At 70.7% G+C, this 54,477-nt stretch carries 55 protein-coding genes and 1 tRNA gene (1 of these 56 only partly in view); 27 read left to right on the plus strand and 29 right to left on the minus strand.

Annotation, left to right across the window (positions count from 1 at the left end; translation table 11 throughout):
• Positions 1-144 precede the first annotated feature (144 nt).
• A complete protein-coding gene (locus ACFYTQ_RS31885; RefSeq protein WP_387369034.1) occupies positions 145-2,295 on the minus strand; it encodes an ArnT family glycosyltransferase in 2,151 nt (716 codons plus the stop codon).
• Between the two features lie 188 nt (positions 2,296-2,483).
• Here ACFYTQ_RS31885 and ACFYTQ_RS31890 point away from each other — a divergent pair.
• Positions 2,484-2,556, plus strand: a tRNA-Gly gene (locus ACFYTQ_RS31890).
• A 3-nt stretch (positions 2,557-2,559) separates the two neighbouring features.
• Here ACFYTQ_RS31890 and ACFYTQ_RS31895 read toward each other — a convergent pair.
• Together ACFYTQ_RS31895 and ACFYTQ_RS31900 are read right to left on the minus strand one after the other, a co-directional pair.
• A complete protein-coding gene (locus ACFYTQ_RS31895) occupies positions 2,560-4,806 on the minus strand; it encodes a glycosyltransferase family 39 protein (protein WP_387369036.1) in 2,247 nt (748 codons plus the stop codon).
• Between the two features lie 16 nt (positions 4,807-4,822).
• On the minus strand, positions 4,823-5,449 hold the full coding sequence (locus ACFYTQ_RS31900) for a helix-turn-helix domain-containing protein (protein ID WP_387369038.1): 627 nt from the start codon (positions 5,447-5,449) through the stop codon (positions 4,823-4,825).
• A 147-nt stretch (positions 5,450-5,596) separates the two neighbouring features.
• Here ACFYTQ_RS31900 and ACFYTQ_RS31905 point away from each other — a divergent pair, with 147 nt between their 5' ends.
• Positions 5,597-6,589: an NAD(P)/FAD-dependent oxidoreductase gene (locus ACFYTQ_RS31905; RefSeq protein ID WP_387369222.1), complete on the plus strand. Its 993-nt coding sequence runs from the start codon at positions 5,597-5,599 to the stop codon at positions 6,587-6,589.
• Between the two features lie 87 nt (positions 6,590-6,676).
• Positions 6,677-7,315: a hypothetical protein gene (locus tag ACFYTQ_RS31910; RefSeq protein WP_387369040.1), complete on the plus strand. Its 639-nt coding sequence runs from the start codon at positions 6,677-6,679 to the stop codon at positions 7,313-7,315.
• Positions 7,316-7,329: 14 nt separating this feature from the next.
• On the opposite strand, the gene ACFYTQ_RS31915 is transcribed toward ACFYTQ_RS31910, so the two are convergent.
• The 7 genes from ACFYTQ_RS31915 to ectB all read right to left on the minus strand — a co-directional run bounded on the left by ACFYTQ_RS31915 (position 7,330) and on the right by ectB (position 14,442).
• Positions 7,330-8,094 carry an IclR family transcriptional regulator gene (locus tag ACFYTQ_RS31915; protein WP_387369042.1) on the minus strand — a complete coding sequence of 255 codons (765 nt, stop codon included), beginning with the start codon at positions 8,092-8,094 and terminating at the stop codon, positions 7,330-7,332.
• A gap of 51 nt (positions 8,095-8,145) precedes the next feature.
• Entirely contained in the window at positions 8,146-8,466 is a 321-nt protein-coding gene (locus ACFYTQ_RS31920) for a hypothetical protein (RefSeq protein ID WP_387369044.1), read from the minus strand.
• A 71-nt stretch (positions 8,467-8,537) separates the two neighbouring features.
• Positions 8,538-9,695, minus strand: coding sequence for an ROK family protein (locus tag ACFYTQ_RS31925; protein ID WP_387369046.1), 1,158 nt, complete (start codon positions 9,693-9,695; stop codon positions 8,538-8,540).
• Positions 9,696-11,102 carry a sugar ABC transporter permease gene (locus ACFYTQ_RS31930; RefSeq protein WP_387369048.1) on the minus strand — a complete coding sequence of 469 codons (1,407 nt, stop codon included), beginning with the start codon at positions 11,100-11,102 and terminating at the stop codon, positions 9,696-9,698. It lies immediately after the preceding gene.
• A gap of 16 nt (positions 11,103-11,118) precedes the next feature.
• Positions 11,119-11,892, minus strand: coding sequence for an ATP-binding cassette domain-containing protein (locus ACFYTQ_RS31935; protein WP_387369050.1), 774 nt, complete (start codon positions 11,890-11,892; stop codon positions 11,119-11,121).
• Positions 11,892-13,013 carry a sugar ABC transporter substrate-binding protein gene (locus tag ACFYTQ_RS31940; protein WP_387369052.1) on the minus strand — a complete coding sequence of 374 codons (1,122 nt, stop codon included), beginning with the start codon at positions 13,011-13,013 and terminating at the stop codon, positions 11,892-11,894. The genes ACFYTQ_RS31935 and ACFYTQ_RS31940 overlap by 1 nt, the downstream gene beginning before the upstream one ends.
• A gap of 181 nt (positions 13,014-13,194) precedes the next feature.
• Positions 13,195-14,442, minus strand: coding sequence for a diaminobutyrate--2-oxoglutarate transaminase (gene ectB, locus ACFYTQ_RS31945; protein WP_387369054.1), 1,248 nt, complete (start codon positions 14,440-14,442; stop codon positions 13,195-13,197).
• A 274-nt stretch (positions 14,443-14,716) separates the two neighbouring features.
• Here ectB and ACFYTQ_RS31950 point away from each other — a divergent pair, with 274 nt between their 5' ends.
• The 7 genes from ACFYTQ_RS31950 (at position 14,717) to ACFYTQ_RS31980 (ending at position 21,299) form a co-directional block, all read left to right on the plus strand.
• A complete protein-coding gene (locus ACFYTQ_RS31950; protein WP_387369056.1) occupies positions 14,717-15,436 on the plus strand; it encodes an ABC transporter permease in 720 nt (239 codons plus the stop codon).
• Positions 15,429-16,271, plus strand: a complete 843-nt coding sequence (locus ACFYTQ_RS31955) for an ABC transporter permease (RefSeq protein ID WP_387369058.1) — start codon at positions 15,429-15,431, stop codon at positions 16,269-16,271. Before ACFYTQ_RS31950 ends, ACFYTQ_RS31955 begins: the two co-directional genes overlap by 8 nt.
• On the plus strand, positions 16,268-17,248 hold the full coding sequence (locus tag ACFYTQ_RS31960; protein WP_387369060.1) for an ATP-binding cassette domain-containing protein: 981 nt from the start codon (positions 16,268-16,270) through the stop codon (positions 17,246-17,248). Before ACFYTQ_RS31955 ends, ACFYTQ_RS31960 begins: the two co-directional genes overlap by 4 nt.
• A gap of 95 nt (positions 17,249-17,343) precedes the next feature.
• Positions 17,344-19,878, plus strand: a complete 2,535-nt coding sequence (locus ACFYTQ_RS31965; protein WP_387369062.1) for a nitrate- and nitrite sensing domain-containing protein — start codon at positions 17,344-17,346, stop codon at positions 19,876-19,878.
• Entirely contained in the window at positions 19,875-20,303 is a 429-nt protein-coding gene (locus tag ACFYTQ_RS31970) for a roadblock/LC7 domain-containing protein (protein ID WP_387369064.1), read from the plus strand. The genes ACFYTQ_RS31965 and ACFYTQ_RS31970 overlap by 4 nt, the downstream gene beginning before the upstream one ends.
• Complete coding sequence (locus ACFYTQ_RS31975) at positions 20,300-20,701, plus strand: DUF742 domain-containing protein (protein WP_387369066.1); 402 nt, start codon at positions 20,300-20,302, stop codon at positions 20,699-20,701. Before ACFYTQ_RS31970 ends, ACFYTQ_RS31975 begins: the two co-directional genes overlap by 4 nt.
• Entirely contained in the window at positions 20,682-21,299 is a 618-nt protein-coding gene (locus ACFYTQ_RS31980) for an ATP/GTP-binding protein (protein ID WP_387369224.1), read from the plus strand. The genes ACFYTQ_RS31975 and ACFYTQ_RS31980 overlap by 20 nt, the downstream gene beginning before the upstream one ends.
• 4 nt (positions 21,300-21,303) lie before the next feature.
• On the opposite strand, the gene ACFYTQ_RS31985 is transcribed toward ACFYTQ_RS31980, so the two are convergent.
• Complete coding sequence (locus tag ACFYTQ_RS31985; RefSeq protein ID WP_387369068.1) at positions 21,304-21,624, minus strand: hypothetical protein; 321 nt, start codon at positions 21,622-21,624, stop codon at positions 21,304-21,306.
• A gap of 340 nt (positions 21,625-21,964) precedes the next feature.
• On the opposite strand from ACFYTQ_RS31985, the gene ACFYTQ_RS31990 reads away from it, so the two are divergent.
• On the plus strand, positions 21,965-22,501 hold the full coding sequence (locus ACFYTQ_RS31990; RefSeq protein WP_387369070.1) for a DUF4254 domain-containing protein: 537 nt from the start codon (positions 21,965-21,967) through the stop codon (positions 22,499-22,501).
• A gap of 3 nt (positions 22,502-22,504) precedes the next feature.
• On the opposite strand, the gene ACFYTQ_RS31995 is transcribed toward ACFYTQ_RS31990, so the two are convergent.
• From ACFYTQ_RS31995 to ACFYTQ_RS32005, 3 genes are read right to left on the minus strand one after another with little or no spacing between them, the layout of a single operon-like run.
• On the minus strand, positions 22,505-22,825 hold the full coding sequence (locus tag ACFYTQ_RS31995) for a hypothetical protein (RefSeq protein ID WP_387369072.1): 321 nt from the start codon (positions 22,823-22,825) through the stop codon (positions 22,505-22,507).
• Entirely contained in the window at positions 22,826-23,983 is a 1,158-nt protein-coding gene (locus ACFYTQ_RS32000; RefSeq protein WP_387369074.1) for a fatty acid desaturase family protein, read from the minus strand.
• Positions 23,984-23,997: 14 nt separating this feature from the next.
• On the minus strand, positions 23,998-25,107 hold the full coding sequence (locus ACFYTQ_RS32005; protein WP_387369076.1) for a ferredoxin reductase: 1,110 nt from the start codon (positions 25,105-25,107) through the stop codon (positions 23,998-24,000).
• A 152-nt stretch (positions 25,108-25,259) separates the two neighbouring features.
• Here ACFYTQ_RS32005 and ACFYTQ_RS32010 point away from each other — a divergent pair, with 152 nt between their 5' ends.
• On the plus strand, positions 25,260-25,871 hold the full coding sequence (locus tag ACFYTQ_RS32010; RefSeq protein ID WP_387369078.1) for a TetR family transcriptional regulator: 612 nt from the start codon (positions 25,260-25,262) through the stop codon (positions 25,869-25,871).
• 14 nt (positions 25,872-25,885) lie between these two features.
• On the opposite strand, the gene ACFYTQ_RS32015 is transcribed toward ACFYTQ_RS32010, so the two are convergent.
• From ACFYTQ_RS32015 to ACFYTQ_RS32025, 3 genes are read right to left on the minus strand one after another with little or no spacing between them, the layout of a single operon-like run.
• Positions 25,886-26,770, minus strand: coding sequence for a helix-turn-helix transcriptional regulator (locus ACFYTQ_RS32015; RefSeq protein ID WP_387369080.1), 885 nt, complete (start codon positions 26,768-26,770; stop codon positions 25,886-25,888).
• A gap of 42 nt (positions 26,771-26,812) precedes the next feature.
• Positions 26,813-27,481, minus strand: coding sequence for a histone deacetylase (locus tag ACFYTQ_RS32020; protein ID WP_387369082.1), 669 nt, complete (start codon positions 27,479-27,481; stop codon positions 26,813-26,815).
• A gap of 15 nt (positions 27,482-27,496) precedes the next feature.
• Positions 27,497-27,922 (minus strand): winged helix-turn-helix transcriptional regulator, encoded by a 426-nt coding sequence (locus ACFYTQ_RS32025; protein ID WP_387369084.1) that lies wholly within the window; start codon positions 27,920-27,922, stop codon positions 27,497-27,499.
• A gap of 77 nt (positions 27,923-27,999) precedes the next feature.
• Between ACFYTQ_RS32025 and ACFYTQ_RS32030 the strand changes: the two genes are divergently transcribed.
• Positions 28,000-28,944: an NADP-dependent oxidoreductase gene (locus ACFYTQ_RS32030; RefSeq protein ID WP_387369086.1), complete on the plus strand. Its 945-nt coding sequence runs from the start codon at positions 28,000-28,002 to the stop codon at positions 28,942-28,944.
• Positions 28,945-28,954: 10 nt separating this feature from the next.
• On the opposite strand, the gene ACFYTQ_RS32035 is transcribed toward ACFYTQ_RS32030, so the two are convergent.
• Entirely contained in the window at positions 28,955-29,716 is a 762-nt protein-coding gene (locus ACFYTQ_RS32035) for a siderophore-interacting protein (RefSeq protein WP_387369087.1), read from the minus strand.
• 24 nt (positions 29,717-29,740) lie between these two features.
• Complete coding sequence (locus tag ACFYTQ_RS32040; RefSeq protein WP_387369089.1) at positions 29,741-30,304, minus strand: PadR family transcriptional regulator; 564 nt, start codon at positions 30,302-30,304, stop codon at positions 29,741-29,743.
• 65 nt (positions 30,305-30,369) lie between these two features.
• On the opposite strand from ACFYTQ_RS32040, the gene lipB reads away from it, so the two are divergent.
• Complete coding sequence (gene lipB / locus ACFYTQ_RS32045; RefSeq protein ID WP_387369091.1) at positions 30,370-31,014, plus strand: lipoyl(octanoyl) transferase LipB; 645 nt, start codon at positions 30,370-30,372, stop codon at positions 31,012-31,014.
• Here lipB and ACFYTQ_RS32050 read toward each other — a convergent pair whose 3' ends face one another.
• A complete protein-coding gene (locus ACFYTQ_RS32050; RefSeq protein WP_387369093.1) occupies positions 31,015-31,899 on the minus strand; it encodes an SGNH/GDSL hydrolase family protein in 885 nt (294 codons plus the stop codon).
• Positions 31,900-31,921: 22 nt separating this feature from the next.
• Entirely contained in the window at positions 31,922-32,902 is a 981-nt protein-coding gene (locus ACFYTQ_RS32055; RefSeq protein ID WP_387369095.1) for a phosphatase PAP2 family protein, read from the minus strand.
• 230 nt (positions 32,903-33,132) lie between these two features.
• On the opposite strand from ACFYTQ_RS32055, the gene ACFYTQ_RS32060 reads away from it, so the two are divergent.
• The 3 genes from ACFYTQ_RS32060 (at position 33,133) to ACFYTQ_RS32070 (ending at position 37,485) form a co-directional block, all read left to right on the plus strand.
• A complete protein-coding gene (locus ACFYTQ_RS32060) occupies positions 33,133-35,178 on the plus strand; it encodes a CocE/NonD family hydrolase (RefSeq protein ID WP_387369097.1) in 2,046 nt (681 codons plus the stop codon).
• The gene (locus ACFYTQ_RS32065; protein ID WP_387369099.1) at positions 35,171-36,076 is read left to right on the plus strand and encodes an alpha/beta hydrolase fold domain-containing protein; all 906 of its coding nucleotides are present in this window, start codon (positions 35,171-35,173) and stop codon (positions 36,074-36,076) included. The genes ACFYTQ_RS32060 and ACFYTQ_RS32065 overlap by 8 nt, the downstream gene beginning before the upstream one ends.
• Before the next feature lie 107 nt (positions 36,077-36,183).
• On the plus strand, positions 36,184-37,485 hold the full coding sequence (locus ACFYTQ_RS32070; RefSeq protein WP_387369101.1) for an acetyl-CoA carboxylase biotin carboxylase subunit family protein: 1,302 nt from the start codon (positions 36,184-36,186) through the stop codon (positions 37,483-37,485).
• Here ACFYTQ_RS32070 and ACFYTQ_RS32075 read toward each other — a convergent pair.
• The gene (locus tag ACFYTQ_RS32075) at positions 37,465-38,913 is read right to left on the minus strand and encodes a dihydroorotase family protein (protein ID WP_387369103.1); all 1,449 of its coding nucleotides are present in this window, start codon (positions 38,911-38,913) and stop codon (positions 37,465-37,467) included. The two genes, ACFYTQ_RS32070 and ACFYTQ_RS32075, sit on opposite strands and share 21 nt — an antisense overlap.
• A gap of 126 nt (positions 38,914-39,039) precedes the next feature.
• Between ACFYTQ_RS32075 and ACFYTQ_RS32080 the strand changes: the two genes are divergently transcribed.
• The 3 genes from ACFYTQ_RS32080 to ACFYTQ_RS32090 are packed head-to-tail and all read left to right on the plus strand — an operon-like array spanning position 39,040 to position 42,484.
• Entirely contained in the window at positions 39,040-40,227 is a 1,188-nt protein-coding gene (locus ACFYTQ_RS32080; RefSeq protein WP_387369105.1) for a CaiB/BaiF CoA transferase family protein, read from the plus strand.
• Positions 40,224-41,063: a cyclase family protein gene (locus ACFYTQ_RS32085; RefSeq protein ID WP_387369106.1), complete on the plus strand. Its 840-nt coding sequence runs from the start codon at positions 40,224-40,226 to the stop codon at positions 41,061-41,063. Before ACFYTQ_RS32080 ends, ACFYTQ_RS32085 begins: the two co-directional genes overlap by 4 nt.
• Positions 41,060-42,484: an MmgE/PrpD family protein gene (locus ACFYTQ_RS32090; protein WP_387369108.1), complete on the plus strand. Its 1,425-nt coding sequence runs from the start codon at positions 41,060-41,062 to the stop codon at positions 42,482-42,484. Before ACFYTQ_RS32085 ends, ACFYTQ_RS32090 begins: the two co-directional genes overlap by 4 nt.
• Here ACFYTQ_RS32090 and ACFYTQ_RS32095 read toward each other — a convergent pair.
• Positions 42,455-43,393 (minus strand): hydroxymethylglutaryl-CoA lyase, encoded by a 939-nt coding sequence (locus ACFYTQ_RS32095; RefSeq protein WP_387369110.1) that lies wholly within the window; start codon positions 43,391-43,393, stop codon positions 42,455-42,457. The two genes, ACFYTQ_RS32090 and ACFYTQ_RS32095, sit on opposite strands and share 30 nt — an antisense overlap.
• Positions 43,394-43,428: 35 nt before the next feature.
• Here ACFYTQ_RS32095 and ACFYTQ_RS32100 point away from each other — a divergent pair, with 35 nt between their 5' ends.
• From ACFYTQ_RS32100 to ACFYTQ_RS32110, 3 genes are read left to right on the plus strand one after another with little or no spacing between them, the layout of a single operon-like run.
• Positions 43,429-44,634 carry a CaiB/BaiF CoA transferase family protein gene (locus ACFYTQ_RS32100; protein ID WP_387369112.1) on the plus strand — a complete coding sequence of 402 codons (1,206 nt, stop codon included), beginning with the start codon at positions 43,429-43,431 and terminating at the stop codon, positions 44,632-44,634.
• A 1-nt stretch (position 44,635) separates the two neighbouring features.
• Positions 44,636-45,253 (plus strand): isochorismatase family protein, encoded by a 618-nt coding sequence (locus ACFYTQ_RS32105; RefSeq protein ID WP_387369114.1) that lies wholly within the window; start codon positions 44,636-44,638, stop codon positions 45,251-45,253.
• Positions 45,254-45,281: 28 nt separating this feature from the next.
• Positions 45,282-45,989, plus strand: a complete 708-nt coding sequence (locus ACFYTQ_RS32110) for a hypothetical protein (RefSeq protein ID WP_387369116.1) — start codon at positions 45,282-45,284, stop codon at positions 45,987-45,989.
• A gap of 18 nt (positions 45,990-46,007) precedes the next feature.
• Here ACFYTQ_RS32110 and ACFYTQ_RS32115 read toward each other — a convergent pair whose 3' ends face one another.
• Positions 46,008-46,793: an IclR family transcriptional regulator gene (locus ACFYTQ_RS32115; protein WP_387369118.1), complete on the minus strand. Its 786-nt coding sequence runs from the start codon at positions 46,791-46,793 to the stop codon at positions 46,008-46,010.
• 115 nt (positions 46,794-46,908) lie between these two features.
• On the opposite strand from ACFYTQ_RS32115, the gene ACFYTQ_RS32120 reads away from it, so the two are divergent.
• The 4 genes from ACFYTQ_RS32120 to ACFYTQ_RS32135 are packed head-to-tail and all read left to right on the plus strand — an operon-like array spanning position 46,909 to position 52,143.
• Positions 46,909-48,201 (plus strand): acyl-CoA dehydrogenase family protein, encoded by a 1,293-nt coding sequence (locus ACFYTQ_RS32120; protein WP_387369120.1) that lies wholly within the window; start codon positions 46,909-46,911, stop codon positions 48,199-48,201.
• Positions 48,198-49,583: an aldehyde dehydrogenase family protein gene (locus ACFYTQ_RS32125; protein WP_387369122.1), complete on the plus strand. Its 1,386-nt coding sequence runs from the start codon at positions 48,198-48,200 to the stop codon at positions 49,581-49,583. Before ACFYTQ_RS32120 ends, ACFYTQ_RS32125 begins: the two co-directional genes overlap by 4 nt.
• On the plus strand, positions 49,580-50,737 hold the full coding sequence (locus ACFYTQ_RS32130) for an FAD-dependent oxidoreductase (protein ID WP_387369124.1): 1,158 nt from the start codon (positions 49,580-49,582) through the stop codon (positions 50,735-50,737). The genes ACFYTQ_RS32125 and ACFYTQ_RS32130 overlap by 4 nt, the downstream gene beginning before the upstream one ends.
• Positions 50,734-52,143: an aldehyde dehydrogenase family protein gene (locus ACFYTQ_RS32135; protein WP_387369126.1), complete on the plus strand. Its 1,410-nt coding sequence runs from the start codon at positions 50,734-50,736 to the stop codon at positions 52,141-52,143. The genes ACFYTQ_RS32130 and ACFYTQ_RS32135 overlap by 4 nt, the downstream gene beginning before the upstream one ends.
• A 9-nt stretch (positions 52,144-52,152) precedes the next feature.
• On the opposite strand, the gene ACFYTQ_RS32140 is transcribed toward ACFYTQ_RS32135, so the two are convergent.
• The 5 genes in view from ACFYTQ_RS32140 to ACFYTQ_RS32160 are tightly spaced (at most 33 nt apart) and all read right to left on the minus strand, a layout consistent with a single transcriptional unit that may run on beyond the window.
• The gene (locus ACFYTQ_RS32140; protein WP_387369128.1) at positions 52,153-52,437 is read right to left on the minus strand and encodes a Dabb family protein; all 285 of its coding nucleotides are present in this window, start codon (positions 52,435-52,437) and stop codon (positions 52,153-52,155) included.
• Positions 52,434-53,009 (minus strand): hypothetical protein, encoded by a 576-nt coding sequence (locus ACFYTQ_RS32145; protein ID WP_387369130.1) that lies wholly within the window; start codon positions 53,007-53,009, stop codon positions 52,434-52,436. The genes ACFYTQ_RS32140 and ACFYTQ_RS32145 overlap by 4 nt, the downstream gene beginning before the upstream one ends.
• 3 nt (positions 53,010-53,012) lie before the next feature.
• Positions 53,013-53,429 (minus strand): neocarzinostatin apoprotein domain-containing protein, encoded by a 417-nt coding sequence (locus ACFYTQ_RS32150; RefSeq protein WP_387369132.1) that lies wholly within the window; start codon positions 53,427-53,429, stop codon positions 53,013-53,015.
• Between the two features lie 33 nt (positions 53,430-53,462).
• On the minus strand, positions 53,463-54,035 hold the full coding sequence (locus ACFYTQ_RS32155; protein ID WP_387369134.1) for a GPS-CTERM domain-containing protein: 573 nt from the start codon (positions 54,033-54,035) through the stop codon (positions 53,463-53,465).
• Positions 54,032-54,477 carry the end of a hypothetical protein gene (locus ACFYTQ_RS32160; protein ID WP_387369136.1) on the minus strand. It continues 697 nt past the right edge of the window, so only the last 446 of its 1,143 coding nucleotides appear in the window; its start codon lies beyond the right edge, outside the window; it ends in the stop codon at positions 54,032-54,034. The genes ACFYTQ_RS32155 and ACFYTQ_RS32160 overlap by 4 nt, the downstream gene beginning before the upstream one ends.

A 54,477-nucleotide genomic window follows, 5' to 3' on the forward strand; every position in this document is an offset into this window, starting at 1 on the left:
ACTCAACACGCTCGCCCTGCACTATGGTGAGCGGATAACCGGAAACTAGCAGGACAATTCACCGTTCTGCCCACAAAAATTCCGACACTCCCTGCAGGGGGGTGCAAGGGGTGCGGATCGGAATAAAGGGTGCGGCTGGGGTGGTCAGGTCAGGGGTTGGGTGAGGTCGTAGACCGTGGTGGTGCCGATGGTGACGGCTTGGTAGTGGGCCTTGACCCAGGTGGTGATCTCCGCGCCGGTGCCCGAGTTGCCGCCGGGGCCGCCGCCGTTGCCCGCGATGAAGTAGTGGATGTCACCGTTGGCGACGTACTGCTGGAATTGGGCGAGGGTCGGGGAGTTGTCGCTGCCGGTGAAGCCGCCGATCGCCATGATCGAGGCGCCGGTGGACAATTCGAGGCCCGCGGCGGATTGGGCGCTGACCGTCGCCGCCGCCCAGCGGTTTTGGGTGTTCTTCAGCAGGTTCTGCAACTCGGCGTTGTTGCTCGCGCCGCCGCCACCCGGGCCGGACATCTGACCGCCGCCGGAAACCGTTGCGCCCGAAGCGGTTCCGTCGGTGGCCCCTTGAGCCGATCCGCCGGTCGCGGAACCCGCGGCCGAGGGAGGTTGCGCGCCGGTGCCGGAACCGGTGGGGGCGGACTGGCCGCTGGCGGAACCATCGGCCGGAGCGGACTGGCCGCCGGTCGCCGAGCCGTCGGTCGAGCCGGATTGGGCTGTGCCCGTGGATGATTGGCCGGGTGCGTCGCCGCGGGTGAAGCCGTCGCCTCCGCCGAAGCCACCGGGGCCGCCCATTCCTCGGCCGGTGGTCGGGCCGGAGGTGGGCATGGAGCCGGTGTGGGTGGTCGCGAGGGTTTCGAGGGTGTAGGCCGTGGTTCCGGCCAGGCCGAACAGGAGGGCGGTGGCCGCGATGACGGCGGTGAGGCGGCCCAGGTGGTGGGCGCCGACGATGAGGATCGCGGCCAGGGCGATCGAGCCGATGAGGGTGATCCAGCGCAGGGGCGGGTACCAGTCGGGGGTGCGGTCGAGCAGGACGTAGTTCCAGATGCCGGTGGCGGCGAGCATGACGCCGAGGGTCGTGCGGGGCGCGAGATGGGCGCGGCCGCGCCACAATTGGGTGACCGAGATGCCGATCAGCGCGGCGACCGCGGGAGCGAGGGCGACTGTGTAGTACGGGTGGATGGTGCCCTGCATGTAGCTGAAGACCACACCGGTCACCAGGAGCCAGCCGCCCCACAGGATCAGGCTCGCGCGGGTGCGTCCGGTGCGCGGGGTGCGGCGGGTGAACCACAGCCCGGCGACCAGGCCGATCAGGGCGGCGGGGAGCAGCCAGGAGATTTCGGTGCCCATCGAATCGCCGAACAGGCGGGTGATCCCGGTGCTGCCGCTGAATCCGCCGCCACCGCCGTGATTGCCGGAACCGCCGAGCACGCGGCCGAGGCCGTTGTAACCCAGCGCCAGCTCGAGCAGGCTGTTGTCGGTCGAACCGCCGATGTAGGGCCGGGAATCGCTGGGCCACAAGGAGACCAGGGCCACGAACCATCCCCCCGACACCGCGACCGCGACGGCCGCGCCGAGCAGCTTGACGATCCGCCGCCCGAACCCGATGGGCGCGGCGACCAGGAACACCAGACCGAACGCCGGAAGCACCAGGAACGCCTGCATCATCTTGGTGAGGAAGCCGAAGCCGACGGCGACACCGGCGAGCGCCAGCCAGCGGCCGCTGCCCCGCTCGGTCGCGCGCATCGTGCAGTAGGCCGCCGCGACCAGCAGCAGCACCAGCAGCGCGTCGGGATTGTTGAACCGGAACATCAACGCCGCCACCGGAGTCAGCGCCAGCACGCTACCGGACAGCAAACCCGCACCGGGCCCGTGCCAGCGCCGTACCGCGGCGTAGACGAGCGCGACCGACGCCACACCCATCAGCGCCTCGGGCAGCAGCATGGACCACGAACCGAAGCCGAACAGCCGTCCCGACAGGCCCATGATCCACAGTGCGGCGGGCGGCTTGTCGACCGTGATCGCGTTCCCGGCGTCCAGCGAACCGAACAGCAGGGCCTTCCAGCTCTGCGTCCCGGCCTGGACGGCGGCCGCGTAATAGTCGTTGGCCCAACCGTTTCGGCTCAGGCCCCACAGGTAGGCGACGGCCGACGCCAGCAGCAGGGCCCACAGGCCGGGCCGGGCCCAGCGCGGTTGATCGGGGTCGCCGAAGACGATGCCGTGCCAGGCGGGGCGCTGCCGCGCGGGCGGGGCGGGGGGTGAACTGGTGGCCCGCGGGGCGGGCGCTTCGATGGTGGTCATATCCGTGTTCCTCTCGTCTCCACCATGTTCGAACGGCGCACTGGGCCGCCGTTGCGTGTACGCTGTGCGATTGCTGTGAGGGTGGGGGACGATTCGGCCGGAAACGCCGATCGCGCCCGACCACCAGGCGATTGGTGGTTGTCGGGCGCGATGAGCTATGGTTTTGACTCGCCGCCGGAGCGCGGCACGCGGATGTAGCGCAGTTGGTAGCGCATCACCTTGCCAAGGTGAGGGTCGCGGGTTCGAATCCCGTCATCCGCTCCGTCAACTCAGGTCGTAGACGGTCACGCCGTCGATCGTCCGCGCGGTGTAGTTCGCCCGCACCCACGCCGAGATCTTCGCCGCCTCCTGGCTGCCGCCGCTCGAGGAGCCGCGCATGCCGCCCATCACCTGTCCGTCGATGTAGTAGTGGATCTTGTGTTGCGCCACAAGGCTTTCGAACTCCGCCAGCGTCGGCGCGGGATCGGTCCCGTTGTACCCACCGATCGCCATCACCGGGCTGCGCGTCGCCAGCTGATAGGTGGCCGCGTTGTTCGACCCGGTGGTCGCCGCCACCCAGGTATACGCGTCCGCGTTGTCCTCCAATGCCGCAACGACATTCGCACTCGGCTCGGACGCCCCGAACAACCCACCCATGGGCGCCCCACCCATACCCCCTTGGGCACCCGCCGCGCCACCTTGGGCACCGGCCGCACCGCCTTGAGCACCGGCCGCACCACCTTGGGCACTGGTCGCGCTACCTTGGGCACCGGCCGCGCCACCTTGCGCACTGGTCGCGCTACCTTGGGCACCGGCTGTACCGCCTTGGGCACCGGCCGCACCGCCTTGGACACTGCTCACGCCACCCTGGCCACCGGCCGTACCGCTTTGAGCACCGGCCGCGCTACTCTGACCACCGGCTGTACCGCCTTGTGTACCGCTCACGCCACCCTGACCACCGGCCGCACTGCCCGTATTCCCTTGGCCCCCAGCAGTTCCCGGGACACCTCCCTGCCCATTCGGCCCGAAAGCACCGCCCGTGTTCCAGCCTCGCCCGGCCGTTCCACCCGGACGCATATGCCCGAACCCGGCCCCCGCGGGCCCCGCGCTCGGAATCGCGCCACCGTGTGAGGTGGCAACGGTCGCAAGGGAATACGCCGTCGGAGCCGCCAATCCAGTGACCACGGCGAGCCCAGCCACCACCACGGCGATCCGGTGCGGGAGGCGGGCGACGAGCAGCAGCAGGACCGCGGCGACCACTCCCCCGGCCAGGACCGTGGGGGCCAGCCAGGGCTGCCACTGGGGAGTTCGGCGCAACAGGATCCAGGCCAGGAGCGCCGTGATCGCGAGCGAACCGGACAGGACCGTGGTCGCGCGAATGTCGTTGCGGCGCTGCCACATCAAGGCCGCACCGATGCCCACCAGGCCACCGATCGCGGGGGCCAGGGCGACCGTGTAGTACGGGTGGAGGATGCCGCTGGCGAAGCTGAAGACCGCGCCGGTGACGGCGAGCCAGCCGAGCCAGAGGAGCAGGGCGGCGCGGGTCGTGTCGGTGCGGGGGGCGCGGCGCAGGACCCAGAGTCCGGCCAGGCCCAGGATGATCGCGGCGGGGAGCAGCCAGGCGATCTGGCCGCCCATCTGGTCGCCGAGCAGGCGCGCCCAGCCGGCGTCGAAGTTGGTGTTGCCGAGGCCGCCGGTCTCGTCGCCGGTGATGCGGCCCAAACCGTTGTAGCCCAAGGCCAATTCGAGCACGCTGTCGTGCTGAGAACCGCCGATGTAGGGCCGGGAGTCCGCGGGCCACAGCGCGACCAGCGCGAGATACCAACCCGCCGAGACGATCACGGCCAGCACCGCGCCCGCCGATCGCAGCAGCCGGGTGCGCCACGGCGCCCGCGCCGCGAGCAGGTACACCACCGCGAAGGCGGGCAGCACCAGGAACGCCTGCATCATCTTGGCCAGGAAACCGAAGCCGACGGCCACCCCGGCGAGCGGCAACCACCATGCGGCGGAATCGGTTTCGACGGCGCGCAGCACGCAGTAGGCCGCCACCGTCAGCAGCAGCACCAGCAGCGCGTCGGGATTGTCGTAGCGGAACATCAACGCCGCCACCGGCGTCGCGGCCAGCACCGCACCGGCGAGCAGGCCCGCGCCGTGCCCGGCGACCCGCCGCACCGTCGCGTACAGCACCGCCACCGACGCGACACCCTCCAGCGCCTGCGGCACCAACAGACTCCACGAGTTGAGGCCGAACAGCCGCGCCGAGAGGTCCATCACCCACAGCGCGCCCGGCGTCTTGTCGACGGTGATCGCGTTGGCCGCGTCGCTGGAACCGAACAGCATCGCCTTCCAACTGGTGGATCCGGCCTGCACGGCGGCCGCGTAGAACTGATTGGCCCAGCCGCTCGAACCCAGATCCCACAGGTACAGCGCCGCGGTCGCGATCAGCAACGCGGCCAGCGACCAGGGGCGGAGATCGCGCCGGGCCGGGGCGGGGGCGGGCACAACGGTCGGTTCGGACAGGGTGGAGGTCACCCGATCGAGCGTGCCGTCACCGCGTGGAAGCGTCCTGTGGTCCGGCTGTGCGTTTGCTGGGAGCGCGGTCCTTGGGCGCGGCCCGCAGGTGCGCGCGTTCGCCCTGCTTGCCGAACAGGCTGAGGATCTCGGCCGGTTCGTCGTCGGCGGCGCCGAACCAGTGCGGCACGCGGGTGTCGAATTCGGCCGCCTCGCCGGGCAGCAGCACCAGGTCGTGGTCGCCGAGCACCACGCGCAGGCGGCCGTTGAGGACGTACAGCCATTCGTAGCCCTCGTGGGTCTGCGGGCTGGGGTCGCGCCGGGGGCTGTGCGCCTCGAAAACGATCTTGTACGCCTGGATGCCGCCCGCCCGTTTCGTCAGCGGCACCATCGTCATGCCGTGATGGGTGACCGGGCGCAGGTGCACGCGCGGGTCGCCGGTCTGCGGGGCGTCGACCAATTCGTCGAGGGTGACGCCGTGCGCGCGGGCCAGCGGCAGCAGCTGTTCGAGGGTGGGGCGGCGGCTGCCCGATTCCAGACGGGACAGCGTGCTCACGGAAATGCCCGTGGCCGTTGACAATTCGGCCAGCGTGGTGCGGCGCTTGCGGCGCAGTTCGCGCAGCCGGGGGCCGACCGCGTCGAGCGCCCGATCGATCTCGTCCATGCCGACAGTTTGCCACTTCGGCAAATCTCCTTGCCGATACGACCTCGGGGGCGGCACTGTCGTAGCGAAGGAGGTGTCATGGTGACCGAGAAGCGGAACGACGACTACGACCTCGGGCACGGCACCGGCGTAGCGAAGGAGGTGGTCATGGTGACCGAGGAGTGGAACGACGACTACGACGCGGTGGTGATCGGCGGCGGCGCGGCCGGGTTGAACGGCGCGCTCATGCTGGCGCGGTCGCGGCGTTCGGTGCTGGTGATCGATGGCGGCGCGCCGCGCAACGCCCCGGCCGACGGGGTGCACGGCCTGTTCGCCCGGGAGGGGGTGCCGCCGGGTGAGCTGCTCGCGCGGGGACGGGCGGAGGTCGCGTCGTACGGCGGGCGCGTGGTCGAGGGCGAGGTGATCTCGGCCCGGCGCGCGGAATCCGATTTCGTCGTGGGGCTGGCCGACGGACGCTCGGTGCGGGCGCGGCGGCTGCTCGTCGCGAGCGGGTTGGTCGACGAGCTGCCCGAGGTGGCGAGGCTGCGGGAGCGGTGGGGACGCGACGTGCTGCACTGCCCGTACTGCCACGGCTGGGAGGTGCGTGATCGGGCGATCGGCGTGCTCGGCAGCGGGCCGATGTCGGCGCATGTCACGCAGTTGTTCCGGCAGTTGAGCGATGACGTGGTGTACTTCGCCCACACCGCGCCGCCGACCGCGGAGCAGGCCGAGCAGTTCGCCGCGCGCGGGATCCGGGTGGTCGAGGGGATCGTGACGGAACTGGTCGTCACCGGCGATCGGCTGACCGGGGTGCGGTTGAGCGACGGCACTGTCGTCGAGCGCGCGGCGCTGGCGGTCGGGACGCGCATGGTCGCCCGTGCCGGATTCCTGGCCGAGCTGGGCCTGCGGCCGAGCGAACATCCCAGTGGGATGGGCGAATACATTCCCGCCGACGCGACCGGGCGCACCGAGGTGCCGGGCGTGTGGGCGGCCGGGAACGTGTCGGATCTGTCGGCCCAGGTCGGCGCGGCCGCGGCGGCGGGCGCGATGGCGGGGGCGCAGATCAATGCCGACCTGGTGGCCGAGGAGGTGGCGGCGGCCGTGGCGGACCGGGCTCTCGGCGAAATCCCAGTTTCGGCCCATTCGCACAGCCAACCCTGATCCTCGGCACAGCGGGGGCCCATTTTCGTGACCGACCGTGGGACGACCGACCGGCAAGCCGGTCCCGACCATCGAGGAGCACGCACGATGACGACCCCCGTCCAGCAGCCGCCGGAGACCGAACAGCCTTGGGGCGCACCGCAACCCGCCCCCTCGGGCTGGACCACCCGCAAGTCCCTCGCGGCGGTGGGCGTCGCCGCCGTCATCGCCGCGGCGGGCGCGGGCGTCGTCTACGCCGCGTCCGGGCATTCGACCGAGAGCCGCGGCCCCGGCGGCGGCCCCGGCATGAGCATGAACGGCCCCGGCGGTCAGTCCGCCCGCGGCGGCGGCATGATAATGCCGGGCGCCCTGCACGGCGAATTCGTCGTCTCCGACGGCAACGGCGGCTACGCCACCGAACTCACCCAGACCGGCACGGTCACCGCCGTCTCCGCCGACTCCATCACCGCCAAGAGCGCCGACGACTACTCGCACACCTACGCGATCACCTCGAACACCACCGGCGCCACCGCCAAGGTCGGCGACACGGTGACCATCCGCGCCACCGAATCGAACAACACCGCCACCGCCACCGAGATCACCACCGGCACCGCATCCCAAGGCCGCGGCATGCAGGGCCAAGGCCGAGGCCAATTCCCCGGGGGCCCAAACCAATCCGGCGGCACCGGCCAATTCCCGGGCGCCCCCGGCCAACTCCCACCCCAGCCCGGCGGCCCCACCCCCTGACCGCCGCGCTCTGATCACCCCGCGGCCGACAGGTCTCGGCCGATGGCGGTGGCTGTTTCGTGGAGGAGGGGGATGATCTCGGTGGGGGACAGGGTCGCTACTCGGGGTTGGGGGCCGCTGATGGAGATGGCGGTTCGGGTGGGGGCGTTGGGGATGGCGACGGCGTAGCAGTGTAGGCCGGGTTCCTGTTCGCCGGTGTCGGTGGCGTAGCCGCGGTGGCGGATGTGGTCGAGTTCGGTGCGTAGGGCGGCGGGGTCGGTGATGGTGTGGGAGGTGTGGGGGCGCAACGGGATTCGGGTGAGGACGCGGTCGGTCTCCTCGGGGGTGAGGGTGGCCAGGACGGCCTTGCCGACGGCGGTGCAGTGCAGGTCGACGCGCTGGCCGACCTCGGTGAACATCCGCATGGCGTGCGGCGAGGGGACCTGGGCGACGTAGACCACCTGATCGCCGTCGAGCACGGCCATATTGGCGGTCTCGCCGGTGAGGTCGCGCAGCCGGGTCAGGTGCGGGCGGGCCGAGGCGCCCAGCACTCGGCTCGCGCTCTCGCCGAGGCGAATCAGCCTGGGGCCCAACGCGTATCGCCGGGAGGGCTGCTGGCGGACGTAGCCGCCGGAGATGAGCGTGCGCAGCAGCCGGTGAATGGTGGGCTGCGGCAACCCCGACGCCTCGGCCAGCTGCGACAGCGTGGCGTCGCCCCCGGCGTCGGCGACCCGTTCCAGAAGATCGAAGGCGCGATCGACCGACTGCACCACACCTGCCCGCGGACGTGATTCGGTCACGGCGATCCTTCCGTCGTGGGTCGGTGTGCTCATTATGATCGCCGACCCGCGTCAGAACACCGCGCGCCAATACCCTTCGCCCGCGACCGCCCACTCCCGCTCGAGCGCGGGCACGAGGGTGCCGCTGATCTGTGTCGCGTTGTCGAAGACGAGGGCCAGCCGGGTCGGGCCGACGGTGCCGGTGAATCGGCGCGCGCCGCGCAACTCGTCGGGATCGTCCGCGTCGATGTGCGCCCCGAGCACGGTGAACGGCGGTATCTCCCCGACGAATCGGCCCTCGAACACGCGTTTCAGCCCGGCGTCCCGGTTCACCGCGTGCACCGTGAGGTGCCTGCCCTCGGTGTGCTCGCAGACCCCGCGCAAGAAGGTCATCGCTGCCCCCGATCCGACGTGAGTGCCTCCAGGGTAGAGCGTTCGCACTCGTGCGTCGCCGAATCGGCGTCTCACAGGGTCGCGAGCACGTCCTCGAACGCCGCCTCCGCCGCGCCCAGCAGTTTGAGATCCGCTCCGAGCGAGGACCGTTCGATCCGCACCCCGCCCAGCGCGCGGCCCACCAGGCTGCGGCGCGACACCTCGCCGCGCACGTGCGCCACCACCGCGTCGGGCAGCCAGACGAACAGATCCCCGAGCACCACCAGTTCGGCCCCGAGGATGTTGACCACGTTGACCACGCCGAGGGTCAGCCAGTCGACGTACTCCCCCAGCCGCGCCACCGGATCCGAATCCCGGTGCAGCTCACGCATTTCCGCGACGATCGCGCCGCGCGCGCAGTTCTCGGGCAGGCCGAGCGCGCGGCGCAGCGCCGCCTCCCCCACCTCGGTCTCCCAGCATCCCTCGTTCCCGCAGTGGCACCGCCGCCCGCCCCGCCGCACGGTCATGTGACCGATCTCGCCGAGGTATCCGGCCGATCCGCGCATGGGCGCGCCCTGGGCGATGATGCCGCCGCCCACCCCGACGTCGGCGGAGACGAACACCGCGTCCGACGCGCCGCGCCCGACGCCGCGCACGTTCTCGGCGAGCGCGCCCAGTTCGGCGTCGTTGCCGATCACCACGGGCACGCCCAGCAGCGTCCCCATCCGCTCCCCGAACGGCACCCGCGTCCAGCCGAGATTCGCCGCGGTGTGCACCAATCCGTCCGCGCGCCGCACCACACCCGGCACCGACACCCCCGCCGCGATCGGGCGCAGGCCGAGGTCGGCGGCCAGCAGCGCCGCGGATTCGGCCACGTGACAAGCCAATTCGTCCGGTTCGCGCCCGCGCCCGCGCACATTCCAGCTGTTGCGGCCCAGGATCTGACCGCCCAACCCGACCAGGGCGATGCCCGCGTGCTCGACCTGCACGTCGACCGCCAGCACCACCGCCGCCTGCGGCTGCGGCAGCACCAGCAGCGAGGGCCGGCCCGCGCCCTTGGCCAGGCGCGGGACCCGCTCCTCCACCACCCCGTCCCCGGCCAGACCGTCGACCAGCATCTTGATGGTCGAGCGGTTGAGGCCGAGCTCGCTGGCCAGCGCCGCGCGGGTGGCCGGACCGCCCACGTGTAGCCGACGCAGCAGCGAGGCGCGATTGAATCGGCGCACCTCGTCGGGTCGGGCGACGGTCATCTACCGTCCGGTCGCCCGGGCCCGCCGCCGCGACAGCGCGTCGACGGTCGAGGCCAGCAACAGCACCAGGCCGGTCACGATGGAGACGACCGCGGCCGGTTGCCGCAGCAGACCCAGCCCGTTGGACACCACCGCCAGCACCGCGCCGCCGATCACCGCGTCGGCGACCCGGCCCTTGCCGCCGAACAGCGACGTCCCGCCGATCACCGCCGCGCCCACCGCGAACAGCAGCGTGTTCAACCCGCCCGCCTGCGGATCCACCGAGCCGACCTTGGACGAGTAGACGATCGCGCCGACCGCCGCACAGCCCGAGGAGATGACGAACACGCTCGCCCGCAATTGGGTCACATTGATTCCAGCGCGCCGGGCGGCCTCGGCGTTACCACCGATGGCGTAGAGGTGCCGCCCATAGGCTGTCCGATTGAGGACGAAGGTCCCGATCACCAACAGCGCCAACACGATCGGCACCACGTACGGCACCCCGGAGATCTCGAGCGCGTTCGGCGAGCGGTTCACCGACAACAACGCGGTCGCGACCGCCGCCAGCACGGTCACCGCCGTCACCTTGCCCAGCACCAGCGGCGTGGGCGCGGACACCAGTCCCTTGGCCTGCCTGCGGAAGTGACCGAACAGCGTGACCCCGGCGTACCCGCCCGCCCCGACCACGAACAGCACCCAGCTCCACGCCACCGACAGATTGCCATTGGCCACCTCGTTGAGCACCGGCGAGGAGCTGATGCCCAGCACCCCGCCCTCGCCGATCAGTTGCAGGATCGCGCCCTGCCAGGTGAGGAACAGCGCCAGCGTGACCACGAACGACGGCATCCCGATGCGGGCGATGAGGAATCCGGTGATGCACCCGATGGCCGTGCCCACGCACACCGCCAGCAGCATCTCGATCCACGGGTTGGCGTGGAACCCGACCATGGTGATCGCCACGCCCAGCAACGCCGTCGCCACCCCGGGCCAGATCCGCAGCAGTCCGGCCAGCACCGCGGCCAGCAGCAGCAATCCGTTGAACACGATGAACACCGTATTGCCCATGCCGGACAACAGGTTTCCGTCCTCGACGTAGTGCATGGCCAGCACCGCCCCCGCGACCCCGGAGGCGGTGCCCGCGGACAGATCGATCTCGCCCAGCAGCAGCACGTACACGATGCCCATCGCGATGATCGTCTGCCCCGCGCCCTGCGCCAGCAGGTTGGCGATGTTGTTGAGCGAGAAGAACACATCCGACAGCACGGAGAACAGCACGACCAGCACCACCAGGCCCAGCAGCGCGGGCAGGGAACCGATCTCGCCGCCCCTCACGCGGGCGAGATAGGCGCGCACGGCCTCGGCCGTGGACACGGTGGTGGTGTCGATGCCGAAATCGGCCACGGCCGTCTCGGTCGAAACTTGCGTCATCACATCGTCTTTCCTGCTAGAGCACCGCGGCCTCGGGCCGTGCCAGCCCGAGATCGCCGGAGCGGCCCGCGGTGATCAGTTCCACGACCTGGTTCTGCGTGACATCGGCCGTGCGCACCTGCGCGGCCATCCGGCCCAGATACAGCACCGCGATGCGGTCGGCCACCTCGAACACGTCGGCGAGGTTGTGGCTGATGAGCACGACCCCGAGCCCGCGTTCGGCCAGCCGCCGGACCAGGTCCAGCACCTGCCGGGTCTGGGCGACGCCGAGCGCCGCCGTGGGTTCGTCCAGCAACACCAGATTGCTGTTCCACAGCACGGCTTTCGCGATGGCGACGGTCTGGCGTTGCCCGCCCGAGAGCGAGGCGACCGGCGTGCGCACGGATTTCACCGTGCGCACCGAGAGCGAGGCCAGCGTGCGCCGCGCGGCCTCCTCCATGCTCGCCTCGTCCAGGAACCAGGGCTTGCCCCGTTCGCGGCCGAGGAACATGTTCTGCACGATGTCGAGGTTGTCGGCCAGCGCGAGATCCTGGTAGACCACCTCGATCCCCAGCGCCGCCGCGTCCTTGGGCCCCCGCACGTGCACCTCCTCGCCGCGGAACCGCACGGTCCCGGAGTCGGCGGGATGGATACCGGCGACGCATTTCACCAGGGTCGACTTGCCCGCGCCGTTGTCGCCGACGAGCGCGGTCACCTCGCCCGCGGGGGCGGTGAAGTCGACGTCGTGCAGCACGTGCACCGCGCCGAAACTCTTGTTGAGCCCGGTGATCTGGAGCAGCGGCTCGGACATCAGGCGATGCCCTGCTGGGCGCACAGCGGCGCCACGTCACCGCCGCACAGCTCGCTCGCCTTCACATAACCCAGATCGACGACCTGCTTGACCTCGGTGCGGGTGATCGAATGCGGGTCCAGCAGCACCGATTTCACGGTGCGGTTGCCCTTGGGGTCGGTGCTCGACGCGGTGGCCAGGCCGTCGGCGGTGGCCTTGTCGCCCTTGGCCAGCGCGGCGACCAGTTTCGCCGCGGCCTCGGCCTCGTCCTTGATCGGCTTGAACACCGTCATGTACTGATCGCCGCGCAGCACCGCCTTGAGCCCCTCGACGGTGGCGTCCTGTCCGGTGACGGGCACCTTGCCGTTGAGGCCGTTCTTCTTCAGCACGGTGATGATCGCGCCCGCGAGGCCGTCGTTGGCCGCGACCACGCCGTCGATCTTGCCGCCGTTGCCGGTGAGCAACTGCTCGAAGACCTGGCCGCCCTTCTGGTTGTCCCAGCCGTCGATGGGCTGGCTGTGCACCAGCTTCAGCGTGCCCGAATCATAGAGCGGCTGAAGGACTTTGCGCTGACCCTGGGCGAACAGGGTGGCGTTGTTGTCGGTCGGGGCGCCCTCGATCTCGATCACCTGGCCGCCCGCCTTGTCCTTCAGCGCGTCGGCCAGGCCCTGCCCCTGCAACTGCCCGACCCGCACGTTGTCGAAGGAGACGTAGTAGTCGGAGGAGCCGCCGAGGTTCAGCCGGTCGTAGTCGATGGTCGGGATGCCCGCCTTCTTCGCCTTGGCCGCGACCGCGGTGCCGACCTCGCTGTTGATGGCGGCGATGACCAGGACCTTGACGCCCTTGGCGATCATGCCGTCGGCCAGCGTGCTGAACTTCTGCACATCGCCCTGGGCGTTCTCGATATCGGCGTCGAATCCCTGTGCGGTGAGCGCCTTCTGGAGCATGGGCCGGTCGAAACCCTCCCAGCGGGCCGAGGTCGCCGTCTCCGGGAGGATCACCCCGACGGTGCCGTTGGCCCCACCTCCCCCGCCGGAACCGGTGGCGGTGTTGTCGGTGCGCGAGGAGTTGGAACCGCAGGCGGTGAGCGGCAACAGGGCGGCCAGGGTGACGGCGATGGCCCCGAACGTTTTCGTCCTCATCAGGTGAACCTTTCGAGCGGGCGGCCGAGTTCGCGCCGGACCCGGCGCGCACGGCCATATGTTGTAGGCAACAACATATGGCACGCCGACCGTGCCGAGGGTCACGATTGCGCAACGGTGTGGCGCGGCTCACTCCTGGTCATGGTGACACGAAACCGCCCCGCGCCGAACCCCTTCGGCGTCACCCCGCGCAGACGACCTCGACCGCACCCGCGAGCAACCCCAGCCCGTGGTCGAGTTCGTCCTCGCCGACCGTCAGCGGGGGCAGCAGTTTCACCACCTCGTCGCGCGCACCGGAGGTCTCCACCAGCAGCCCGGCCTCGAACGCGGCGCGCGAGACCTTGCCCGCGCGCGAGGCGTCGTCGAACACCAGCCCGTGCACCAGACCGCGTCCGCGCGTGGACAATCCGTCGAAACGCTCCGCGAGTTCGGTCAGCGCGCGCCGGACCCGCTCGCCCTTGGCGGCGGTGGCGGTGGCCAGACCGTCGTCGGACCAGTAGCGCCGCAGCGCGACCCGCGCGGTGACGAACGCGGCGTTGTTGCCGCGGAAGGTGCCGTTGTGTTCGCCCGGGGCCCACTGGTCGAGATCGGGCCGCATGAGCACCAGCGCCATCGGCAGGCCGTAGCCGCCGATGGACTTCGACAGCGTGACGATGTCCGGGGTGATGCCCGCGCTCTCGAAGGAGAAGAACGGACCGGTCCGCCCGCACCCCATCTGCACGTCGTCCACGATGAGCAGAATGCCTCGGGCGCGGCATATTTCGGCCAGCCGCCGCAACCACGACGGCCGCGCCAGGTTCACACCCCCTTCGCCCTGCACGGTCTCCACGATCACGGCCGCCGGCCTGTCCAGCCCCGATGACACGTCGTCGACCGCGCGCTCGAGCCAGAGCAGGTCGTCGACGCCGCCGAGACAGCCGTCGTAGGGCAGCGGATACCCGTGCGGCAGCGGCACTCCCGCGCCCGCCCGCTTGGCCGCGTTGCCGGTCACCGCGAGCGCGCCGAGGGTCATGCCGTGAAAGGCGTTGGTGAAGTGGACGATCGGAATCCGGCCGGTCACCTTGCGCGCCAGTTTGAGGGCGGCCTCGACCGCGTTCGTTCCGGTCGGGCCCGGGAACTGCACCTTGTAGTCCAGCCCGCGCGGGACCAGGACCACGTCGCGCAGGGTCTCGAGCAGATCCCGCTTGGCCGTGGTGGACATGTCCAGCGCGTGGGTGACGCCGTCCTCGGCCAGATAGTGCAGCAACGCGGCCTTGAGCACGGGATTGTTGTGGCCGTAGTTGAGCGCGCCCGCGCCCGCGAAGAAGTCGAGATAGTCCCGGCCCGCCTCGTCGCGCAGCCACGCGCCGCGGGCGGTGGTGAAGACCGTCGGCCAGTACCGGCAGTATCCGCGCACATTGGACTCGAGCGCCTCGAAAACCGTGGTCATGGGCGGTCCTCCGGGTTGTTTTGAAACGTCACTGTTTCTAACATTCCGATGCACGGGCCCGCATCGATTCGGCGGAAAAACCGCACGCTCGTGCCGATTCGGCAACCGACCGGTATCCGCATCGGAACCCCTGTGAGTCGCCGATCTGGTTGTGAACGCAACCCGGTGCCCGTACCGTGAACTGATTGTGCGCGCGGACCCCGGGGTGTATATACGACTGGCTGCAGCAGGGTTCCGCAGACAGTGGCATTATCGCGCGGCGATGTTCGCCGGCATGTTCACCAACGTGGTGTTCGGGCTGGTCCGGGCCTCGGTGTTGTTGGCGGCGGTGCGGACCGGCGCGGGTTTCGGTGGTTACGGCGCCGACGAGATCGGGGCGTATGTGTGGCTGTCGCAAGGGTTGCTGGGCGCGCTCGCGCTCATGGGTCCGCCGCCCGACATCGTCGAGCGCATCCGCAACGGCGATATCGCGGTCGACTTCCTGCGCCCGTTGGACATCCAGATGTCCTGTCTGGCAACCGATCTCGGCCGGGCCGCGTGCACGCTGCTGCTGCGCGGCGCGCCCAGTGTGGCGGCCGGGATGCTCACCCTGCAACTCGCGCTGCCGCACGGTTCGGCGCCCTACGCGCTCGGCGCGGTGAGTGTGCTGCTGGCGGTGACGATCTCGGCGCTGCTGCTGTTCTCGGTGGCGCTGGTGGGGTTCTGGCTGGTGGAGACGCGCGGGCTGCGGCTGCTCTATCAGATCGTGGCGACCTTCCTGGCCGGGCTGTTCGTCCCGGTGCACCTGTTCCCCGGCTGGCTCTACACCGCGGCCGTGCTGACGCCGTTCCCGTCGCTGTTGCAGGGTCCGATCGATGTGCTGTCGGGCCGCGCGACCGGGTTGGACGCCGCGAAGATCATCGCGGTGCAACTGGTCTGGGTCGCCGTGGCGCTGCTCCTGGGCCGCTTGCTGCTGCGCGCGGGGCAGCGCAAACTGGAGGTGCAGGGTGGCTGAGGTGATCGTGCCGGCCGAAACCGCTGCGACGCACGGACACTGGTTCTCCCCGTACGCCGCGGTGCTCAGCTCGCGGATGCGCTCCCAACAGGCCTATCCGCTGTCGTTCGCCGCCGACATGTTGTCCTCCCTGCTGGTGGGCGTGGTGGAATTCGCCGAGGTGTGGGTGATCTACCACAACGTGCGGGTGCTCGGGGGACTCGACATGGACGCGATGCTGCTGCTGTTCGGACTGTCCAACCTCGCCTTCGCCGTGGCGCAGATCGCGGTGGGCCACACCGACACCCTGCCCGCCTACATCCGCACCGGCACCCTCGACGCCTTCCATCTGCGCCCGCAACCGCTGTTGCTGCAATTGGTGACCAGCGACATCTCGTTGCGGCGGCTCGCCCGCGCGGGCGTCGCGGCCGCGGTGCTCACGGTAGGCCTGACCACCAACGAGATCGTCTGGACCTCGGCCACATTCGCGCTGCTGGTGCTGTCGCTGGTCAGCGGCATCGCCATCTTCGCCGGGCTGTTCGTCTGCGCGGCCGGACTCCAGTTCTTCCTCATCGACGGCGCCGAGCTGACCAACAGCTTCACCTACGGCGGATCCTTCGCCGCCCAGCAGCCCACCTCCGTGTTCGGCCATCCGCTCACGCTGGTGTTCGGCTTCGCGGTGCCGGTGGCCTTCGTCGCCTACCTGCCCACCATCGCACTGCTGGGGCTGCCCGGCCCGGCCTGGCTGCCGACCTCCCTGGCCTGGGCGACACCCGTTGCGGCCCTGTGGATCTGGGCGCTCGCGTTGACTTGCTGGCGGATGGGTATCCGGCATTATCAGGGAGGCGGCGGATGAACGCGATCGAGATCAGTGACCTGACCCGGGAATTCGTGTTGCGCCGCAAGGACGATCGCCGCTTACGACGCCGCCGCGAATTGCTCACCGCCGTGGACCGGATGAGTTTCACGATCGAATCCGGTGCGGCCGTGGGCTATATCGGCGCCAATGGGGCGGGCAAATCCACCACCATCAAAATGCTCACCGGCATTCTGGTGCCGACCTCGGGCACGGTCCGCACCTGCGGGCTGGAACCGGTGCGCCAGCGGCGCGAACTGGCCGGCCGGATCGGGGTCGTCTTCGGTCAGCGCTCGCAGCTGTGGTGGGATCTGCCGCTGCGCGAATCGTTCACCATCCTCGCCGCCATCCACCGGCTCGACCCCGATCACGCCCGCAAACGCACCCACGAACTGGTCGAGCAGCTGGAGATGGTCGACACCCTCGACGTCCCGGTCCGGCAACTGTCGCTGGGCCAGCGCATGCGCGGGGAAATCGCTGCGGCACTGCTGCATTCGCCCGAACTGCTGATCCTGGACGAACCCACCATCGGACTGGACGTGCTGTCGAAACAGCGCCTCCGCGAATTCCTGAGCTACGAACGTATCCAACGCGGCACCACCTTACTGCTCACCACCCACGACATGGGCGATATCGAGCGATTGTGCGAACGGGTGCTGGTGGTCGACCACGGCCGCCTCGCCTACGACGGCTCGCTGACCGGACTCGCCGCCACGGTCGGCGCGCGGCGCGTCCTGGTGGTCGAACTCGCCTCGCCCGCACCGGATCTGGTGGAACTGCCCGGCGCCGACCTGCTGGCCAGCGAGGGCAACGGCATCCGGCAGCGGCTGGCCTTCGATCCCGAGAAGACCACGGCGGCCGCGCTTCTCACCGCCGTGTCGGCGCGGGTGGAGGTGCGCGACCTGTCGATCGAGGAACCCGACATCGAACACGTGGTGCGGCGCATCTACGAATCGCGGATACGCGATTGCCCCTGAGCGTCCGCTTGCGTACCGCGCGGTAGTGTGCCACGTTTTCATCTGATTCTCCGGGGTGACGCGGCCACCGGGGGAATCCGAATGAGGGAGAAAACGTGCAATTCCGGGGAGCGCGCCAGTCGTCGCGCGGCGGCGACCGATTCACCGCGGCCCGTCTGGTGCGTCCCCGCACCATTCGCGGCCAGTTGACCCGGGTCCTCCTGGTGTCGGTCGCGCTGGTGCTGGTGCTGCTCGGCGTGGTGATCGTCGACGAGGTGGGCGGGTACCGCGCCACCGGCGACACCACGCGCGCGGTGACGCTGGCGCTGTCGGTGCAGGACGCGGTGCACGAGATCCAGCGCGAGCGCGGCCTCACCAACGGGCTGCTCGGCGGCGACGGGGCGCTGCGCCCGACCCTGGACCGGCAGCGCTCGGCCACCGATCGGGCACTGATCTCGTTGCAGGATGCCTTGTCCGGCAACGGTTCCGACGCCGGGACGATCCGCTCCGCGCTGGACCGGCTGGGCTCGCTGAGCAGCACGCGCTCCGATGTCAACGCCCGCCGGATCGATCGGGCGACGGCGTTCCAGTTCTACAGCGCCGCGATCGAGGCGCTGAACCAGGCGCGGCCGGGCCTGGTCCACGCCCAGGACGATCAGGTGTGGCGGGGGCTCGAGGCGCTGCACGCGCTCGGCGACACCAAGGAGTTCACCGCCCAGGAGCGCGGCTTCCTCAACGGCGTGTTCGCCGCCCAGAGCTTCGGCGCCGGCGAGTACCTGCAACTGCTGCGGATCCTGGCCGCGAAACAGGCCGCGCAGGCGGACTTCCAGCGCGACGCCACCCCCGCCCAGCGCGCCGCGTTCGAGACCACGCTGCGTTCGGACGAGGCGACCCGGGCCGCGGACGCGGAGGCCGTCGCCCTCGCCTCCGAGCGCGGACCGCTCGCCCGCCCGGTCGACGCGACGCAGTGGTGGGCGCAGATGTCCACGGTGATCGACGCGCAGCGCGAGGTGCAGCGCGGCGTCGGCGCCGATATCGAGGCACGGGCCGACACGCTGCGGTCGGAGGCCGCCACCACGCTCGCGATCTATCTCGGTTTCGCCCTGCTGGCCGTGCTGGTGCTGGTGGCGCTCGTGGTGGCGAGCATGCGCACGATCGTGCGACCGCTCGCGGCGCTGGCCGCCGAGGCCGACGACGTGGCCTCGCGCCGCCTGCCGAATGTGATCGCCGCCTGGCACGCCGCCGCCGACACCGCCCCCGAGGCGCCCGAACCGGTCCGCACCCCGCGCGGCGCGAGCGCCGAAATCGCCTCGGTGGCACAGGCTTTCGACCGCGTCCAGCGCGCGGCCCACGAACTGGCCGCCGAACAGGCGCTGCTGCGGCGCAACACGACCGAATCGCTGGCGAATCTGGGGCGGCGCAATCAGAATCTGGTCCGCCGTCAGCTCAGCCTGATCAGCGAGTTCGAGCGCGAGGAACTCGATCCCGACGCGCTGTCGAACATGTTCGAACTCGACCACCTCGCCACCCGCATGCGCCGCAACGCCGAGAGTCTGCTGGTGCTCGTCGGCGAGGCCAGCCCGCGGCGCTGGTCGGAGCCGATCCCGCTGACCGATGTGCTGCGCGCCGCGCTCGCCGAGGTCGACGACTACCGCCGGGTGGTGTTGCGCCGCGTCGACGACGTGCCGATCACCGGCGCGGTGGTCAGCGAGCTGTCGCATCTGCTGGCCGAGCTCATCGAGAACGGATTGGCCTTCTCCCCACCGGATCTCGAGGTCGAGATCTACGGCCGCCGCACCGGGGTGAACTACATGCTCGCCGTGGTCGACCACGGCGTCGGCATGCCGCCCGAGCAGCTGGCCGAGGCCAACGCCAGGCTGCGCGGCGACGCCGACTTCCTGGTCGCCCCGACCCGCTTCCTGGGCCACTACGTGGTCGGGCGGCTGGCCAAGCGGCTCGGCATCGAGATCGAACTGACGGTGTCGCCGGTGAGCGGTGTGGTCGCGCGCATGCAGCTGCCGGGCGACCTCATCGCCGACCCGACGCCGCGATTGGAAACGCGGCGGCAGGCCCAATTGCCCTCGGCCGCACTCGAACCGGACATCGATCCGACCGCCACCGCCATGCTGCGCCCGACCGCGGCCGGTACCGCCGCGCTGCTGGCCCCAGAGGCCCCCGCGGCACCCGCGGCGCCCGCCACGCCCGTCGCCCCCGCCGTCGACGAGTCCGATTTCGAGCCCACCACCCCGACCGTGCGCGAGACCACCGGGCGGCACCACGCTCCCCCGCGCGAGTACCCCGGCGTCCCGGCGGACCCGTTCCCCACCCTGCCCGCGGGACCGATGAAGGATTCGCTCAATGCCGCGGTGGCGCAACGGCAACGGGCCGTCGACGTCGAACCGGCGCCGCGGCGGGCGGCCGTAGCCGAACCTGAACGCACCCGAAACGGTTTGGTCAAACGGACCCGCAAGACTCGCGACACGGGGGCCCACACCGCACCCGCCCCCACGCATCCGGCGGCACCGGCCGCCGAACGCTCACCCGAGGAGGTCCGCGGCATGCTCGCATCGTTCCGAGCCGGTCACCAGCGCGGCGAACAGGCCGAGCGGCAACACTTCTCGGCATCGATCACACAGGAGGAGACCAGGTGACCACCCATCTGCCCGAGAGCGGTCCGCACACCTTCAACTGGCTGCTGGCCGATTTCGTGCGCGGCACCGACGGGGTGCGCGACGCCGTGGCGGTCTCGTCGGACGGCCTGCTGATGGCCATGTCCGAGGGGCTGGACCGGGCGGGCGCCGACCGGCTCGCCGCCATGGTGTCGGGGCTGGTCAGCCTGTCCCGAAGCGCTTCGCGCAGTTACGATTTCGACGGCCTGAAGTTGATCATGATCGAGATGCGGCGCGGCTTCCTGCTGGTCTCGGCCATCGCCGACGGCAGCTGCATCGGCGTGATCGCCGACAGCGACGCCGACATCGGCCTCGTCGGCTATCAGATGGCGGTGCTGTCCGACCGGGCGGGCGCGCTGCTCACCCCCGCGCTGATCACCGAGCTGCGAGAGTCGTTGCGCAGATGAACGATCGCCAGCGCCCCGCCTCCTGGTCGGATCCCTATGCGATTCCGGCGGCTGTCTCGGGCGAGGTCACGGCGGCCCAGGAACCGGTGGTGCGCCCGTTCCTCATGACCGGCGGCCGCACCACCCCGCTGATCGACGGGTTGCGGATCGAGACCCTGGTGCAGGCCACCCCGGCCGCGCTGTCGGCGCCGCTGCGCTTCGAACAGCACGCCGCCGTGCGGCTGTGCCAGCAACCGCACTCCATCGCGGAAATCGCCGCGGCACTGCGTGTTCCGATCGGGGTCGCGCGGGTCGTCGTGAGCGATCTGGTCACCGCCGGGCACGTCTCGGTGCGCGCGGCCGAAGAACTGTCCACCGCCGCCATCGAGAGGATCAGGGATCTTGTACGGGCACTCTGAGCATCAGGACACCCCGCCGCCGCAGCCGACGGCATCCTCGGTCAAGGTCGTGATCAGCGGCGGGTTCGGCGTCGGCAAGACGACGTTCATCGGCGCGATCTCCGAGATCGAGCCGCTGGCCACCGAGGCCGCCATGACCGAGGTCTCGGTCGGCGTCGACGATCCGGGCCGGCGCGCGGACAAGACCACCACCACGGTGGCCCTGGACTTCGGCCGCATCACCCTCGACCGCACGCTCGTGCTCTACCTGTTCGGCACGCCCGGCCAGGAGCGCTTCGAATTCCTCTGGGACGACCTGCTCGACGGCGCCCTCGGCGGGGTGGTCATGATCGACACCTCCCGCATCGAGGACTGCTATCCGGTGCTGGACTACTTCGAACAGCGCAACACCCCGTTCGTGGCCGCAGTCAACCGTTTCGCGGGCGAGCCCGCCTTCGATCTGACCGAGGTCCGCGAGGCGCTCGACCTCGACGAGAACATCACCCTGCTGGAATGCGATGCGCGCGACCGGCAATCGGTGAAACAGGTCCTGGTGGCCCTGCTCGAACAGGTCCTGCTGCATCGGCTGACCGGACCCGGACGTCTGGTCGCCAGCTGAGCGGCTACTCCGGCACGGTGCCCTGCGCGGAGTACAGGCTCACCGAACCCTCCTCGTCGAGAAACGCGTTCACCAGCATGATCCGGTTGGCGCGCAACTGATCCTGATCCGGTGCGGTGGTGGTGACCGAGATCTGCGGGATGGCCGCCCAGTTGACCACATAACGTTCCGGCGGCCCGTCGGTGCCGGACATGTGGGCGAGGCGGAAGACCGAAACCGCCCGGCGTTCCATGAGATTGCGCACCACCTCGGCGATCCGCTCGGGATCCTCCAGGGCGAACAGGAAACCGAAGGTCAGCTCCGGCGACGAGACGTAGGCGGCCACGTGCCACAGGTTAGCCGACGGCGGCGGCGCGCTCTCGGGACGGCCGGGCGCGTGACCGGCTTGTAATGGTGTATAACGATTCTCCGGCAGCTTCGCCCAGTTCCGGCGTAAGCGGTTGCGTGGCTCGGGGGTGACGCGCTTTCCTGAGTATGTCCTGCTTTCCTCGGGCACTCTCTTCTCGCATCGTCGCGGAATTCCCGGTTTCCTCTGTGCCGTGGGCGCTTGTGCGGACCGTCGTGTCCGAGGCGGGCGGGTCTGCGCCGGCGCCGAGGGGAGCCCCTCCCCGTGATCCCCCTCGGCCCTGGCGTATCCACATCGAGAACGAACGAGGCGGGGCGCCATGACGACCGAATATTTCGGCCGTGTCCGATCCGGTGACCTGCCGTCGGTGACGCTGGTCCTGCGTTCGTTCCGCGTACCGCCCGAGCCCGGGCGCCGCGACCACGGCGTGCTCGAATCGGCGCATCGGCTGGCGCGGTGTCATGAGCGCCGCGACCTGGCGCAACGGGCCGCGCACGCCCCGAACGCCTCCCCCGCGCGGGTCGCGGCGTGTGTGCAACTGCTCGAGGACATCGATCGCGAGCGGCTGGCGCTGATCGCCCGCATCGATAACTGGGTGGCGGACAACATCTCTCATCGCGAGGGGGCCTCGCTGCACACCGAGACCCTGGGCGCGGTCATCGATCGCATGGCCGAGAAATGGGTGGCGGCCCAGGACGCGCTGGGCCTGCACACACCGCCGCGGCCCGCCGCTCCCGGGCGCGGTGTCGACGGCGCGGCCAGGTTGCAGTGGATGCGCCTGGCCGAACTCGCCGACGGCTACAAGGATCTCATCACCGATGTGCTCGAACACCGGCGACGGCTGCCGGTGTTCTGAGCGTCAGCGCTGATCGTCGACGATCTCCACGTCGGCGTCGATATACGGTTGCACCGCATCGGTTTCCGGCGGCCGCGGCGTCTCGTCGAACAGCACGTCCGGCTCGGGGCGGCCGGCGTCGACCCGCGCGGCCGCCTCCTCGTCGCGGCGGGCCGCGGCGGCGGCCTCACGCATCTCGATGGCGTCGGTGATCCATTCGCCGATCTCGCGGGTCACCTCCGACACGGTGCCGGTGATGATGTTGGCGATATTGCCGACATGCTTGGCACCCGACGAGGTCAACTCCTGGATCAGATCCTTGTTGCTCTCGAATTTTCCGACCATCTACCCGCCCACTTCGCTCGGCTGCGCATCCTGCGGCTGCCGCATCACGATAACACCTGGCCGGGGCGTTTCCCCGACGAGCGCGGGCGGCAGGGCGAGCCGGAAGATCTTGGCCCAGACCTCGCCGACCTGCTTGCTCAGCGGACCGGTGTTGTAGGGCAGCCCGTACTTCTCGCACAGCGCGCGAACCTCGGGCGCGATCTCGGGATAGCGGTTGGCGGGCAGATCCGGGAACAGGTGGTGCTCGATCTGGTGCGACAGATTGCCCGACAGGATGTGGAACAGCTTGGAGCCGGTGATGTTCGCCGAGCCCAGCATCTGCCGCACGTACCACTCGCCGCGGGTCTCGTTCGCGGTCTCCTCCTCGGTGAACGTCTGTACGCCGGCGGGGAAGTGGCCGCAGAAGATGATCGAGTACGCCCAGATGTTGCGAACGATGTTGGCGGTGGCGTTCCCGGCCAGGGTGGAGAAGAACAGCGGCCCGCTCAGCAGCGGGAACACGATGTAGTCCTTGAGCACCTGCTTACCGGCCTTGCGCCACTGACCCTTGACCAGCCGCTTGATGTCGGACCACTTGCGCTTGCCCTGGAGGATGTTCTCGATCTCCAGGTCGTGGGCCATCACGCCCCACTCGAACAGCATCATGAGCAGGAACGCGTACACCGGGTTGCCCAGGTAGTACGGATTCCACTTCTGGCCCTCGTCGATGCGCAGCACGCCGTAGCCGATGTCACGGTCGCGGCCGTGGATGTTGGTGTAGGTGTGGTGCATGTAGTTGTGCGAGTGCTTCCACTGGTCGGCCGGGCAGACCGTATCCCATTCGAACACCCGGGAATTCAGGCCCGGCTCCCGCATCCAGTCCCACTGGCCGTGCATGACGTTGTGGCCGATCTCCATGTTGTCCAGGATCTTGGAGATGCTCAGCGCGCCGACGCCGGCCAGCCAGAACGGGGGCAGGAAGCCCAGGTACATCAGGCCGCGCCCGGCGATCTCGAAGCCGCGCTGGGCCTTGATGATGGAGTAGATGTACTCGCGGTCGCGCTCGCCGAGCTCGGCGGTGATGCGCTCGCGCAGCGCGTCCAGCTGGCGGCCGATCTCCTCGACCTCCTGCGGGCTGAGCACGAGCGGGCCGTCCTTGGTTTCGGTGAGGATGGTCATATCGGGTTCCCCTCTCAGATTTCGATGTCCACGTCGCCGACCGCGGCGCTGATGCACAGCTGGATCGGCTGGTCGGGATCGTTGTGCAGTTCGCCGTTGCGCAGATCGCGGGTGCAGCCCGAGCGCTTGACCGCGGTGCAGGAGAAGCAGATCCCCATGCGGCAGCCGTATTCCGGTGTGAGACCGGCGTTCTCGGCCTGCTCGAGCAGGCTCGCGCCCGCGTTGTCCGAGCGCACCCCGCTGGCGGAGAACGTCGTCGTGCCCTCGACCTCGTCGGGGTCGATCGGCGTGGTGGTGACGACGAACTCCTCGGTGTGCAGGCGGTCGGTCAGGTTCTCCGCCTCGAACACCGTGCGCACCGCGGTCATCAGCGCGGGCGGCCCGCACAGGAAGGTCTGCGCGTCCGCGAACCAGGGTGCGACGCGCTCCAGCTGGTCGTAGTCGAAGTAGCCGCTCACCAGCGGTTCGGCGCAGCTCCACGGCGCGCCGTCGAGCTGTTCGGCCAGCCCCAGCGACGGATAGCTCAGCGCGATGCGGAAATTGGGGTGGCGCTGGGCGATCGCGTCCAGCTCACCCCGGTGCGGCACCTCCTCGGGCGACTTCGCGTAGTGCAGGAACACCACCTTGCCCGCGTGGTTCTCCGCGGCCAGGGTGCGCAGCATCGACAGCACCGGGGTGATGCCGCTGCCGCCGCTGATCAGCAGGATCTTGTCCGGGCGCGGGTCGGGCAGCGCGAAGGAGCCCGCGGCCGGGGCGAGGTCGACGACCATGCCCGGCTTGGCGTTCCGGTGCAGGTAGCGCGAGACCAGGCCCTGCTCGTGCGCCTTGACGGTCAGCCGCACCAGCCGGTCGCGGTGGCCCTGCGGGTCCACGGGCGAATAGCAGCGCGTGTGTTTGACGCCGTCGATCAGCACGCCGATCTGCACGTACTGCCCGGCCCGATGACCGCTCCACTGCCGGTTCGGCCGCAGGGTCAGCGTGACCGATCCCGGTGTGGCGCGGCGCACGTCGATGACCTCCGCGCGCAGGTCGCGCAGGGTGAGCGTGGGCCGCACCAGCTCGAGATAGCGATCGATCGGGTGCGGCGAGGTCAGCGTCTGCACCAGGTCGATGAGTCCCACCATTACCGTCTCCCAAGACTGCTGTCATTCCGGTGTACATCTGTACACTCAGTTAGTGTGCCCGCTCGTACCTCAGTTATTCAACCTGCAGCGGATGTGACCGCCATAACAGCCGAGTGAAGGAACCAATCGTGAACGGATGTATGCTCATCGAGATGAGCGAGCAGGTGGAGACTCGAATCGAGCGCAAGGAGCGCACCCGCCGGGCACTGCTGGACGGGACCCTCGCGCTCGCCGCCGATCGTGGCTTCGCCGCCCTCAGCCTCCGCGAGATCGCGCGGTCGGCCGGGATCGTGCCCACCGCCTTCTACCGGCACTTCGCCTCGCTCGACGAATTGGGCGCCAGCCTGGTCGACGAGGGCGTGCGCCAACTGCGGCTGGCGCTGCGGGAGATGCGCCGCACCCCCGACGCCCGCCTGGCCGAGACCGTGCGTTTCGTGTTCGCCCAGGTGACCGGGCGCGAGGACCTCTACGGCTTCCTGATCCGCGAGCGGCACGGCGGCTCGGCCGCCCTGCGCGGGGCCATCGCGGTCGAAATGCAGCTCATCACAAGGGAACTCGTGGTCGACCTGTCCCGCGTCCCCGCTTTGGACAGCTGGTCACCGGACGATCTGGAGCTGGCCGCCGACCTCATCGTCTCGACGGTCGCCAACCACATCGCCGACTACGTCTCCGCCCCCCGCGCGGACCGCCCCGGCCTCATCGAGCGCACGGTCCGCCAGGTCCGCCTCATCGCCCTGGGCATGGCGTCCTGGCGCTCGGCCTGAGCGCCGGCACGAATTCAGGAGGCCACGTGGCACTCTCGCGCGTGTTCGAGCCAGGGCCGTTCGCGGTCCTCGGGGGTCATGGCGAGCAGGGCGTCGAGTTTCGCGCGGGCGGCGTCGTCGGCCGGGGTGTAGATCTGCACCCAGGAGCCCGCGATGGTGGGCAGGGACATGCTGGTGAGCACGACGTCGATGTCGCCGCCCGCCAGATTGCGGATCATCCGGAACCGGCCCAGGGGTGAGGCGACGTCGTTGCGCGCCCACAGCGTGGCGAACAGCGGGCTGCGCTCGCAGAGGTCCTCGACGAACGCCGTCCACTGCGGATCGTGCAGATTCTTGACGTAGGCGCTGCGCAGGAAGCCGACCATGCGCGAAAGGTGGTCCGGCCGACCGGGATACGGGTTGCAGCAGTCGGGCGTCAGGAAGACCCGGCGCAGCACATTGCGATCGCCCCGGGTGAACCCCGGCGTCAGCGCCTCGTAGGCCGCGTTGTGCGCGAGCACGTCGTAGCGCGCGGACAGCAGCGCGGCGGGCAGCGGATCGAGCTGATCCAGGATCTCCTGCAACTCCTCGGGGATCACATCCTCGGCGTGCCAGCTCGGCACGGTCGGCACATCCGCGAGCCGATACAGATGCGCCCGCTCGACCGGATCCAACGCCAGCGTGCGCGCGATCGCATCGAGCACCTGCACGCTGACATTGATGTCGCGGCCCTGTTCGAGCCAGGTGTACCAGGTCACCCCGACCCCGGCGAGCACCGCGACCTCCTCCCGCCGCAGGCCGGGCGTGCGCCGCCGCCCCGATGTCGGCAGACCGACCTCACCCGGGGAGAGCCGCGCCCGTCTCGTGCGCAGGAAGTCACGCAGCAGGGCGCGGCGGGCGGATATCGAGGCGGCGGTCATGATCGGAGTCAACCCGCCGGGCGGCGCGAATAGTCCGCGCGCTCAGGGCAATTCCCACGGCAGCTCGGCGAGCGCGTCCAGGTCGGCCGCGGTGCACATGCCCCGGACACCGGGCAGTCGCGCGAGGTAGTCGACGACCCGGTCGTGGTCCCAACCGTGGGATTCGCGCAGGCCCGCGGCGATCATGCCCAGGTAGGAGCGGGAGGGGCGGGTGAGGTCGGCGGTGGCGTGGTCCCAGGGAGCGGTGAAGGTGACGATCGGGTAGCCCTGGGAATCGCCTACATGCAGTACGGTTTCGTAGCGGCCGGGGCCCAATTGCAAACGGCCCGTTGCCAATACCTCGTCGATATCCGGTTCGGGGGCCTCGCCCGGTACGCGGTACATCTCCTGGTGGAGCAGGTCGGCGAACTGGGCCCGGGTGAGCAGGTAGCCGCGGGCCGCCGCGCCCACCGGCCAGCCCTCGTGCGGTTCGTCGGCGTAGAAGGCGACGCCGCCGCCCCAGATCCTGCTCTGCCAGGCGAAGTAGATCGTGCCCGGGAGGGTGAGGGGCTGGGTCTGCAAGGGCGGGGTGGGGTCGCGGAAACCGGGGTAGGTGTGGGCGGTCCACGGCGGGGTGCCGCCCTGGATGTAGTACGCCAGGCGACCGGCGTGCAGGTTGGAGCCGTAGGCGGCGTACCAGATGTGGGAGGCCGACGGGGCGGTAACGGTCACGATCGCTCCTTCCGCTCAGCCTGTGGTGTGCCCGCTCGGGGCGAGTTCCACACCGTCATACGCGTCACGCGCGGCGAGCACCTCGTCCATGTGCTGTTCGGCCCAGCCCTTGATCGCGGACATCACCGGGAGCAGCGAACGGCCCAGCGGGGTCAACTCGTAGTCGACCCGTACCGGAACCGTGGGAGTGACCGTGCGGGACACCAGGCCGTCGCGTTCCAGATTGCGCAGGGTCTGGGTGAGCATCTTCTGGCTCACGCTGGCCAGCCGTCGGCGCAGGTCGGTGTAGCGGCGCGGGCCGTCGGCGAGGGCGGTGACGACCAGGCTCACCCACTTGTCGGCGATCCGGTCGAGCAGCTGGCGCGCCGGGCATTCGGCCAGGTACGCGTCGTAGGCCGCCACTTCGTCGGCGCGACGGTCGGCCGCGGTGCGCGTGGTCATGACTCTCCTCGCGGTGCGATGGGCACTCTCGAGTGCCTACTTCCCGATAGAGAGTAACAGCCCATACGTTGTGCGGTATGAGCGCAGAGCAGAGCATGCGGGCGGTCGTGGCCCGCGGTTACGGCGGCCCGGACGTGCTGGAACTGGTGGAGTTGCCCGTCCCCGAGCCGGGTGCGGGGCAGGTACGGATCAGGGTCGAGGCGGCGGCCGTGAATCCGGTCGACCTGGCGACCCGTTCCGGCGCACTGGTCGACGGGGGTCTGATGGCGGCGCGCCCGATCACCGGAATCGGCTGGGACGTCGCGGGCACGGTCGACGCCCTCGGTCCCGGCGCGACCTCGTTCACCGTGGGCCAGTCCGTGATCGGACTGCGCGACCTGCTCGACGTCTCCGTCGGCGCCTACGCCGAATACCTCGTCCTCGACGAATCCGCCGTCGCCCCCGCCCCCGTCGATGTCCCCGCGTCCGCCGCGGCGACCCTTCCGCTCAACGGTCTCACCGCCGCCCAGGCCCTGGACCGCCTCGCCCTCCCCGCGGGCGGCAGCCTGCTGATCACCGGCGCGGCCGGGGCCGTGGGCGCCTTCGCGGTCGAACTCGCGACCCGCCGGGGCCTGCGCGTGGTAGCGCAAGCGAATGCCGCCGACGAACCCTTCCTCCGCGACATCGGCGCCCACTGGTTCCTCGACCGCGAAAAACCCGACCTGCCAACGGAAGTCCGCCGCCCGATCCCCGCCGGAGCCGACGCCGCCCTCGACACCGCGGGCCTCGGCATCCGCGCCCTCGCCGCCGTCCGCACGAACGGCTCCTACGCCACGGTCGTCGGCGGCCCTCCCCCACTCCCCTTGCGCGGCATCACCGTTCACCAGATCTGGATCAAGGCCGACGGCCCCACCCTCACCACCCTCGCGACCCACGTCCCGACCCTGCGCGTGGCGGGAACGTTCCCGTTGGACAAGGCGGCCCTCGCCCACCGCCGCCTGGCCGAGGGCCGAGTACGCGGCCGCTTCGTCCTCACGCTGTGACGGCTCTCCGTCAATCCATCCCCCGTCGCCCCGGCGTCCAGAACGGCTTGGTGAGGATCGCGCGGCGGGGCCAGCCTCGGTCGTGGACAAGGTGTTTCGTGATGCGCTGGATGGTGCGGGCCTCGCCTGCCAGGTAGGCGATGCCCGGGGTGGTGGGGAGGTCGAGGGTGCGGATGGCGTTCAGGAGGGTGGTGGAGTCGGCCGCCGAGGTGGTGCCGCGGAGGGGGCGGGTGAGGGATTCGGATCGAGGGAGGGGGAGGCGGTCTTCGGGGGTGGCGGTTTCGATGGCGCCGTGGACGGGGGCTTCGTCGGGGAGGGCGCGGAGCATGGGACCGAAGGCCACCGAGGCGGTTTCCTCTCCGGCGAACACGTGGTAGGGGGCGTCGGGGCGGAGGGTGAAGGCGCCCTCGGGGCCGCGGAAGCGGACGGGGGCGCCGACGGTGGCGGTGCGGCCCCAGCGCGCGCCGGGGCCGTCGCCGTGGTCGAGGACGCACACGTGCAGTTCGCCGTTCTCGCGGTCGAAATGCCAGACCGAGTAGGTGCGCAGGTCGCCGAGGCGGGCGAAGACGCCGTCGGCGCCGGGGTCGCCGGTGGCGATCCGAACCTGTTGTCCCGGAAGCCAATCCAGGTCGCGCAGGTCGGGGCCGCCGATGCGGACGCGGGTCATGCGGGCGGCGATGCGTTCGGTCTCGAGGACGCGGCCGGCGCTGAAGAACCGGTCCAGGAGCCGGTCGCCGAGGCCCCGGGAGGGTCGATTGTCGGTGTGGGCCATGGGAATACCTTCGATTCGCGGAATTCAATCGGTGTGTCGGCCCCGTCGCCGACGGTGATGCCGACGTTTCGCGTCGGATTTCAGTTGCTGGAGTTCGCGGGTGGTGTCCCGCAGGATGTCGCGCACCTGGTCGACGACGACCGGATCGCCGTGCGCGTGCGCCACCGCCGAGACCGCCGCCTTGAACAAACGCAGTGCGGGACCGATGATCTCGGCGGCCTCGGGATCGCGGAACATCCCCCATTCGCCGCGTTCGTCGGCCCGCGCCCAGATCCGCTCGATCGTCGCGCGCTGCCGGTCGACCTCGTCGTGCCCGGCGGGGTCGATGTGGAAAACCTTTCGCCCGCCGGTGATTTCGAGGGTGACCAGCCCCTCGTCCTCGAGCTGTTGCAGCGTGGGATACACCGCGCCCGCGCTCGGCCGATACGCCCCGCCGCAGCGCTGCTCGAGCCGGGACATCAGCTCGTATCCGTGGCCGGGCCGCTCGGCGATCAGCGCCAGCAGCGCCAGCCGCAGCTCACCGGCGCCGAAGAAGCGCCCGCTCCCCGGCCCCACCCCGCCCAGATCGGCGAAACGTCGCGGATTCACCGTCTGACGATATATCGTAAGATATAGCGTCAGCAAGGCTTCCGGGCATGAACTATCGTCGAGTCATGAGGACGCGGCCGCTGCGATTGATCCGGGACGAACTCGTGGATTACGACAAGGCCCTCGACCGCATGGCCGAGCTGGTCGAGGCGCGCCAGCGCGACGCCGTGCCGGATACGTTGTGGCTGCTCAGCCATCCGCAGGTCTACACCATCGGGCGGCGCACCCCGGCCGAGCACCTGCCCGACCCCGCCCACCACATCCCCGTGATCGAGACCACCCGCGGCGGTCAGCTCACCTACCACGGCCCCGGTCAGCTCGTCGGCTATCTGATCGTCCGGCTCGGACCGGGCGAGGGCGTGGTCGACTACATCCGGGAGGTCGAGCATCGCCTGGTCGCCGCCCTCGCCGACCTCGGCGTCGCGGCCGAAAGACGCGACACCCCACCGGGTTCGGAGCTGCTGACCGGTGTGTGGACCACCGCGACCGGCCGCAAGATCGTCTCCATCGGCATGCGCCAGAGCCGCGGCGTCACCAGCCACGGCTTCGCGCTCAACGTCGACGGCGACCTCGAACCGTGGCGCTGGGCGGTGGCCTGCGGCCTCCCCGAGGTCGACATGACCTCCGTGTCCCGCGAGATCGGCCCCACCACCATGGATCAGGCCCGCGCCGCCGTGGCCGCCGCCTTCGAGGCGAGCGAACGGGCCTAGTCACCGGTCCAATGCCGCCAACACCTGGCGGGCGGTGTTGGCGTGGCTCGCGGCATTGGGGTGCAGGGGTACGACGGCGTCCGGGGAGGTGGGCACCGCGCCCACCATCCAGCTCTGGCCGGGGGCGGCGCAGGCGTCGTGGCCCCGGGTGGAGGCGGTCAGGCTGACGAAGGTCGCGTCGTGGGCGGCGGCCTGGGCGGCCATGACGGCATTGAGTTGGTCGATCTTGGCCTGGAGGTAGGTCGCGTCGGCGGGCCAGGCGGGTTGCACGCCGGGACAACCGTTCTCGCGGATGCCTTGGGGGTAGCCGACCAGGACGATGCGCGCGAGGGGGGAGCGCTGGCGGATCTGCTCGATGATGGTGCCGTAGGTGGGGGCGAAGGCGTCGATGTGTTCGCCGACGAGGTCGCGGCCGCCCGCGGTGTTCGCGGCGGCGCAGGATTGCCCGTAGGGCTCGGGCAGGGGATTGATGCAGGATACCCCGAGTTGCACGAGCCCGATGTCGTTGCCGCCCATGCCGATCGTCACCAGCGTGGTGTCGGGGGTGAGCGCGTCGTACTGCGGGGCGGCGGGACCGGTGAGGTCCGGCTGTGTCCCGGCGAGGTCGGCCGAGGTCGCGCCGCCGCAGCTGACATCGCGGAAGACCTTGGCGTGCAATGCCTTCGCCACCAGCTTCGGGTAGTTCACGGTGCTCTGGCTGCACAATCCGACGACCCCGTTCACCGTGGTCACCGGCGCGATCCCGACTCCGGCGGCATAGGAGTCGCCCATCGCGACGTAAACCGGCTCGGCGGTGGTGGATTCGGCGGACGCGGTGCCGGTGGCGGCGGCAGCGGCCAGCCCGGCGGCCACCGCGACGGTGCGGAGGCGACGAGAAGTGGACATCGTATTCCGATCTCAGATCCGGTTACTCGCAAGTAGTGTGGACCGGGTCACGCCGACGGTCAATGGGTTCCGCGGCCCGGCGACGCTCCCACCAGCGGGCCAGCAGTTCGGTGGCGACGACGTAGACGACGCCGAGCAGGACGTCGACCACGTAGTGTTCGCCGCCGTAGACGAGGGTGAAGGCCATGGCCGCGGGGAAGGCGGCGATCGGGACGCGCAGCCACCAGCGGTGGACGAGGGGCCACAGGGTCGCGGCGACCAGCACGGCGAAGGCGGTGTGCAGCGACGGGAGGGCGGCGACGTAGTTGCCGTGTTCCTCGAGCCAGGCCGCGCTCACCCGGGGATCGACCGCGCCGAGGCCGAATCCCGAGATGCGCCGGACGTTCTCGCCGAGCGCGCCCACCCGGCCCGCGTACCACGGCGGCGCGGCGGGCAGCAGGATGTAGGTGAGCAGCGCCAGATAGGACAGGATGAGAACGCGCCGCATGTACCGCGCCCACAGCGGCCGCAAGCGCACGTAGAAGATCGCGGCGAGCGCCCACGGGACGATGAAGTGCGTGGTGTAGACGACGCCGATGATCGGCGTCAACCACGGCTGTCCGTGCGCGGCGAGGTGGTCCTGCAACCACACCGTCGGGACGGTCCCGCCGAACAGCCACCGCTCGACGTGGACGATCTCCTCGATCCGCACCGGCATGCCGAGCGTGTCGGCCAGATCGCGGGTGTAGTCGTAGATCAGCAGCGCGCCGATGAGCGGCAGCCAGTCGAGGACGACGCGCACGTGGTCGCGCCACGGCCGGTCGATGGTGAAGGCGACGATCCCGCCAAGGATCCACGCCGCCTCCTGCACCCGGCCACCGGGCAGCGCGCCGGACGCGATCGCCCCGACCAGCGCGATCAGGTAGAGCACCCGCGCGAGGGCGCGGACCGACCGGTGTCCCGGACTGGGGTCGCCGGTGCTCGAGGTCACCGTGCCGGACGACGTCGCTGACGACCCTGTCATTCACTCAGTGTTTCACGCGCGTTCACCGGGCTGGACACCGCCGGTCCTTCCGCGATCGCTCAGCTAACCACCGTCGTGCCGGTCGAATTTCCGCGATCGCCGCGTACGCGGTGAATTCGACTGTATTCCAAGGCGATTCGACGGCGACTCCGGCACGCCCGCGTGACCGACCGTGTAACCGAGTCGTTATCGGGTAGCCCGCCGAATGCGGCCCGAAAGGAAGGATGTGCATGACCGCGACCGGAGAACCGATGCGGACGGTGACCTCGTTCCCGCAGGAGATCACCGTCGAGGAACATCTGTGGATCCCCATGTTGGACGGGATCCGGCTGGCGGCCAAGGTGTGGCGGCCCGTCGCCGCGGAGGATCGACCCGTGCCCGGCGTCCTGGAGTACATCCCCTATCGGAAGCGGGATCTCAGCGCGGTGCGGGATTCGATCCATCATCCGTATCTGGCGGGACACGGATACGCCTGTGTCCGAGTCGATCTGCGCGGCACGGGCGAGTCGGAGGGGGTGCTGGCCGACGAGTATCTCGAACAGGAGCATCGCGACGCCGAGGACGTCATGGCGTGGATGTGCGAACAACCCTGGTGCAACGGGCGAATCGGGATGATGGGCATCTCGTGGGGCGGATTCAACGCCTTGCAGATCGCGGCGCGCAAGCCGCCGGGGCTCGAGGCGATCGTCATCTCCTCGTTCACCGACGACCGCTATTCCGACGACATGCATTACATGGGCGGGGCGCTGCTGTCGGACAATATCGCCGAGTCGGCGACCATGTTCGCCTACAGCACGCTGCCACCCGATCCGGCGCTCGTGGGCGAGCGCTGGCGGGAGATGTGGCTCGAGCGGCTGGAGAATTGCAGCCTGTGGGCGGCGAACTGGCTCGAACACCAGCGCCGCGACGAGTACTGGCGACGGGCGTCGGTGTGCGAGAACTACACCGACGTGCGGGTGCCCGTGCTCGCCTCGAGCGGGTGGGCCGACGGCTACTCCAACGCGGTGGCGCGGCTGCTCGCCAATCTGGATGTTCCCCGCAAGGGGTTGATCGGCCCGTGGAGCCACAAGTACCCGCATCTGGGCGAGCCGGGTCCCGCCATCGGCTATCTGCAAGAGGTGCTGCGCTGGTGGGATCACTGGCTCAAGGACGAAGACAACGGGGCGATGGACGGGCCGATGCTCTACACCTGGATGCAGGAGAGCGTGCCGCCGTCGACGTCCTACGAGGAGCGGCCCGGCCGCTGGGTCGGCGAACCCTGTTGGCCCTCACCGCATGTCGAGCTGATCGAGCATCCGCTCACCCGATACCGGATCGCGCGGCCCGGCGAGGACGCGCCCGCGGCGGACCTGCCGGTCGAATCCCCGCTGTCCGTCGGGCAATTCGCGGGCAAGTGGGCGTCCTACAGCGCCCCGCCGGATCTGCCCTACGACCAGCGCGAGGAGGACGGCGGCTCGCTGGTGTTCGACACCGACGAACTCACCGAACGCTGCGAGATCCTGGGCACGCCGGAACTCACGCTCGAGGTGTCCGCCGACCGGCCGGTGGCCATGGTCGCGGCCCGGCTGTCCGATGTGGCCCCCGACGGGCGTGCGACCCGGGTGACCTACGGCCTGCTGAACCTCACCCATCGCGACGGCCACGAACAGCCGCGTCCGTTGGAGCCGGGCGAGCGGTACCGAGTCACGGTGCGGCTCAACGCGTTGGCGCAGGCGTTCCCGGCCGGGCATCGCATCCGGCTGTCGCTGTCGACCTCGTACTGGCCGCTGGCGTGGCCGCCGCCGGAACCCGCGCGGCTGACCGTGCACACCGCGGGCAGCGGCCTGCGGCTGCCGATCCGGCCGATCGCCGAATCCGACGAGATCCCGCCGCAACCGTTCGGGCCGCCCGAGGGCGCGCCGCCCATGCGCACCACCCAGGTCACCCCCGGGCGGCAGCAGTGGACCGTCACCCGTGACCTGATCGACTACGACTCCTCGTTGAATGTGGTCAAGGACGCGGGAGTGGTCCGGTTCGACGAGCACGATCTGCTGGTGGACCGCCGGGTGCGGGAGAACTACGGGTGGCGTGCGGACGAGTTCTGCTCGGCCACCGCGGAGACCTCGTGGTCGATGACGTTCTCCCGCGGCGACTGGGTGTGCCGCACCGACACCCGCACCCGGGTGACCTGCACGCCCACCGATTTCGTGGTCCACGCCCAGCTCGACGGGTTCGAGGGCGAGCGGCGGACGTACTCGCGGAACTGGTTCCGGACCATCCCCCGTGATCATGTCTGACGCGCGACCGAGCCTGCGCGCCCGCGCGCGGATCGCCGCGCTCCGGTTGACCGGAGCGAAACGGACGTTCGCCGATCCCCGGGCGCTCGACGAGAGCATCCGCCGGAGTCAGCGTCCGGAACGGGACCGGCCGCCGAGGGCGCTGTACCGGCGACACGCGGTGACGCGCCGGGAGATCCACGGGCGTCCGGTCTACACCATTCGCCCACGCGGACAACGCGGTTCGCGCCACGTCCTCTATCTGCACGGCGGCGCGTACGTCCATCAGATCCAGCGCGATCACTGGAAGTTCCTGTCCCGCTTGGTGAATCGAGCCGGTTGCACGGTCACCGTGCCGCTGTATCCGCTCGCGCCCGACCATCACTGCGACGACACCATCGCCATGATCGTGGCCACCCACGAGGCGGCCTTCGCCGACACCGCACCGGCGGACACGGTGCTCATGGGCGATTCCGCCGGGGGCGCACTGGCTCTCGTGCTCGCCCGCGCGCTCGCCGCGCGGGGCGAGGCCGGGCCGAAGGAGGTGGTGATGATCTCGCCGTGGCTCGATGTCTCCATGAGCGATCCGGTGGCCGCGGCGATCGACCCCGCCGATCCGTATCTGAGCGTGCCCGGACTGCTCGAGGCCGGACGCCTGTACGCGGGCGAGCAGGACCGCGCGCATCCGGCGATCAGCCCGCTGTACGCGCCCGCCGCGACGCCCGGCGCGCTGAGCCTGTTCATCGGCACCCGGGACGTGCTGCTCGCGGACGCGCGCCGATTCCGCGACCGCTGCGCGCGCGAGGGCGTCGAGCTCGGCTACTTCGAATACGCGGACATGTTCCACGCCTGGCCACTGGCCAACATCCCCGAGGCCCGCCAGGCGACAACGCAATTGGCACGACTCGTGCGCCGCTGAAGAAGGCCGCGAGGCCACAACACAATCGGCACGGCTCGTGTGCCGCTGAAGAAGGCCACAAGGCCACAACGCGACTCCGACCGATACCGGGAAGGACAAGTGAGGTAATGGTGGATCGACGCGATATCTTCGTGCTCGCGCTGGACAAGGGCAATCTTCGTACGCTGCAACAGGTTCCGGGGGCGGAGCGGTTCCGATACCACGGGCTGCTCGGCATCGAGGAGACCCAGGAGGGTGAGATCCCGATCGAGGAGCTGCTGCACAAGGCGCGGCGGGAACTCGAGGCGTTCGACGGTGAGATCGCGGCGATCGTCGGCTATTGGGACTTCCCGGTCACCGCGCTGGTGCCCATGCTGTGCGAGCGGTTCGGGCTGCCGAGCGCGGACCTCGAGGCGATCGCGAAGTGCGAGCACAAGTATTGGAGCCGCCTGGAACAGAGCGAGGTCGTCGACGACCTGCCGAAATTCGGGATCGTCGATCTCGCGGGCGAACCTCGGCTGCCCGAGGGCATGGCGTATCCGGTGTGGCTCAAACCGGTGAAGTCGTTCTCCTCGGAGCTGGCCTTCCACGTCCACGACGATCGCGAATTCGCCGACGCGGTCGACCGGATCCGCGAGGGCGTGGGCCGGGTGGGCAAGCCGTTCGAATTCGTGCTCGACCGGCTCGACCTGCCCGCGGAGATCGCCGAGATCGGCGGGCAGGCGTGCCTGGCGGAGGAGGCGCTGACCGGCGTGCAGGCGGCCACGGAGGGCTATGTGTATCAGGGCAAGGTGGTGGTGAACGGTGCGCTGGACTCGATCAACTACCCCGACACCCCCTGCTTCCTGCGCCATCAGTATCCGTCGCAGCTGCCGCCGGAGATCGTGCGCCGCATGACCGAGATCTCCGAACGCGTGATCGAGCGAATCGGCTTGGACAACACCATGTTCAGCATCGAGTTCTTCTGCGAGCCGGACACCGGGCGGGTCACCATCCTGGAGATCAATCCCCGGCACTCCCAATCGCACGCGGATATGTTCCTGGCGGTCGGCGGCGTCCCCAATCACCACTGCATGCTCGCGCTCGGCCTCGGCGAGGATCCCGCCATGCCGCGCGGCGAGGGCCCCTACGAGATCGCGGCCAAGTGGTATCACCGGCGCTTCGCCGACGCCGTCGTCCGCCGTGTCCCGACCGCCGCCGAGATCGAGCGCATCCAGCGCGAAATCCCCGGCGTCACCGTCGAACTCGTCACCGCCGAGGGCGCTCGCCTGTCCGACGCGCCCGCCCAGGACAGCTACAGCTTCGAACTGGCCGACATCTTCGTCGGCGCGGACAGCGAGGCGGAGCTGATCCGCAAGTACGACAAGTGCGTGGCCGCACTGCGTTTCGAGTTCGAGGAGATCGAACAGTCAGCGGGCGCGGCGCGGTAGGTAGCGGCCGCCGGGGGCGTCGGTGATCTTCCCGTCGCCCAGGATGCGGCGGCCACGCAGGAAGACGTCGGTCACCCGGGCGGACATGGCGAAACCCTCGAAAGGCGAGTATTCCTGGGCGGATTCGGAGTCCGCGGCGCGCACGGTCCAGCGGGCGTCCGGGTCGACGAGGGCGATGTCGGCGTCGTAGCCGGGCGCGATATCGCCCTTGGTGGTGAGGCCGTAGCGGCGTGCGGGGTTGGCGGCGGTGAGTTCGGCGACGCGGGACAGCGGCAGGCCGCGGCGGATCGCCTCGCCGACGAGGCCGGGCAGCAGGTACTCCGCGCCGCCGAAGCCGGAGCGGGCGGCGAAGACGTCGTCGCGGTCGGGGCCGAACTTCTGTTCGTCGCGGCAACACGCGTGATCGCTGACGACCCAATCGATCTCGCCCGCGAGCAGATGCCGCCACAGCGCCTCCACCTCGGCGCGCTCGCGCAGCGGCGGGTTGACCTTGCCGCCGACGCCGTGCGCGGTGTCCACGTCGGCGAGCAGGTGGCCGATGGTGACCTCGCGCCGAAAGTCTATGTGCGGGAACGCCTTCGCCATGGTCAGCGCGGCGGCGACGGCCTTGCCCGAGGACAGGTGCAGCAGGTTGATCGCGGGCAGGCCGGTCTCGTGGGCCAGGTAGGACGCGATCGTGATGGCCAGTCCCTCCGAATGCGGTGGGCGCGACGCGCTGTAGGCGCGCAGGCCGGTCAGATCCGGATCGCGTTCGACCAGGGCGGTGTAGGCGGCCATGATCTCGGCGGTCTCGCAGTGCAGCGACAGCGAGATCCGCGGGCCGAAGCGGTCGCGGGCGCGCTGGACGCCGCGCATGACGAATTCGAAGTGCGCCAGGTCGTAGCGTTCGCCGGGCGGGAGCATGAGAAACTCGCTCTGGTCGGCGGACCGGCCGTGCAGGCCGTGGCCGCCGTAGAACATGAAGATCTTGAACGACGTGATGCCGAATTCCTCGATCAGGAAAGGTATCTCGTCGATGTGCCCGGCGCTCATCGGCGCCAGATGCAGGGCGTGATCGATGTGGGCGCGGCCGCGCAGACGGTCGAAGACCTCGGGCAGGAAGTCCCGGTAGGGGCCGCCGCGGTCGAGGTAGTAGCGGCCGGTGCGCAGGTAGGTCAGGGCCGTGGTGACCCCGCCCTGGGCGCACGCGCGGCTCTCGGATTCGGTGTCCGCGCCCAGCTCCCGGTAGATCCCCCAGTGCTGGTGCGCGTCCACGACACCCGGGAAGGCCAGCAGCCCTTCGGCATTCGTCACCCGGGCGCCGGGGCGGGACAGGCCGGGCCCGACCTCGGTGACGATGCCGTCGGCGACGGCGATATCGGCGAACTCGGTGTCGCGTCCGGGCCGGACCACTCGGGCGCCACGGATCAGCAGGTCGGTTGCCGCCACGATTCGCTCCGGTTTCTCTCTGCGAAACAGCTTTACAGTACGTGGGATCATCGCAGTAGGATGCGCTGGTAGTCAACGACCTCGTGTTTCACTCAGGGAAACAGTTGACGGAGAGGAGGTCGGGCGATGACCGACGCACTGGCCGGGATCCGGGTTCTGGACGTGGCCACCCTGTTCGCCGGGCCGATGGCGGCCACCCTGCTCGGGGATTTCGGCGCGGAGGTGATCAAGATCGAGCATCCGCGCGGCGATCCGGCGCGGGGGCACGGGCCGCAACGGGACGGGGTGGGGCTGTGGTGGAAGATGTTGGGGCGCAACAAGAAATCGGTGACGCTGTATCTGGGGTCGGCGGCGGGGCAACGGATCTTCCGGCGGCTGGTCGCCGACGCGGACGTGGTCGTCGAGAATTTCCGGCCGGGCACCCTGGAGCGCTGGGGACTGGGGTACGAGGCGTTGCGGGAGCTGAATCCGCGGCTGGTGCTGGCGCGAGTGACCGGATTCGGGCAGTTCGGGCCGTACGCGCGGCGGCCCGGGTTCGGAACCCTCGCCGAGGCGATGAGCGGATTCGCCGCCCTGACCGGCGAGCCCGACGGTCCGCCCACCCTGCCGCCGTTCGGTCTGGCCGACGGGGTGGCGGCGCTGACGACGGCCTACGCGATCATGACGGCGCTGCGGGCGCGGGAGCGCGACGGGGTCGGGCAGCAGGTGGATCTGGCCATCATCGAGCCGATCCTGGCATTGCTGGGACCGCAGTTGATCGCCTACGACCAGCTCGGGGAGCTGCCGAAGCGGTCGGGCAACCGGTCGGCCCACAATGCCCCGCGCAATGTGTACCGGACCGGGGACGGCGGCTGGGTGGCGGTGTCCACGAGCGCGAATTCCATTGCGGCGCGGGTCATGCGGCTCGTCGGGCGGCCCGATCTGGTCGAGCGGCCGTGGTTCGAGACCGGCACCGGGCGGGCCGCGCACGCCGACGAACTCGACGCGGCGGTGAGCCGGTGGATCGCCGCGCGCGGCGTCGAGGAGGTGGTCCGCGAATTCGAGAAGGCGGAGGCGGCCGTCGCGCCGATCTACACGGCCGCCGATATCGTCGCCGATCCGCAGTACCGGGCCCTGGAGACGGTCACGGCCGTACCCGATGACGAGTTGGGGCGGGTGCGGATGCAGAACGTGTTGTTCCGCTTGTCGGAGACGCCGGGCCGGATCCGTTGGGCCGGGCCCGCTCCGGGCGCTCATACGGCGGAGGTATTGGGGCGGTACGGGATCGATGCCGAGGAGTTGGCTCGGCTGCGCGCGGCGGGAGTGGTGGGATGACGGATCCCTTGCTGGCGGCGGTGCGGGACGGGGTGCGCCTGATCGAGTTGGGGCAGCCGTTCTTCACCGGTATGCCGTGTTCGCCCAACCATCCGGGCTTTCGAATGACTCTGGCGCGCAGGCACGGCGACGCGGTACGTCCCGACGGGGGTTCGGCCGCCAACGAGATCATCGTGACCGGCGGCCATGTGGGCACGCATATCGACGCGCTGAGTCACGTCAGCCACGACGGGCGTCTGCACGGGGGCGTCGACGCCGCCGAGGCCCAGCGCGGCGGCGCGTTCACCGCCCATGGCGCCGAACATCTTCCCGGGCTGCTGTGTCGCGGGGTGCTCCTCGACATCGCCCGGCTCCACGGCGCCGACGTGCTGCCGGGCGGGTACGAGATCACGGCGGGCGATCTGCGCGCCGCCGCCGAATCGGGCGGCATCACACCGCGATCCGGCGATGTCGTCCTGATCCGCACCGGCTGGTCCCGGCACTTCCCCGACCCGGCGGCCTATCTCGGCGAGCGCACCGGCGTGCCCGGCCCGAACGTCGCCGCGGCGCGGTGGCTCGCCGCCCACGGCATCGTCGCCACCGGGGCCGACACCACGGCCTACGAACACATTCCGCCCGGCACCGGCCACCGCGTCCTTCCCGTGCATCGCGTCCTCCTCGTGGACTCGGGCATCCACATCATCGAACATCTCGCCCTGGAGGACCTCTCCGCCTGCGGCGCAACGGAATTCACCTTCGTCTTGGCCCCTTTGCGCATCGTCGGCGGCACCGGCTCCCCGGTCCGCCCACTCGCCGCGATGAGCGCCCGACTGGACGAATCGGAGGCGATGCGATGAGCGCGCCGACGGTGGTGCAGACGCTGGCGGCGTTCGCGGAGTCGGCGGGAAGGAGCGGGATCGGGGCGGAGTTGCGGGAGGACGCGGCCCGGCGCGTGCTGGACGTCCTCGGCAACAGTGTGGCGGCGCTGGATCTCGTTCCGGCGCAAGCGGTTCGGGGGTTGATCGCGGATTGGGGCGGGCATCCCCGGGCGACGGCGCTCGGGATGCGCGATCGGGTGCCCGCGGCACACGCGGCGCTGCTCGGCGGGACGGTGGCGCACGCGCTCGATTTCGACGACACGCATCTGCCGTCGGTCCTGCATCCGTCGGCGTCGGTGGTTCCGGCGGCGCTCGCGGTGGCGGAGGCGGGCGGGGCGAGTGGGGGCGCGTTGCTCGACGCGGTGGGTATCGGGGTGGAGATCACGGTACGGTTGGGGGCGGCGGGATACGATGGGGCGCTGCGCAATTCGGTGTTCTTCGAGCGCGGGCTGCACGCGACCGCGATTTGCGGGGCCGTCGGCGGGGCCGCGGCGGCGGGCGTGCTGACGGGGTTGGACGCGGCGGGGATCGCGCACGCGATGGGGATCGCGGCCAGTATGGGCTCGGGGCTGCTGGAGGCCAACCGCACCGGGGGGACGGTGAAGCGGGTGCACTGCGGGTGGGCCGCGCACGCGGCGGTGACGGCGGCGGAGCTGGCGCGGGCGGGGCTGACCGGGCCGCCGACGGTGATCGAGGGGAGATTCGGTCTGCTGCACGCCTTCTGCGGCGACCGGTACGACCTGGCGGTGATCACGGCGGGTCTGGGGAGCGAATGGGAGCTGCCCCGGGTGTTCTTCAAACCCTATCCGTGCAACCACTTCACCCACGCGGGCATCGACGCGGCGATCCGGCTGCGCGCGCGGGGCGTCGACCCCGGCGATATCGTCGAGCTGGAACTCGGCGCGCCCACCCCGGTATTGCGCACCATCGGCGAACCGCCCGCGGCCAAGGCCGAACCCGAATCCGGTTATCACGCGGCGTTTTCGGGTCCGTACACGGTGGCCGCCGGACTGCTGGGCGGGGGCGGGCTGGGCGTGTTCCACGAGGACTTCACCGACGCGGCCGCCCGTGATCCGCGTCGGCTCGCGCTCGCCGCCAAGGTCCGCTGCGTCCCGGATGCCGTGTGCGACAGCATCTTTCCGCACCAGTTCCCCGCGGTTCTCACCGCGCGGCTGCGCACCGGCGACACGCTCACCGAGCGCGTCGACACCAACCGGGGCGGACCGGAGAACCCCCTGTCCGCCACCGAACTCGCCACCAAGTTCCGGCTCAACACCGAGGGCCGACTCACCGGCGAACGCGCCGACGCCCTCGCCGAAACCGTCTACGCCCTGGCCCGCCTCGACGACCTCGCCGATCTCACCGCACCCCTACGCCGGGAACTTGCCCGCCCGTCCTAACAGCGCCGGAACCGGCGTCCCCAGCACCTCCCCCAGCCACCGGCCCGTCTCGATGAGCCGATCCAGATCCAGGCCGGTGTCCAGCCCCATCCGGTCCAGCGCGTACACCAGATCCTCGGTGGCGATATTGCCCGTCGCCGCCGGGGCGAACGGGCACCCCCCGGTCCCGCCCACCCCCGCGTCGAGCACATGAGCGCCCGCCTCCACCGCCGCGAGCGCGTTGGCGTAGCCGGTATTGCGGGTGTTGTGGAAATGGCAGCGCACCAACGCGTTCGGCGCGATCGCCGCCACCCCGGCCACCAGCCGGCGCACCCGATCCGGCGTCCCCACCCCGATGGTGTCGGCCAGGGCGATCTCCTCCGGACCCGCCGCCGCCACCCGCCGCACCAGCTCCAGCACCCGGTCCTCCGGCACCTCCCCCTCGAACGGACAGCCGAACGCCGCCGCGATCGTCACGGTCCGCCACAGCCCGGCCTCCCCCGCCCGCCGGGCCAGCGCGGTCCAGCGGTCGATGCCCTCGGCGGTCGAACAGTTCTGGTTGCGGCGGCTGAACGTATCGGTCGACACCACCACCACATTGATCTCGTCCACCCCCGCCGCCACCGCGCGATCCAGCCCGCGCTCGTTGAGAACCAGTCCCGCATAGGCGATTCCGGGTCCGCGCGGAACCTCGGCCAGCACGGCCTCCGCGTCGGCCAGCTGCGGAACGGCCTTCGCGCTCACGAAGCTCACCGCCTCCACCCGGCGCGCGCCCGCCGCCACGCACCGGCGGATCAACTCGACCTTGGCGGCGGTCGGCACGAGCCTCGGCTCGTTCTGCACACCGTCCCTGGGCGCGACCTCGACGACGATCGGGTTCACGAATCCTCCCGCGCACGATCTTGTTACACGTTTCGCTGTGGGATACATTGTATCCATTCTGCGGCAGAAGAGGGAGTGACCGCATGGCAGACCGGAGCACGGCACCACTGGCCGATCTACGGGTCATCGAGATGGGACAGTTGCTGGCGGGGCCGTTCTGCGGCCAGCTGCTCGGCGATCTCGGCGCGGAGGTCATCAAACTGGAGTCCCCGGGCCGGGGCGATCCGATGCGGGAGTGGGGGCGGGAGAAACCGCGCGGACGCTCGCTGTGGTGGCCGGTGGTGGCGCGCAACAAGAAGTCGGTGACCTGCGATCTGCGCACGAGCGAGGGGCAGGGGCTGGCGCGGGCGCTCATCGCGCGCTCCGACATCGTGGTGGAGAACTTCCGGCCCGGCACCCTGGAACGCTGGGGGCTGGACTACGAGACCCTGCGCGCCGACAACCCGGGCCTGATCCTCGTGCGCGTCACCGGTTACGGGCAGCACGGCCCGTACGCCCCGCGCGCCGGATACGGGTCGATCGGCGAGGCCATGGGCGGAATCCGGTACATCACCGGCGACCCCGGCCATCCGCCCGCGAGAACCGGTATCTCCCTGGGTGATTCGCTGGCCGCGGTCTTCGCCACCATCGGCGCGCTGGCCGCGGCGCACCATCGCGGTAATACCGGCCGCGGGCAGATCGTGGACTCGGCCATCTACGAGGCGGTACTCGCGATGATGGAGTCGCTGCTGCCGGAATGGGCGCTGACCGGGTATCAGCGCGAGCGCACGGGCGCGGTGCTGCCGAATGTCGCCCCCAGCAACGTGTATCCGACCGCCGACGGCGAGATGATCCTCATCGCCGCCAATCAGGACAGCGTGTTCGGCCGCCTCGCCGCCGCCATGGGCCGCCCCGAACTCGCCACCGCGCCGCGGTTCGCCGACCATGCCGCGCGCGGGGAGAACATGGCCGAACTCGACGATCTCATCGCCGCCTGGACCGCCACCCTGGCCGCCGAACCGCTGCTCAGGCTCCTGCACGAGGCCGGGGTGCCCGCGGGCCGCATCTACACCGCCCGGGACATGTTCGCCGATCCGCATTTCGCGGCGCGCGAGGCGATCGTGCGGCTGATCCATCCCGAACTGGGCGAGTTCCCCATGCAGAACGTCGTCCCCAAACTGAGCGAAACCCCCGGCGCGATACGGCATCTCGGCCCCGAACTCGGCGAACACACCGGCCAGGTCTACCGCGAGCTGCTCGGCCTGGACGACGAGCGGCTCACCGCCCTGGCCGACCGCGGTGTGATCTGACATGTCCGATCTCGCCGACGACTACCGCCGTCACGGCTTCGCCGCTACCCTCGGCCCCGGCCGCTCCCCCGCGGTCCTGGTGGTCGACGTCTGCGCCGCCTACCTCACCGACGGATCGCCGCTGCGCGCCCCGGTCGAGGACGCGGTGGCCGCCGCCCTCACCCTGGTCACCCGAGCCCGCGAGCGCGGGCGGCCGGTCGTCTTCACCCGGGTGTCCTATCGGCCCGGCACCGCGGACGGCGGCCTGTTCCGGCGCAAGGTGCCCGCGCTGGCCGCCTTCGAGGAGGGCAATCCGATGGGCGCGTTCCTCCCCGCTCTCGCCCCGGCGGCGGGCGAGGTCGTGATCACCAAGCAGTACGCGAGCGCCTTCCACGGCACCTCGCTCGCGGCCACCCTCACCGCCGAGGGCATCGACACGCTGTGCGTGGCCGGGCTGACCACCAGCGGCTGCGTCCGCGCCACCGCCACCGACGCGCTGCAACACGGCTTCCGCCCGCTGGTCGTGGCCGACGCCTGCGGGGACCGCGATCCCCGCCTGCACGAGGCGAATCTGCTCGACCTCGACGCGAAGTACGCCGATGTCGTCGACCTCGCCGCCGCGCTCGCGGTCCTGGACTGAAACACTCACCGACACAAGGGATATTGTTATGGGACCGCATCCGCACGGCTGGTGGATCCTGCTGCACCTGGTGCTGTTCGTCTTCTGGCTGGGCGGGGACCTCGGGGTGTTCTACTCCAGCCGGTACGTCATCGATCCGGCCCGCCCGCCCGCCGCGCGGGCCACGGCGCTGGCGATCATGAGCGGACTGGATCTGGCGCCGCGGATCTGCCTGGTGCTGTTCCTGCCCAGCGGCGTCACGCTCATGGCCCTCGACCCGCACGGCGCGCACGCGTTCGGAATCGCCCTGTTCCCTTGGTGGTTCGTGGTCGCGGTGTGGCTGATCGCCGCCGTGTGGCTCGCGCTGACCGTCGCCGCGCACCGCACCCACGGCCGCTTCCCGGCCGTGGTCCGCGCCGATCTGGCGCTGCGGCTGGCGGTCGTCGCGGGCATGGGCGTCGCCGGGATCTACACGCTGATCGCCGACGAACCGTTCGGGGTGACGACGAATCCGCGCTGGCTCGGCGGTAAGATCCTGCTCTACACCGTCGCCATCACCGCCGGACTCGGCATTCGAATCACCCTGCGGCCCTTCGGATCCGCGTTCGGACGGCTGATGTCGAGCAGCTCCGACGACGGCGTCGAACGCGTCCTGCGCGGCAGCGTGAACGGCTGCCTGCCCTACGTCTGGGTGATCTGGGGCAGCGTGCTGGCCGCGGCGGCGCTGGGCGTGCTGAAACCCGGCGCGCATCTGTGAGCGCGGCGCCGCCGGAGATCAACCGCTGTAACCCAATTGGGCCGACAGCGCCCCGGCCGCCTTGAGCAGTATGGGAACATACTCGCGCAGCCGCGGCTCGAAGCGCGGCAACGGCCCGCACACGCTGATGGCGGCGACGACACAACCGTCGTGGTCGAGGATCGGCGCGGCGATCGACGCGGCCCCGATCTGCCGCTCCCCCAACGAGATCGCGTACCCGCGCTCGGTGATCTCCTTCAGCTCCGCGCGCAGCCGCCGCACCTTGGTGATGGTGGCGTCGGTGAGCGGGGTCAGCTCGTGCCGGGACAGGTATTCGTCGATCTCCTCCTTGCGCAGGAAGGCCAGGATCGCCTTGGACGAGCTGCCCGCGTACAGCGGATACGGCTGTCCGAGGGCGACCTCCATCCGCAATTCCTGGTCCGGCACAACCTGATCCGCGTACATCCTGGTGTCGCCGCGCCGGATCGACAGCGTCGCCGTCTCCCCCGTCACCGCCGACAGCCGCCGCAGCTCCGGCGCCGCCATCACCCGCAGATCCGTGCGCGCGAGATACGCGCGCCCGAGCGCGATCGCCGCGTGCCCGAGCGCGTAGCGGCGGGTGGTCGGTTCCAGCACGATCAGATCGCGGCTGCGCAGCGCGGTCAGGATGCGATGCACGGCGGCCTTGGTGATGTCGAGTTCCGTGGCGATCTCGGTGACGCCGAGATCGGGACGGCCGCTGCGGCCGAACAGCAGCAGCACATCCATCGCGCGCTCGACCGCCGCGATCGAACGGCTCTGGGTATCGGATTCGGATTCGGGCACGCAGCCAGTTTAGGCGGCGGATTTCGCTAGGGGAAACACCATCCCACTTGCGGAGGACCTGCGGCAACGTTACCTTGAGCGTAACAGCGTTTCCACTATCGAAACGGAGGCCGGTGTGGAACCCTCTGCCAGCACGATGATCGGCGAACGGCTCGTCGAGGACATGTCCGACGCCGAACGCGAACGGGCCGAACGGGTCGAATCGGTACTCCCCGCCCTGCGCGCGGCCGCCGAGGAGGCCGACCGCACCGCCACCTTCCCCGCCGGACATGTCGCGTTGCTGCGCGACGCGGGCCTGCTGGGCCTGGTGGTGCCGGAGAAGTTCGGCGGGCTGGGCGGCTCGTTGCGCGATCTGGCCGCGGCCACCTTCGCGATGGGAACCGCCTGTCCGTCAACGGCTTTGGCGTACTTCTTCCACAACACCAGCGCCTCGCGCGGGCTGCTGCCGCTGGAGGCGGTCGACGCGGGCCTGTTCGACGCCGCGGAGATCCCGGTGGTGCGCGCCTTCGCGGAGAAGGTGCTGACCCGGATGGCGGGCGGCGCGTGGCTGGCCAACTTCGCCTCCGAATCGGTGAAGACGGAGAAGGCGAACATCACCATCGCCACCACCGCACGCAAGGTGGACGGGGGCTGGATCCTGTCCGGGGAGAAGTCCTTCGGCTGCGCCACGGGCGTCGCCGACTACTACCTGACCTCGGCGAAGCTGGAGAACTACGACACCGCCGAGGGTCTGGCGACCTTCTTCGTGCCGCGCGACGCGCCGGGCGTGCACACGCGCGCGCCGTGGGACGGGCTGGGGATGCGGGCCACCGCCAACAACGGTATCCGGCTGGAGGAGGTGTTCGTGCCCGACGACGAGGCGCTGGCCGTGCCGGGGGCGTTCACCAAGATGCTGCGCATGAGCCGCGGCTCGTTCGTGGGCAATCAGCTCGCGATCGCCGCGGTCTACACCGGGTGCGCGCAGCGGGCCTACGACGAGACGCTGACCGCCACCACGCGAAAGACGTTCGCCGACACCGGGAAACCCATCGCCTCCTCGGACGTGCACCAGCTCATCATCGGCGAGATGACGCGGCAGCTGCGCACCGCCTATCTGTGGTTGCGCTATCAGCTGGCGATCGAGACGTGCGAGCCGCCGCTGAAGTCGAAGCAGGAGGTGTTCGCGCAGTGGCGGCTGGGCAAGGGCGCGGTGACCGAGGCGTGTTTCCAGGTCGCGCTCGGGGCGTTCAAGGCGGGCGGCACATCGGCCTCGGCCATGAGCGGCGTGGCGGGACGGGCGCTGCGGGATCTGGCCATGGGACTCGTCATGACGTTTCCCGCCGAACGCGGCATGCTCGAGGTGGCCCGCATCGTCACCGACGCCCGGGCCAACGAGTTGTTCACCCCCGCGCCGGAGGGCCGCCCATGACCGTCGAACTGCCGCCGATCACCGATCTCGTCGACGGGGAGCGGGGCACCCCCGAGCTGGATCTCGCTGTGACACTGGAGGATCCGGCCACCGGAGCGGTCGTGGGGCGGGCGGCGGCGACCGCGCCGGAGCGGGTGGAGCGCGCGCTGGCGGTGGCCGAGCGGGCCGCGGCGGAGATCACCCCGGAGACGCTCGACGCGATCGCGGACGCGCTCGAACCGCGGCTGGATCGGATCGCGGAGCTGGACGCGGCGAGCACGGGAGTGCCGATCGCGCAGACCCGGCTGCTCACCGCGATCGTCACCGGCGCGTTCCGGTTGGCGGCCGCGCAGATTCGCGACGGGGCCCGGCGCTCGGATCGGGACGGGGTGCGGGTGCTGCGGCTGCCGCTGGGTCCGGCGCTGTGCCTGGTGCCGTGGAACGCGCCCGCGCCTATGGCCGCGCACAAGGTGGCCGGGGCGCTGGGGGCGGGATGCCCGGTGATCCTCAAGGTGAGCGAGTTGACGCCCTACAGCGCGGTCGTGCTCGCCGAGGCGATCGCCGACCATGTGCCCGGGGATATGTTCCAGCTGGTGCAGGGCGGCCCGGCGACGGGCGCGCGGCTGGTGTCGGATCCGCGGATCAAGGCGGTGTCGTTCACCGGCGGGGTGGGCGGCGGGCGGTCGGTGGCCGCGGCCTCCGCGCCGCTGCTGCGGCCGTGTCAGCTCGAATTGGGCGGGAACAACCCGCTTCTCGTACTGCCCGACGCGGACACCGATATCGCGGCGCGGATGGCGGCGGATCTGCTCACCACGCTCAACGGGCAGTGGTGCCGGGCGCTGGGCCGGTTGATCGTGCCCGCCGATCGGCGCGCGGAGATCGTCGAGGCGGTGGGGAAACGGTTGGCGGCCTTGCGGATCGGGCCGCCGCTGGCCGAGGGGACCGAGTTCGGGCCGCTGATCCATTCCCGGCATGTTCGCACGGTGCGCGGGGCGCTCGGCGCGCGGGCCCGAAGTTTCGGTGTCGCACCGGAATTCGGCAACTACGTCCTGCCCGCGCTGCTGGACGACGATCTCGCCGACGAGGTGTTCGGACCCGTCGCGGGGGTGGTCGGCTACGAGACGGTGGAGCAGGGGGTGGCGGCGGCGAACGCGACGCCGTACGGGCTGGAGGCGTACGTGTGCGGGGGCGACGAGGAGTCCGCGCTGGCCGTCGCGCAACGGATCCGGGCCGGGGAGGTGAAGGTCAACGGATCGTCGATCATGAGCCTGCACCTGATGACCCCGCGCCCGGCGTGGGGGGTGTCCGGGCTCGGCGAGGAGGGCACGGCGGAGACGTTGCGGTTCTTCACCGGTGCGCGGGTGGTCGGCGTCGAGGGCCGGTTCGCCCTGCACGGCTCATGACCCGGGTGGTGGTGGCCGGGGCGGGCCCGGTCGGGTTGTCGGCGGCCCTGGCCCTGGCGCGGCGCGGGGTCGCGGTGACGGTGCTCAAGCAGGGCGCGGGGCTGGCGGCCGAATCGCGGGCGTCGACGTTCCATCCGCCGACGCTGGAGCTGCTGGCGCGGCTCGGGGTGGTGACGGAGTTGCTCGCGGCGGGGATCGTGGCGGCGACGTTCCAGTACCGCGAGCGCGGGGGTGCGGCGGTCGCCACGCTCGATCTGGGGGTGCTGGCGGACGATACGCCGTATCCCTATCGGGTGCAGTGCGAGCAGAGCAAGCTCACGCCGATCCTGTTGCGCGCCTTGCCCGCTCACGCGGAGGTGTGGTTCGGGCATCGGGTCGAGGGGGTGCGCGCGGACGGGGACGGGGTCACGGTGTCGACCACGTGGGGCCGGGTGCGGGCGGACTGGCTGATCGGCGCGGACGGCGCGCATTCGGTCGTGCGCGCGGCCGTCGGGGCCGGGTTCGACGGCTCGACCTATCCGGAGCGGTTCCTGGTGGCCTCGGTCGACGAGGACCTCACCGCCGCGCTGCCGGGGATCGCGCCGATCAACTACGTCTTCGATCCGGTCGAGTGGCTGGTGTTGCTGCGCACGCCCGAACAGTGGCGGGTGCTGCTGCCGGCACCCGGCGACACCGACGACGCGACCGAAATACGCCGTCTCCCAGACCGATTGACCGAGGTGGCCGACCTCGGCAGGCCGTGGCGGTTGTCGCACGCCTCGCTGTACCGGGTCCATCAGCGAGTGACCGAGCGGTTCCGCCACGGCCGCGTGCTGCTCGCGGGCGACGCCGCCCACGTCAACAATCCACTCGGCGGACTGGGCATGAACAGCGGCATCCACGACGCGGTCACCCTGGCCGAGGCGCTGGCCGACGTCCTGTCGGGCGCCCCCGAAGCCCGGCTGGACGCCGCCGCGGCGCACCGCCACCGGGTCGCCGTCGAACACGTCCAGGCCACCAGCGACGCCAACTATCGCCGAATGCGCGGCGATCTCAACGCCTTTCGCGATCAGGTCCGCCGGTTGGCCGCCGATCCCGCCGCCGCCCGCGACCATCTGCGCCGGGCCTGCCTCATCGATACCCTGCGCGTTCCCGGAGCCGAGCGACTGCCATGATCGAGCGGGCGAATCCGGCGCGGCCGGGAGAGATCGTGGGGCGGGTGCGGGCGACGGCGGTCGCGGAGATCGATGCGGTCGTAGCCGCGGCGGACGAGGATTTTCGGGAGTGGTCCCGCGTGCCCGTGGCGGATCGGGTGCGTGAGATCGCCACGGCCGCAGCGGTTCTCGACGAGCGGCGGGAGGAATTGGCGGCGCTGCTGGCCCGGGAGTCGGGAAAGCCGGTGGCGGACTGCCGGGGGGAGATCGGGTTCGCCGCGGCGTATCTGCGGTGGGTGTGCGCGCGGGCGCCGGAGTTGTGCGGGGACAGCGTGATCGATGACGAGCAGGGCCGAATCACGGTGGGGCGGCGGCCGTTCGGAGTGGTGGTCGCGATCACGCCGTGGAACGCCCCGATCATTCTGGCGGCGATCAAGGTGGGGCCCGCGCTGGCGGCCGGAAACACCGTGGTGCTCAAGCCCTCTCCGCTCGCGCCGCTCGCGGTGAGCCGGTTCGCGGAGCTGCTGCCGCGGGTGCGGGTGGTGCACGGCGGCCCGGAGGTGGTGCGGGCGCTGGCCGGGCATCGGCTCGTGCGGAAGGTGGCGTTCACCGGGGGCGAGGCGGCGGGCGCGAGTATCGCGGCCGAGGCCGGGCGGGCGCTGACACCGGTCGTGCTGGAATTGGGCGGGAACGATCCGGCCGTCTTCCTCGACGATTTCGCGCTCGGCCCGGCGGATTACGAGCGGCTGGTCCTCGCCTCGTTCGCGACCGCCGGGCAGGTGTGCATGGCGGCCAAGCGGCTGTACGTCCCGCACGCGCGGGCGGCCGAGTTCACCGACGCCTACCTGGCCGCCGCGAAACGTGTGCTGCGCGTGGGTGATCCGCTGAACGAGTCGGTCACGATGGGACCGGTGGTGGATCGTGTTGCCGCCGAACGCATTACGGCCCTGATCGGCGACGCCCGCCGCCGCGGCGGCCGCGTCCACGAACTCGCCCCGAGCCCCGGCGGGCCGGGCTGGTTCGTCGCCCCGGTGCTCGTCACGGGCCTGCCCGACGACGCCGATCTCGTCCGCCGCGAACAGTTCGGTCCCGCCGTGCCGCTGCTGACCTACCGGGACGAGGCCGAGGTCCTGACCCGAGCCAACGCCGGGGAACTGGGCCTGGGCGCGTCGGTCTGGTCCGCCGACGAGGACCGCGCGTTCGCCTTCGCCGCCGGATTCGAGGCGGGTTTCACCTTCGTCAACACCCACAACCGCACCGGCATGTCCCTGCGCGCCCCGTTCGGCGGCGTCAAACGCAGCGGCTACGGTCGCGAATACGGCGACGAGGGTTTCCGGGAGTACGTGCAGACCACCGTGATCCACGCCCCCGCCGCCTTCCGCCCAGGCGGCGCCGGGATGCCCGCCCGCGCGTACCCCCAGCCCTGAGCCCCGGCGTCAGCCGCGATAGTCCACCACCGCGCGGGCGGCGAGCCGGGGCGCGAGCCACGCGGCGACCTCGCGATGCGCCGGATGGGCTTGGTAGCCGGTCAATTCCGTTTCGGAGTCGTGGGTGGTGGTGAGGCAGAGGTCGTAGGAGACCGGCGTGGCCAGTTCGTCCAGGGCCAGGTGCAGGGTGCGGATCTGGGGGACGCGGGCGGGGAGGCCGCCGAGGAGTTCGGCGGCCTCACGCGCGTCGGCGCGGTCGGTGAATTTCATCAGGACCACGTGCGTCAGGGTCATCGAGATCGGCTCCGGCGCACCAGGATCAGGCCGACGACGGCCGCGAGGATCACGACCGCCACGATCACCCCGATCACGATCGGCAACGTCGAGTCGGAGTCGTCCGATTTCTCCGCGGCGGCGGTCGCGGCGGGGGTCGGTGTCGCGGTCGCCCCGTGGCCGAAGGTGAGGGGCACCGAGGTGAGGATCTGGGCGGGATTCACCAGGCTGGTGACGGCGAGGGTGCAGGCGCCCGGGGCGGCGGTGCAGTCGACGCCGCCGACGTCCGCGACCAGGGTCACGGTGGCGCCCGCCATGGGCCGCCACACGCCCTTGTCGTCGGCGTTGCCGAGCAGCGATCCGGTGAGGTTGCAGTCGCCCGGGGTGGCGATCCGCGGTTTGCACTGGCCGACCGCCACCTGCGGCATATTCGGCGGCAGGCCGTCCAGGGCGATCGAAACCGATTGCCCCACGGTCACATTGTCGACCTGACCGGGTCGCAGGAGCGGGTCCGCCAAAGCGGCGGGCGCGGTGGCGACCAGCGCGGTGAGGAGCGCGCCGCCTAGGGCGGCGCGGGCAGCGGTGCATCGCATGGTCTACCCGAAGGTCAGGGGGACGGAGGTGAGGATGTTGCCGGGATCGGTCAGGCTGGTGACCGCGATGACGCAGGCGCCCGGCGCGGCGGCGCAGTCGACCCCGCCGATCGATCCGACCAGCGTGACGGCGCTGCCGCCGCGCGGCTGCCACACGCCGTCGGCGTCGGCCTTGCCGAGCAGGCTCCCGGCCAGATTGCAGTCGGCGGGGCCGGAGACCTGCGCCTTGCACTGGCCGACGGCGACCGAGTCCAGATTCGCGTCGAGCCCGGACAGGCGCACGCCGATGGTCTGCCCCGCCGAGACGCCGTCGCTCGCGCTGAGCGACAGGTCGGCGTAGGCGTGCGCCGGGGCGGCGGTCACGGCCGCCGCGACGGCCGCGACCGCGAAGATCCCGGAACGGATCGTGGTTCGAATCATGTTTTCCTCCTGGTGATTTCCCGAAACTTTGGGTTAGAGCCGACGCCGCCGATCGGCGAGGGTGACGGCGGCGAGGACGATCAGCAGCGCCGCGGTCAGCGACCACAGCGGCGTCGAGGGACCGCGGGTGTCGGTCGGGGGCGCGGCCACCGCGACGGGCGCCGCCGTGGCCGAGGGCAGGTGCGAACCGGCGAAGTCCACCGCGACCGCCGCGGAATTGGCGGCGATGACGGCGGGCGGTTCGGTGCCGGGCAGCGGCGCGGCGGCGATCACGCAGCGCTGCGCCGTGCAGTCGATCTGCTTGAAGGTGGGATGCGCGATGAGCTCGACCACGGGGAGGGTGCCGTCGTCGCCGATGTTCACGAATGTCGCGCCGCCGTCGAGATCGCAGTCGCGCAGCCCGTTGCTGAAGTTCTCCCGGCACAGTCCGACCGCGACCGCCGCCAATCCGGGCCGAAAGCCGTTGCCGCGTACGCTGATCCGTTGTCCGTCGGTGAGCCCCTGGGCGGCGCTGACCTGGAGGCTCGCTGGTTCGTCCGGGGCGGCGTCGGCGCGTCCGGGCACGACGAGCAGCGCGGCGAGGAGGCAGCCGATTCCGTATCTCATGATGTCCTTCCGATCAGCCGGTCGGCGGCGACCGCGGCGAGGGCCACCAGCGCCGCGCCGATGGTCAGCGCCGAACCCGTTCCCCACCAACGGCTCAGCCCCGCCGCCGTTCCCAGTCCCGTCAGGGCACCCGCCGACCCGGCCAGCGCGGTCGCCGCCGAGACCCGAATCCCGGCCCCCGCCAACGCCGTATCGTCCAGCGCGGCCAGGGCTCGCCCGAGCGCCGCCACGGTCACGGCGAGTCCGACGACGAGGGTCCACACGCCCGGAGCCGTCGCGACGAGGACCGCTCCCCCGGCGGCGAGCAGCAGCAGCGGCGCGACCGCTCCGGAGCGGCGGCGCGGCAGGACCAGCGGCAGGGCGGGCGCGGCGGCGAGGGCCAGCCATCGCCACTGCTCGGCGTCGAGCACATTCCAGCGGAACAGCAGCAGATGCAGGGTCG

It is taken from the genome of Nocardia sp. NPDC004068, assembly GCF_042874315.1.
Classification (GTDB): domain Bacteria; phylum Actinomycetota; class Actinomycetes; order Mycobacteriales; family Mycobacteriaceae; genus Nocardia.

What these genes read in the sequence shown, in the direction of transcription:
- ACFYTQ_RS31885 (WP_387369034.1), bottom strand. Translation starts at nt 2,295, where the DNA reads ATGACCACCATCGAAGCGCCCGCCCCGCGGGCCACCAGTTCACCCCCC.
- ACFYTQ_RS31900 (WP_387369038.1), bottom strand. Translation starts at nt 5,449, where the DNA reads ATGGACGAGATCGATCGGGCGCTCGACGCGGTCGGCCCCCGGCTGCGC.
- ACFYTQ_RS31905 (WP_387369222.1), top strand. Translation starts at nt 5,597, where the DNA reads ATGGTGACCGAGGAGTGGAACGACGACTACGACGCGGTGGTGATCGGC.
- ACFYTQ_RS31910 (WP_387369040.1), top strand. Translation starts at nt 6,677, where the DNA reads ATGACGACCCCCGTCCAGCAGCCGCCGGAGACCGAACAGCCTTGGGGC.
- ACFYTQ_RS31920 (WP_387369044.1), bottom strand. Translation starts at nt 8,466, where the DNA reads ATGACCTTCTTGCGCGGGGTCTGCGAGCACACCGAGGGCAGGCACCTC.
- ACFYTQ_RS31925 (WP_387369046.1), bottom strand. Translation starts at nt 9,695, where the DNA reads ATGACCGTCGCCCGACCCGACGAGGTGCGCCGATTCAATCGCGCCTCG.
- ACFYTQ_RS31930 (WP_387369048.1), bottom strand. Translation starts at nt 11,102, where the DNA reads ATGACGCAAGTTTCGACCGAGACGGCCGTGGCCGATTTCGGCATCGAC.
- ACFYTQ_RS31935 (WP_387369050.1), bottom strand. Translation starts at nt 11,892, where the DNA reads ATGTCCGAGCCGCTGCTCCAGATCACCGGGCTCAACAAGAGTTTCGGC.
- ACFYTQ_RS31940 (WP_387369052.1), bottom strand. Translation starts at nt 13,013, where the DNA reads ATGAGGACGAAAACGTTCGGGGCCATCGCCGTCACCCTGGCCGCCCTG.
- ectB (WP_387369054.1), bottom strand. Translation starts at nt 14,442, where the DNA reads ATGACCACGGTTTTCGAGGCGCTCGAGTCCAATGTGCGCGGATACTGC.
- ACFYTQ_RS31950 (WP_387369056.1), top strand. Translation starts at nt 14,717, where the DNA reads ATGTTCACCAACGTGGTGTTCGGGCTGGTCCGGGCCTCGGTGTTGTTG.
- ACFYTQ_RS31960 (WP_387369060.1), top strand. Translation starts at nt 16,268, where the DNA reads ATGAACGCGATCGAGATCAGTGACCTGACCCGGGAATTCGTGTTGCGC.
- ACFYTQ_RS31975 (WP_387369066.1), top strand. Translation starts at nt 20,300, where the DNA reads ATGAACGATCGCCAGCGCCCCGCCTCCTGGTCGGATCCCTATGCGATT.
- ACFYTQ_RS31990 (WP_387369070.1), top strand. Translation starts at nt 21,965, where the DNA reads ATGACGACCGAATATTTCGGCCGTGTCCGATCCGGTGACCTGCCGTCG.
- ACFYTQ_RS31995 (WP_387369072.1), bottom strand. Translation starts at nt 22,825, where the DNA reads ATGGTCGGAAAATTCGAGAGCAACAAGGATCTGATCCAGGAGTTGACC.
- ACFYTQ_RS32000 (WP_387369074.1), bottom strand. Translation starts at nt 23,983, where the DNA reads ATGACCATCCTCACCGAAACCAAGGACGGCCCGCTCGTGCTCAGCCCG.
- ACFYTQ_RS32005 (WP_387369076.1), bottom strand. Translation starts at nt 25,107, where the DNA reads ATGGTGGGACTCATCGACCTGGTGCAGACGCTGACCTCGCCGCACCCG.
- ACFYTQ_RS32010 (WP_387369078.1), top strand. Translation starts at nt 25,260, where the DNA reads ATGAGCGAGCAGGTGGAGACTCGAATCGAGCGCAAGGAGCGCACCCGC.
- ACFYTQ_RS32015 (WP_387369080.1), bottom strand. Translation starts at nt 26,770, where the DNA reads ATGACCGCCGCCTCGATATCCGCCCGCCGCGCCCTGCTGCGTGACTTC.
- ACFYTQ_RS32025 (WP_387369084.1), bottom strand. Translation starts at nt 27,922, where the DNA reads ATGACCACGCGCACCGCGGCCGACCGTCGCGCCGACGAAGTGGCGGCC.
- ACFYTQ_RS32030 (WP_387369086.1), top strand. Translation starts at nt 28,000, where the DNA reads ATGAGCGCAGAGCAGAGCATGCGGGCGGTCGTGGCCCGCGGTTACGGC.
- ACFYTQ_RS32035 (WP_387369087.1), bottom strand. Translation starts at nt 29,716, where the DNA reads ATGGCCCACACCGACAATCGACCCTCCCGGGGCCTCGGCGACCGGCTC.
- lipB (WP_387369091.1), top strand. Translation starts at nt 30,370, where the DNA reads ATGAGGACGCGGCCGCTGCGATTGATCCGGGACGAACTCGTGGATTAC.
- ACFYTQ_RS32050 (WP_387369093.1), bottom strand. Translation starts at nt 31,899, where the DNA reads ATGTCCACTTCTCGTCGCCTCCGCACCGTCGCGGTGGCCGCCGGGCTG.
- ACFYTQ_RS32055 (WP_387369095.1), bottom strand. Translation starts at nt 32,902, where the DNA reads ATGACAGGGTCGTCAGCGACGTCGTCCGGCACGGTGACCTCGAGCACC.
- ACFYTQ_RS32060 (WP_387369097.1), top strand. Translation starts at nt 33,133, where the DNA reads ATGACCGCGACCGGAGAACCGATGCGGACGGTGACCTCGTTCCCGCAG.
- ACFYTQ_RS32065 (WP_387369099.1), top strand. Translation starts at nt 35,171, where the DNA reads ATGTCTGACGCGCGACCGAGCCTGCGCGCCCGCGCGCGGATCGCCGCG.
- ACFYTQ_RS32070 (WP_387369101.1), top strand. Translation starts at nt 36,184, where the DNA reads ATGGTGGATCGACGCGATATCTTCGTGCTCGCGCTGGACAAGGGCAAT.
- ACFYTQ_RS32080 (WP_387369105.1), top strand. Translation starts at nt 39,040, where the DNA reads ATGACCGACGCACTGGCCGGGATCCGGGTTCTGGACGTGGCCACCCTG.
- ACFYTQ_RS32085 (WP_387369106.1), top strand. Translation starts at nt 40,224, where the DNA reads ATGACGGATCCCTTGCTGGCGGCGGTGCGGGACGGGGTGCGCCTGATC.
- ACFYTQ_RS32090 (WP_387369108.1), top strand. Translation starts at nt 41,060, where the DNA reads ATGAGCGCGCCGACGGTGGTGCAGACGCTGGCGGCGTTCGCGGAGTCG.
- ACFYTQ_RS32095 (WP_387369110.1), bottom strand. Translation starts at nt 43,393, where the DNA reads ATGTATCCCACAGCGAAACGTGTAACAAGATCGTGCGCGGGAGGATTC.
- ACFYTQ_RS32100 (WP_387369112.1), top strand. Translation starts at nt 43,429, where the DNA reads ATGGCAGACCGGAGCACGGCACCACTGGCCGATCTACGGGTCATCGAG.
- ACFYTQ_RS32105 (WP_387369114.1), top strand. Translation starts at nt 44,636, where the DNA reads ATGTCCGATCTCGCCGACGACTACCGCCGTCACGGCTTCGCCGCTACC.
- ACFYTQ_RS32110 (WP_387369116.1), top strand. Translation starts at nt 45,282, where the DNA reads ATGGGACCGCATCCGCACGGCTGGTGGATCCTGCTGCACCTGGTGCTG.
- ACFYTQ_RS32125 (WP_387369122.1), top strand. Translation starts at nt 48,198, where the DNA reads ATGACCGTCGAACTGCCGCCGATCACCGATCTCGTCGACGGGGAGCGG.
- ACFYTQ_RS32130 (WP_387369124.1), top strand. Translation starts at nt 49,580, where the DNA reads ATGACCCGGGTGGTGGTGGCCGGGGCGGGCCCGGTCGGGTTGTCGGCG.
- ACFYTQ_RS32135 (WP_387369126.1), top strand. Translation starts at nt 50,734, where the DNA reads ATGATCGAGCGGGCGAATCCGGCGCGGCCGGGAGAGATCGTGGGGCGG.
- ACFYTQ_RS32140 (WP_387369128.1), bottom strand. Translation starts at nt 52,437, where the DNA reads ATGACCCTGACGCACGTGGTCCTGATGAAATTCACCGACCGCGCCGAC.
- ACFYTQ_RS32145 (WP_387369130.1), bottom strand. Translation starts at nt 53,009, where the DNA reads ATGCGATGCACCGCTGCCCGCGCCGCCCTAGGCGGCGCGCTCCTCACC.
- ACFYTQ_RS32150 (WP_387369132.1), bottom strand. Translation starts at nt 53,429, where the DNA reads ATGATTCGAACCACGATCCGTTCCGGGATCTTCGCGGTCGCGGCCGTC.
- ACFYTQ_RS32155 (WP_387369134.1), bottom strand. Translation starts at nt 54,035, where the DNA reads ATGAGATACGGAATCGGCTGCCTCCTCGCCGCGCTGCTCGTCGTGCCC.